The sequence below is a fragment of the Brevibacillus panacihumi W25 genome (assembly GCF_000503775.1).
GTDB classification, from domain to species: Bacteria; Bacillota; Bacilli; order Brevibacillales; family Brevibacillaceae; genus Brevibacillus; species Brevibacillus panacihumi_A.
The window spans coordinates 532,262-589,932 of sequence record NZ_KI629786.1; the positions used below are offsets into that span (position 1 = coordinate 532,262).

The 57,671-nt window shown below is 48.4% G+C and carries 35 protein-coding genes, 1 pseudogene and 1 CRISPR repeat array (2 of these 37 running past the window's edge); of the genes and pseudogenes, 30 read left to right on the forward strand and 6 right to left on the reverse strand.

What is annotated here, in order from left to right:
* Positions 1 to 472 carry the end of a malate:quinone oxidoreductase gene (locus tag T458_RS52345; RefSeq protein ID WP_023559118.1) on the forward strand. 1,031 nt of this gene lie to the left of the window's left edge, so 472 of the gene's 1,503 nt are visible here — the last part of the coding sequence; its start codon lies beyond the left edge, outside the window; its stop codon occupies positions 470 to 472.
* 364 nt (positions 473 to 836) lie between these two features.
* Positions 837 to 2,573, forward strand: coding sequence for a restriction endonuclease (locus T458_RS52350; RefSeq protein ID WP_023559119.1), 1,737 nt, complete (start codon positions 837 to 839; stop codon positions 2,571 to 2,573).
* A 119-nt stretch (positions 2,574 to 2,692) separates the two neighbouring features.
* Here the strand turns inward: T458_RS52350 and T458_RS52355 are convergent, their stop codons facing one another.
* Complete coding sequence (locus T458_RS52355; RefSeq protein ID WP_023559120.1) at positions 2,693 to 3,589, reverse strand: LysR family transcriptional regulator; 897 nt, start codon at positions 3,587 to 3,589, stop codon at positions 2,693 to 2,695.
* Between the two features lie 189 nt (positions 3,590 to 3,778).
* Here T458_RS52355 and T458_RS52360 point away from each other — a divergent pair, with 189 nt between their 5' ends.
* The 16 genes from T458_RS52360 (at position 3,779) to cas2 (ending at position 27,640) form a co-directional block, all read left to right on the forward strand.
* On the forward strand, positions 3,779 to 4,765 hold the full coding sequence (locus T458_RS52360; protein WP_023559121.1) for an ABC transporter ATP-binding protein: 987 nt from the start codon (positions 3,779 to 3,781) through the stop codon (positions 4,763 to 4,765).
* Positions 4,762 to 5,859 carry an ABC transporter substrate-binding protein gene (locus T458_RS52365; RefSeq protein ID WP_023559122.1) on the forward strand — a complete coding sequence of 366 codons (1,098 nt, stop codon included), beginning with the start codon at positions 4,762 to 4,764 and terminating at the stop codon, positions 5,857 to 5,859. Before T458_RS52360 ends, T458_RS52365 begins: the two co-directional genes overlap by 4 nt.
* A 15-nt stretch (positions 5,860 to 5,874) precedes the next feature.
* Positions 5,875 to 7,542, forward strand: a complete 1,668-nt coding sequence (locus tag T458_RS52370; RefSeq protein ID WP_031306224.1) for an ABC transporter permease — start codon at positions 5,875 to 5,877, stop codon at positions 7,540 to 7,542.
* Positions 7,543 to 7,550: 8 nt separating this feature from the next.
* Positions 7,551 to 8,822, forward strand: a complete 1,272-nt coding sequence (locus T458_RS0129425) for an MBL fold metallo-hydrolase (RefSeq protein WP_035316348.1) — start codon at positions 7,551 to 7,553, stop codon at positions 8,820 to 8,822.
* 344 nt (positions 8,823 to 9,166) lie between these two features.
* Positions 9,167 to 10,390 carry a Fic family protein gene (locus T458_RS52375; RefSeq protein WP_023559124.1) on the forward strand — a complete coding sequence of 408 codons (1,224 nt, stop codon included), beginning with the start codon at positions 9,167 to 9,169 and terminating at the stop codon, positions 10,388 to 10,390.
* A 114-nt stretch (positions 10,391 to 10,504) separates the two neighbouring features.
* Entirely contained in the window at positions 10,505 to 12,070 is a 1,566-nt protein-coding gene (locus T458_RS52380; RefSeq protein WP_023559125.1) for a TIGR02677 family protein, read from the forward strand.
* Positions 12,067 to 13,290, forward strand: coding sequence for a TIGR02678 family protein (locus T458_RS52385; protein WP_023559126.1), 1,224 nt, complete (start codon positions 12,067 to 12,069; stop codon positions 13,288 to 13,290). Before T458_RS52380 ends, T458_RS52385 begins: the two co-directional genes overlap by 4 nt.
* Positions 13,274 to 17,539 (forward strand): TIGR02680 family protein, encoded by a 4,266-nt coding sequence (locus tag T458_RS52390; RefSeq protein ID WP_051410135.1) that lies wholly within the window; start codon positions 13,274 to 13,276, stop codon positions 17,537 to 17,539. Before T458_RS52385 ends, T458_RS52390 begins: the two co-directional genes overlap by 17 nt.
* Positions 17,526 to 18,914 (forward strand): TIGR02679 domain-containing protein, encoded by a 1,389-nt coding sequence (locus tag T458_RS52395; RefSeq protein ID WP_023559128.1) that lies wholly within the window; start codon positions 17,526 to 17,528, stop codon positions 18,912 to 18,914. Before T458_RS52390 ends, T458_RS52395 begins: the two co-directional genes overlap by 14 nt.
* A 171-nt stretch (positions 18,915 to 19,085) precedes the next feature.
* Positions 19,086 to 21,506 (forward strand): CRISPR-associated helicase/endonuclease Cas3, encoded by a 2,421-nt coding sequence (locus tag T458_RS52400; RefSeq protein WP_023559129.1) that lies wholly within the window; start codon positions 19,086 to 19,088, stop codon positions 21,504 to 21,506.
* 690 nt (positions 21,507 to 22,196) lie between these two features.
* Complete coding sequence (cas5c, locus tag T458_RS52410; protein ID WP_023559131.1) at positions 22,197 to 22,919, forward strand: type I-C CRISPR-associated protein Cas5c; 723 nt, start codon at positions 22,197 to 22,199, stop codon at positions 22,917 to 22,919.
* Positions 22,916 to 24,787: a type I-C CRISPR-associated protein Cas8c/Csd1 gene (gene cas8c / locus T458_RS52415; protein WP_023559132.1), complete on the forward strand. Its 1,872-nt coding sequence runs from the start codon at positions 22,916 to 22,918 to the stop codon at positions 24,785 to 24,787. Before cas5c ends, cas8c begins: the two co-directional genes overlap by 4 nt.
* Before the next feature lie 15 nt (positions 24,788 to 24,802).
* Positions 24,803 to 25,660 carry a type I-C CRISPR-associated protein Cas7/Csd2 gene (cas7c, locus tag T458_RS52420; protein WP_023559133.1) on the forward strand — a complete coding sequence of 286 codons (858 nt, stop codon included), beginning with the start codon at positions 24,803 to 24,805 and terminating at the stop codon, positions 25,658 to 25,660.
* Positions 25,650 to 26,309 (forward strand): CRISPR-associated protein Cas4, encoded by a 660-nt coding sequence (gene cas4 / locus T458_RS52425; protein WP_023559134.1) that lies wholly within the window; start codon positions 25,650 to 25,652, stop codon positions 26,307 to 26,309. Before cas7c ends, cas4 begins: the two co-directional genes overlap by 11 nt.
* Positions 26,306 to 27,337 (forward strand): type I-C CRISPR-associated endonuclease Cas1c, encoded by a 1,032-nt coding sequence (gene cas1c / locus T458_RS52430; RefSeq protein ID WP_023559135.1) that lies wholly within the window; start codon positions 26,306 to 26,308, stop codon positions 27,335 to 27,337. The genes cas4 and cas1c overlap by 4 nt, the downstream gene beginning before the upstream one ends.
* Positions 27,338 to 27,349: 12 nt before the next feature.
* A complete protein-coding gene (cas2, locus tag T458_RS52435; protein WP_023559136.1) occupies positions 27,350 to 27,640 on the forward strand; it encodes a CRISPR-associated endonuclease Cas2 in 291 nt (96 codons plus the stop codon).
* A 181-nt stretch (positions 27,641 to 27,821) separates the two neighbouring features.
* A CRISPR array of direct repeats spans positions 27,822 to 32,803; the repeat unit is 32 nt; unit sequence GTCGCATCCTACGCGGATGCGTGGATTGAAAT.
* 186 nt (positions 32,804 to 32,989) lie between these two features.
* Here cas2 and T458_RS58070 read toward each other — a convergent pair.
* The 3 genes and pseudogenes from T458_RS58070 to T458_RS0129435 form a co-directional block, all read right to left on the reverse strand.
* Positions 32,990 to 36,096, reverse strand: a pseudogene (locus T458_RS58070) (ATP-binding protein).
* 56 nt (positions 36,097 to 36,152) lie between these two features.
* A complete protein-coding gene (locus tag T458_RS52445) occupies positions 36,153 to 36,878 on the reverse strand; it encodes a LytR/AlgR family response regulator transcription factor (RefSeq protein WP_252989880.1) in 726 nt (241 codons plus the stop codon).
* 31 nt (positions 36,879 to 36,909) lie between these two features.
* A complete protein-coding gene (locus T458_RS0129435) occupies positions 36,910 to 38,580 on the reverse strand; it encodes a LytS/YhcK type 5TM receptor domain-containing protein (protein WP_031306228.1) in 1,671 nt (556 codons plus the stop codon).
* A 259-nt stretch (positions 38,581 to 38,839) separates the two neighbouring features.
* Here T458_RS0129435 and T458_RS52450 point away from each other — a divergent pair, with 259 nt between their 5' ends.
* The 8 genes from T458_RS52450 to T458_RS52485 all read left to right on the forward strand — a co-directional run bounded on the left by T458_RS52450 (position 38,840) and on the right by T458_RS52485 (position 48,723).
* Positions 38,840 to 40,153 carry an MFS transporter gene (locus tag T458_RS52450; RefSeq protein ID WP_023559138.1) on the forward strand — a complete coding sequence of 438 codons (1,314 nt, stop codon included), beginning with the start codon at positions 38,840 to 38,842 and terminating at the stop codon, positions 40,151 to 40,153.
* A gap of 223 nt (positions 40,154 to 40,376) precedes the next feature.
* A complete protein-coding gene (locus T458_RS52455) occupies positions 40,377 to 41,426 on the forward strand; it encodes an LLM class flavin-dependent oxidoreductase (protein ID WP_023559139.1) in 1,050 nt (349 codons plus the stop codon).
* A gap of 180 nt (positions 41,427 to 41,606) precedes the next feature.
* Positions 41,607 to 42,296 carry a FadR/GntR family transcriptional regulator gene (locus T458_RS52460; protein ID WP_023559140.1) on the forward strand — a complete coding sequence of 230 codons (690 nt, stop codon included), beginning with the start codon at positions 41,607 to 41,609 and terminating at the stop codon, positions 42,294 to 42,296.
* A gap of 40 nt (positions 42,297 to 42,336) precedes the next feature.
* Entirely contained in the window at positions 42,337 to 43,569 is a 1,233-nt protein-coding gene (locus T458_RS52465; protein ID WP_023559141.1) for a CynX/NimT family MFS transporter, read from the forward strand.
* Positions 43,570 to 43,674: 105 nt separating this feature from the next.
* Positions 43,675 to 44,178 carry an SRPBCC family protein gene (locus T458_RS52470; RefSeq protein ID WP_023559142.1) on the forward strand — a complete coding sequence of 168 codons (504 nt, stop codon included), beginning with the start codon at positions 43,675 to 43,677 and terminating at the stop codon, positions 44,176 to 44,178.
* Positions 44,179 to 44,222: 44 nt separating this feature from the next.
* The gene (locus tag T458_RS52475; protein ID WP_023559143.1) at positions 44,223 to 45,917 is read left to right on the forward strand and encodes a methyl-accepting chemotaxis protein; all 1,695 of its coding nucleotides are present in this window, start codon (positions 44,223 to 44,225) and stop codon (positions 45,915 to 45,917) included.
* A 132-nt stretch (positions 45,918 to 46,049) separates the two neighbouring features.
* On the forward strand, positions 46,050 to 46,391 hold the full coding sequence (locus tag T458_RS52480) for a zinc ribbon domain-containing protein YjdM (protein WP_023559144.1): 342 nt from the start codon (positions 46,050 to 46,052) through the stop codon (positions 46,389 to 46,391).
* A gap of 133 nt (positions 46,392 to 46,524) precedes the next feature.
* Positions 46,525 to 48,723, forward strand: a complete 2,199-nt coding sequence (locus tag T458_RS52485; RefSeq protein WP_023559145.1) for a DNA topoisomerase III — start codon at positions 46,525 to 46,527, stop codon at positions 48,721 to 48,723.
* A 51-nt stretch (positions 48,724 to 48,774) separates the two neighbouring features.
* Here T458_RS52485 and T458_RS52490 read toward each other — a convergent pair whose 3' ends face one another.
* Complete coding sequence (locus tag T458_RS52490; protein WP_023559146.1) at positions 48,775 to 49,044, reverse strand: hypothetical protein; 270 nt, start codon at positions 49,042 to 49,044, stop codon at positions 48,775 to 48,777.
* A gap of 102 nt (positions 49,045 to 49,146) precedes the next feature.
* On the opposite strand from T458_RS52490, the gene T458_RS52495 reads away from it, so the two are divergent.
* Entirely contained in the window at positions 49,147 to 49,824 is a 678-nt protein-coding gene (locus T458_RS52495) for a YdeI/OmpD-associated family protein (RefSeq protein ID WP_023559147.1), read from the forward strand.
* 67 nt (positions 49,825 to 49,891) lie between these two features.
* Here the strand turns inward: T458_RS52495 and T458_RS52500 are convergent, their stop codons facing one another.
* Entirely contained in the window at positions 49,892 to 51,640 is a 1,749-nt protein-coding gene (locus T458_RS52500) for a sulfatase family protein (RefSeq protein WP_023559148.1), read from the reverse strand.
* 259 nt (positions 51,641 to 51,899) lie between these two features.
* Between T458_RS52500 and T458_RS56175 the strand changes: the two genes are divergently transcribed.
* The 3 genes from T458_RS56175 to T458_RS0129450 all read left to right on the forward strand — a co-directional run.
* Positions 51,900 to 54,539, forward strand: coding sequence for a right-handed parallel beta-helix repeat-containing protein (locus T458_RS56175; protein WP_023559149.1), 2,640 nt, complete (start codon positions 51,900 to 51,902; stop codon positions 54,537 to 54,539).
* Positions 54,540 to 54,662: 123 nt separating this feature from the next.
* Complete coding sequence (locus T458_RS0129445; protein WP_031306230.1) at positions 54,663 to 56,837, forward strand: NAD-dependent epimerase/dehydratase family protein; 2,175 nt, start codon at positions 54,663 to 54,665, stop codon at positions 56,835 to 56,837.
* 6 nt (positions 56,838 to 56,843) lie between these two features.
* Positions 56,844 to 57,671, forward strand: partial view of a tetratricopeptide repeat protein gene (locus T458_RS0129450; protein WP_031306231.1) — the 5' portion only. Its footprint extends 66 nt past the window's final position; 828 of the gene's 894 nt are visible here — the first part of the coding sequence; the start codon lies at positions 56,844 to 56,846; the stop codon falls past the right edge of the window.

Below are 57,671 nucleotides of genomic sequence, written 5' to 3' on the forward strand. Positions count from 1 at the left end.
CTTTACGATGTTGGCCGCAGGGGCAAAAAACGTTCCATTGACAAAATACCTGATCCAGCAAGTTATGCTTTCGAAAGAGCAACGGATGGAAGAGCTGCGCGAGTTTATCCCGAACGCCAAAAGCGAGGATTGGGATATCGTGGTAGCCGGCCAACGTGTGCAAGTGATCAAAGATACGGAGGCAGGCGGCAAAGGAACGCTTCAGTTTGGTACGGAAGTCATTAGTGCCGCTGATGGCTCGATCGCCGCATTGCTTGGTGCATCTCCTGGTGCGTCTACCGCCGTTTCCGTCATGCTTGAGTTAATCAAAAAATGTTTCCCAGAGCAAATCCAAGAATGGGAACCGAAAATCAAAGAAATGATTCCTTCTTATGGCGTGTCTTTATTGAAAAACCCAGAGCTTATAGAGGAAATTCATACGTCAACTGGGCGGGCGCTTGGTCTATCCAGTCCAGAATTGGCCCTCGTCTAGCAGGTAGAACAAATTAGCGGTCTTCGTCCCGAATTACAGGGGGCGAAGACCGTTTTTGTTTTTTCTGCAACCCTTACACTCCAGGCTAACTCATGGTCTAATTATTCAAATGGTGGCAACTCGGCCCTTTTGAGACAAACCCGTTTAAAGTCGATAGTAAGCAGATAATTGCTATCGCTCTCTCATAGAAATAAACCATTGTTGAATCCTCAAACTTCCCCATCGGTACCCCTCTAGGGATTAAAGACTACAAATAAGAATTCTTTAGTCTAAAATAGGACAAAACACCCGCAAAAGACTGTGAAAGCGTTACCAAAAACTATATAATAATACATAATTTTGAATGAAAGTGAGGGTGTCCAAATTGAAAATCAAGCATCTCAAAATTAGTGAAGTTGAAGAGCACTGGAATTCAGCAGGAACTCGAATTCTAAAATATACCCTCGAAATGTACCATGAAGGGTTAAAGGAACATAAAATAGTATCTGCTCCAGAGATTGATATCCTTGAAAATAAAGTGAATTTACAAGCCCAAAAATGGTTGGAAAAGTGGCGGGATGTAGAAAACAAACAAAAAATGAACGAAGAAAAGGAAGCTAATATAGTTGAAGCGAGTGTAAGGACAAAGGCAGCAGAATCGGACATAAAAAGAATCGAAGACCTATTAATTCACACTTTATCCGTGGATGATTCTGTGAATTGGGAGGATTTAAAAAGGAAAGATGATTTTTCTGAAATTTTTCCGGAGAAACCAAACCCTGAGACAAAGAAAGAATACCCCGAAAAACCCGATAAGGGTGTTCCAGTATTTACCTTCCTGGAAAAGATACTAAAATCAAAGAGAGAGAAGAAAATCAAAGAATTTGAAAACAATTATGCATTAGAACTCCTTAAATGGGAAGAGGAAAAGGCATGTATTGACGAATATAACCGAAGTCTGGATAAAGAATATGACGAGAAGGTACAAAAATGGCAACTCGAGGTTGATGATTGGACTAAGAGAAAGGAAGATTTTTTATCTAAGCAGGAAGAATTTAATGCGAAAATTGAGCAATTAAAAGAGTCTTATTTTAGTCATAATCCTGTAGCAATTGTAGAATATTGTGATATGGTTTTAGAAAACTCGCAATACCCTGATAATTTTCCTAAAAGTTATGAAATAGAATATAACCCCGATAGTAAAATCCTAATTATTGAATATCAGTTGCCATCAATAGAATGCATTCCAACGATAAAAGAAGTTAAATATGTGGCATCAAAAAAAGAATTGAAAGAAATTCATTACCCTGAATCACAGACACTAAAGTTGTTCGATGAAACGTTATATAAAATTACACTTAGGTCAATTCATGAAATTTTTGAGGCTGATGCTGCTAACGCTATTGAATCAGTTTCATATAATGGTTGGGTAAGAGCTATCAATAAGGCAACAGGAAGGGAAGAGAATAATTGTATTCTCTCCATTCAAGTGAGGAAAGTGGATTTTTTGCAAATTGATTTGGCCAATGTTGAACCGAAAGTATGTTTCAAAAACTTTAAGGGAGTTGCAAGCAGTAAATTAAGTTCTTTAACCCCTATTCAACCAATCCTGCAGATTACGAGAAGTGATAAACGATTTGTAGACAGTTATGAAGTTTCAAATCAAATCGATAGTACTACGAACCTTGCGGCCATGGATTGGGAGGATTTTGAACACCTCATTAGAGAAGTTTTCGAAAAGGAATTTATTTCAAATGGGGGTGAAGTGAAAGTAACACAAGCAAGTAGAGATGGTGGGGTAGATGTTATAGCCTTTGATCCAGATCCCATCCGGGGTGGGAAAATTATAATTCAAGCAAAACGATATACAAATACGGTTAGTGTATCTGCAGTCAGGGACTTGTATGGAGCTATCGTAAATGAGGGAGCTACAAAAGGAATACTTGTATCCACAGCTGATTACGGTCCAGATGCCTATGAATTTGCTAAGGGAAAGCCAATAACACTTTTGAATGGATCGAATCTCTTGTACTTATTAGAAAAGCATGGACAACACGCAAGAATAGATCTGAAAGAAGCTAAAAAAATATTAGCCGAGAATGATTCGAAAAGGAATCAATAGTTTAGAGACAACAGGCATTGACAGCGAAATACAAGTAACCATATATTTGCACATCATGGTAAGTAAGTAACGTTCGAATATCATATTCGGGCGTTTTTTCCGTTTTTGTCATATTTCAATCAATCCCGTCTACCCATACTCTCCCGCGCCATCTGCAAAAACTGCTGCAACCCTTTGGACAGCCATCTTTCCTTGTGATAGCAGGCATAAATAAAGCGTTCTGGTTCCGGTGGAGGAAGAGGTGCACAAGCAAGTATGTGATTGTTCACTTCTTCTGTTACGGCTTGTCTGGACAGGAACGATATGCTGTTGCCGAGCATTAACGCCCGTTTGATCGACTCCAGCGAATCCAGCTCCATACAGGTTCGCAGCTTGATCTTGTGGGCAGCAGCCCATTGTGTAGTCATTTGGCTTGTCGTGGAATGCGTGCCGTGAAAAATGAACGGTTCTTGCGCAAGATCGAGAGCATCGATGCTGCTCATAGCGGCAAATCGATGAGCAGCCGAGAACACGATCACCAACTCATCTTCGCCCATCAGGTGGATGTGGAGCTTGGGTTCATCGAACGGCTGAGACGAAATAAAGCCGAGATCAATTTGGTGCTCCAGGAGCAATTGTTGAATGACAGGAGCGGGTTTGATCATCAGCTTGACGGACATGCCGGGATACTCCCGACTGAATTGGCTGATCACTTGGGGCAGCAGATACGTTCCTGGAACATAGCTGGCTCCGATGGTGATCGTTCCTCGCTCCACATCGCGGAATTCCAATAGCATCCGCTCCGTTTCTTTCGACAGAGCTGTAATTTTGGACGCATAATGCAACAGGGCGTTGCCAGCCTCGGTCAGTAATATCACGCCTCCGCGCTGCTCAAACAAGCGAACCCCGTAGTACTCCTCCAAACTCTTCATATGAAACGTCACCGTAGGTTGTTTGATCCTCATCACTTCAGCGACAGAAGATACCTTTTTATATTTGGACAAGAGCATGACGATTTCCAGCTTCGTAATATTCATTTTGCGCTCCCCCTCGTATGAACCCTTCTGGCATTTCCGGACGTTTTGCACCCCTATTATAGAGAAAATCGATACGAACCAATAGATCATAATAGAAAATTTAACGATGACGATACGAAAGGTTAACACTAGCAAAAAACAACTGCCGTACACTCAAAGTAGATTCGTAGAACAGGAAGGAAAACGGCAATGGATCTAATCGTAAAGCAACTAACCAAGTCCTTTGGAGCTGTACAAGCGCTCCAGCCACTTGATCTGCATATTCGATCCGGGGAGTTTACGACATTGCTCGGTCCGTCGGGCTGCGGCAAGACCACGCTGCTGCGGATGATTGCCGGCTTGGAAACGCCCGATAGCGGTGAAATCTGGCTCGACGACGAGTGCGTGTTTTCCTCAGAGAAAGGGGTGTTCAAGCCTGTCCATAAACGAAAGCTCGGGATGGTTTTTCAGGACTTCGCTCTTTGGCCGCATCTGACGGTGTACGAGAATGTCGCCTTTGGTTTAAAAGCGGCGAAGCAAACCAACGGGATGAAAGAGCGAGTCATGGACGCGATTGGAGCCGTTCGTCTGAGTGGCTTGGAACAACGCTACCCTAGCCAGCTTTCAGGTGGTCAGCAGCAGCGGGTCGCTTTTGCCAGAGCGATCGCGGTCGAGCCAAAGCTGATATTGTTCGATGAACCGTTGAGTGCGCTGGACGCGCTTTTACGGGATGAGATGCGGGATGAGCTCTTGCACCTGGTGCAGTCGAGAGGACTTACCGCGATCTACGTGACCCATGATCAGCTGGAGGCGATGTCGATGTCTGACCAGATCTTGGTCATGCAGGGGGGCAAGGTGCTGCAAAAAGGAGCGCCGGAGGAGATCTACCACCGCCCGACAGAGCCATTCGTAGCGAAGTTCGTGGGGAAATCAAACTGGATTGACCCGGACAAGCGGATGATCCGACCGGAAAAGCTGCGTTGGACGGGGCGTCCTGGAGATTTGACCTGGTCCGCTGTCGTGAAACGGGTTAGCTACCTGGGAGATCGGTATGAGATCACGCTGGAGCTGGAGGATGGGACCGTATGGGCAGGCTATCACGATCAACGCTTACAGGCAGGGGACCGTGTCCTCGTATACGCATCACCGCATGACACTCATTCGATTCATCCAATAAAGGAGGAAATATACGTATGAAAGCGTCAAAAATGGTCGGCCGTGCAGGGAAAGCAGCATTTCTGACAATGACAATGAGTCTGGCATTGCTCGTAACAGCTTGTGGGAGCAATTCCGCAGCGGGTACACCGAGCAGCAACCAAACTGCAAGTACGACGGCTCCGACACAGACTGCAAGTACAGAATCGGAGCCGACACCGAAGTCAGATAAGCTGACTGTCTATGTGGCGGGTCCGGGCAAGATGGCTGCCCAGATCAAAGAAGGCTTTGAAGCGAAAACAGGCATCAAAATCGAGCAATTCGATGGAACCACAGGCAAAATCCTGGCCCGTCTGGAAGCGGAAAAAAGCAATCCGGTCGCAGATGTGGTAATTCTGGCGTCTTGGCCGTCGGGACTGTCTTTGAAGGAACAGGGCTTGACCCAAAGCTACGCGGATGCCCAGCATGATGACAAGCTTTATGACACCTGGGTCGATCAGGATAAACACCTGTTTGGCTACAGCGCATCTGCTCTGGGAATCACCTACAACACCAAGCTGGTAAGCAATCCGCCCGCTGATTGGGCAGATTTGACCAAACCGGAATGGAAGGGTGCTGTCAACATCCCCGATCCGTCCTTGTCCGGCTCTGCATTGGATTTTATCTCCGGGTATCTGAATGAGAATGGAGATGGCGGATGGACGCTGTTCAAATCGTTGAAAGCGAACGATGTAGCGTTGGCGGGTGCCAATAAAGAAGCGCTTGATCCTGTCATTACCGGTGCAAAAAGCGTCGTGATGGCTGGTGTGGATTACATGGCTTATGAGGCGATGGCCAAAGGCGAGCATATCGATATTACATACCCGGCGAGCGGCACGGTGATCAATCCGCGCCCGGCGATGATTATGAAGGATGCGAAAAATCTGGAGAACGCGAAGCTGTTTATGGACTACCTGCTTTCAGATGAAGCGCAAAAAATCGTAGCGGACAGCTACCTGTTGCCTGGACGTACCGATATTCCCGCACATGAAAGCCGTACGCAAGTGAAGGAAATCAAAGAGTTGAAATATGACTGGAACTGGATGACGGAAAAGGGTCCTGCGATCACTTCTGAGTTTTTGGGAATTTTTAAATAAAACAACGAGGTTATGATGAAGCCTTCAACTTCTGCAAGAATAAACAGGTCGTGGGGTGTGGCGCTGGCGCTTGTGCTGATGATATTGCTTGTCGTCACGCCCCTTCTTTTCATTTTGCATACGAGCGTCACTCCGAATGATCAATGGAACGTGCTGGCACCGCTGCAGGTCATTATGGATGCTGAATTGAGCGTGGTGCTGACGAATTCCATCATTCTTGGCTTTTGGGTTGTGGCAGGGGCCTCCATTTTGGCTTTGCCGATGTCGTTCCTGACCGCCAAGACAAGTCTGGCCAGGCATAAATGGCTGGATGTCGTGCTGATCATTCCGTTTATGACACCGCCTTACATCGGATCGATGGGCTGGATGCTCTTTATGCAGCGGCGCGGCTTTTTGGAGCAGATGGTGCCTTTTACCGAAGAGCTGACACCCTATTTCTTCTCTTTATTCGGAATGGTTACGATTATGAGTCTGCATCTGTTCCCGTTTCTCTATCTGATTCTGCGCAATGCGTTGCGTCGGATCGGGGCAGGCTACGAGGAAGCCGGGGCTGTCTATGGGGGCGGGTTCGTGTACCGCTTCCGCAGAATTTTCGTGCCGCTGCTGCTTGGCAGCTATGCGATGGGGGCTTTGCTGGTTTTTGTGAAGACGATTGCGGAGTTCGGTACGCCAGCTACTTTTGGCCGCAAGATCGGGTACCATGTGCTGACCAGTGAAATTCACAGATTTACGTCCAGCTGGCCGATCGATTTTAGCAAAGCGACCGCGCTCGCTTCCGTCTTGTTGGCTACCTGTCTCATCTTTTGGTATGGGCAAAATCTGATCTCCCGCCGTTATGACTATCAAACACTGGGGGGCAAAGGCTCCAAGGTAAAGCTGATTCATCTGAAAGGGTGGGGGCGCTTTACGGCCTGGGGCTACATCGTTTTTTTGTTAGCCACCGCTATTGGAATCCCATACTTTTCTATCATCGTCGCCTCCCTGCAAAAGCTGCGCGGGGACGGGCTGAGATGGGGGAACTTCACGCTGGAGCATTATCAAAGGCTGCTGACGTGGGGATCTCCGGGCATGGAAGCACTCCTGAACAGTCTGGGTCTGGCCTTGATTACGGCTACCATCGCGGTTGTGATCGGCACGTTCCTTGCCATGCAGATCAAGCATGCCAGCAGGGTGTCGGAGCGTGTAACCGATGTGTTTAGTCTGTTGCCCAACACAGTGCCAGGAATTGTAACCGTAGTCGGGCTGATATTGTTATGGAACGCTCCGTGGATGCCGATCAAAATTTACAATACGTACGGGATGGTCGTCCTCACCTATGTTGTGCTTTTCCTGCCATATACGGTCCAATACGTAAAATCCGGCTATCAGCAGATCGATGCCTCGTTGACCAATGCAGGACGGGTGTTTGGCGGAACGCCCTGGTATACCTTTCGCAGAGTCGTACTGCCTTTGCTTGTTCCGGGCATGATGGCGGGCTGGATGATGACATTTACGATCTCGATCCGGGAGCTGGTCGCATCGTTGATGATTTTGCCGCCTTCGATGAAGGTATCGGCCACCTATATTTATGCACAGTTTGAGCAAGGAGAGGTTTCGCTTGGGATGGCAATGGCTGTTATTTCTGTTGGATTGACAACCATTGTGCTGGCTGTAATGAACTACCGAGGCGCTGACAGGACGTGATGTGATTGATGCAAGTAGAGGTATGGGGCGGTGCAGGCGAGCATGGCCGCTCCTGTTATTACGTCCAGTTTGGACAACGATCGGTCCTGCTGGATTGTGGGGTAAAAAAGGGACAGGAAGACATGTATCCCCTGCTGGATGCAGCCAAAGTCCGCGGGCTAACGACCGTTTTTTTGTCCCATGCGCATGAAGACCACTCCATGGCGATACCGCTATTGTATCGTCATGGGTATAACGGGGTCGTTTGGACCACGCGCTCGACAGCGCATCAGCTGGAAAGCTATTATGCAAGCTGGCTAAGGTACGTGAGCGATGCCGGGAAAGAGATGCCCTATACAGCGGAACATATCGAGCAAGTGCGGTATCGTTTTTTGGAAGACGTGTCCGCACCGGGACAATGGTTTTCGGTGGAGCCTGGAATCGAGGCCTGCTGGGGCCCAAGTGGACATTTGGCTGGCTCCGTCTGGTTTCTGCTCAAAGCAGAGGGGCATACGCTTTTCTATTCGGGTGATTACAGTCCGGACTCAAGGCTGCTTTCAGCAAATTTGCCTGCCCCAGAGTATGTGAAGGATCTCTCACTCGCGATTATAGATGCAGCCTATGCGGATGATGAGACAGAACAGGAGATCCTGATCGAAACATTGGTTGAGACATGCAGACAGGTGTTGAATCGAGGAGGTCATGTTTGGCTACCAGTGCCGATGTGTGGCAGAGGTCATGAAATGATCGAAATTCTGGCCGAGGCGTTCCCCGACACTCAGATGCTATGTGATGAGCAGCTGGAGAAGGGCTTTCAGGCATTATGCGGGGACGAGTTTTGGTTTCAAGCGGACAAATGGCACGCATACAAGCAGATGTGGAGCAACCGCGTCCAGGTATTGAACGAGGAACAGGTGATGCGAAGAAGCACTTTGCCCGAGAGAACGATCTTCCTGTCAGCGGACCCGATGCTGCAATCGAGAGCTTCGGGGATTGTGCTGGAAGCCTGCCGAGCCCGCCAGGAAAACGCAATCCTTTTGACGGGACATGTCTATCCGGGGACGCGTGCTGCCCAATTGTTAGCCGAAGAAAAACCAGGTTTTGAAGTGACCCGATGCCGATACAAAATTCACCAGGGTCTTCCAGATGTGAGACGAATGCTTGATCAACTAAGGCCGAAATCAACCTTGCTCGTGCATGCTCCCAAAGTCAAGACGGATCGGTTGCAAACGAAGCTGATCGCTTCGGGCTATGACGGCATTTTCTCTTGTGTGCCGGGGGATACGATCATCATGGGATAGAGCAGTCAAAAATGACTGCTCTTTAAATTTTTTTGCCTTGAAAATTCCTGACTTCCATAATGAGATTGAATAATGTGGAATTTCCAAGTCTAGAATAGTAACACCTGTAAACATGGGGGTGTTACCATTATATGTATGTAAAATGTCCGTCCTGCAACAGAGAAGTAAAGATCAAAAAAAATGGCAATGGGAGATGTGTATGTGGGGCAAATATTAAGGTGATCAATTGAATGATACCCAAAGCCTATTTGTAAAAAAGTGCGATATTTTACACATAAGTATGGACATCAACCTGCTATATGTGTAAATATCTTTATATAATAGGTCAAGGGGTGTGTCGGAAAATGAGATATCTTTATAAAATCTATCATGAAATACCCGTTACAGATTTCCACGAAATACACCAAAAGAGATTCAAATTTGATACAACGATTCGTTTAGGTCTGTCGATAAAGCCGATGAAACAGCCGCATTCATATGAATTATATTACGTTCCTACAAATAAAATGTTAGAGATGGTAAGCAAAATCCATCTCATTTCCAATTCCTTTTTGCAGACATTTCAGATACTTCCTACGGTTGCACAGAAACAATTCATTAATGAGTGTCTGGTCGAAGAATTATATAATACGAATCAATTAGAAGGAATTAGAAGCACGAGAGAGGAGATTGCCAGAAGCGCAAAAGAGGTCAAACTAAATAAGAAAACAAAAACTAGATTTGCGAGTATGATTAAGTCCTATTTACGTCTGCTAAATAATGATATCGAGTTGCCGGAGTCCGCGAAAGATATTAGAGCGATCTATGACGAGATTACCAATGGAGAAATCGAACAACAGGAATTACCAGATGGAGAAGTTTTTCGAAAGGAAATCACCTATATTTTAAAAAAATCAGGTACTGGCAAGGTCATTCATCAGGGGATAACCCCAGAAAAGGAAATCATCCATAAGACCGAACAGTTACTGAGGTTTATGAATGATAATGACGAAATCCCTGCTCTTATAAGGGTCGCTATTGGACATTATTATTTTGGGTATATTCACCCTTTCTATGATGGGAATGGACGAACTTCAAGGTTTATCAGCAGTATATATTTATCAAAGGTGTTGGGAAATATCGCCTCTCTATCATTGTCCAGAGGATCAAATAAATATAAAAATAAGTATCTAGATATTTTCGAGATTACCAATAGCATCAAGAGCAGAGGAGAAATGAATTGTTTTATTGAGACTTTTTTAAGGATTATCATAGATACTCTGGTCCAAATGAACGCGGAGTTAAAAGAAAAAAGCGAGTTGTTGAGTATCGCTGCACAAAAAATAGATGTTGAACCCAAGTTGGCAAATAAGGAAGAACTTCATAAAGATATTATGTTGATATTAGCGCAAAACCATTTCTTTGATTCAAGTATGGGACTTACAATTAAGGAGTTGGCGGCCATTGTCAGCAAATCAGAAGCAACGATTAGGAAGATTGTAAGGGACTTAATTGCTATGTCTCTCATCGAGCAAAAAGGTGAACGACCGGCATATTACTGTATGAAACAAGAGTATTTTGAAATCTAGCATGCTTACATAGACAGTCACAAACGGCTGTCTTTCTTTGCATAATAGTGAGAGAAATAAAGGACGAACATGATGATAAACTTTTAGAAACTAGCGGATAAGAGGTGATCTTTCATGGAGAAAACAAGATCGATTCGTACCTATAAAGCCGTCACAGAAGCCAAGTACCTGTCCGTAGAAAACGCACAGCGCTATCGGGCCATCTTGCGCTATTTCTATGAAGAGCAACAGAGACTGCGTTACTGGTTAAGACCGGAAGAAATCCTTCAAGCGGTCAAAGAAAGAATAGAGCCCAGCGATGCTTCTTCTTACAACGAAGATTTACTACAGCTGGATTTGCAACAATTGCATGATTGGGGCAATTTGCAACGGAAGCAGTCCGGAAAGGTGAATAAAATCGAGGATTTTAAGAAAAAGCGGTATCGTTATCAGGCGACCCCTTACACGATCAAGTTTGAGCGTTTGATTGAGGATTTGGAGGAGATGGGGGATGCGTACGGCGGCTCCCTGGAGGTCACCCAATTTGAAAAGCTGGTAGAAACGCTTCGCTGGCTGACAAGACTGGCCCGTGTCTCTTTCCATCGACCAGGTGAGCGCCCAAGGTACGAGATGGAAGATTGGAGCAACGAAAAGCTTTATGATTGGTGGACGGAATTGTATGAGCAGTTTCGTAAGGTGACCAACAATGCAAGAGATTATATGGCGAGCCTAGACAGCGTACAGGTAGAAGATGCGATGATGACCGAACAATTCCTCCTGTACAAGGACAAGGTGACAGACTATTTGAGGCGGTTCATGATGGGGCTGCAGCGCAGTTCATATCAGATTGAAGGGCTGCTGGTACAGGTAGACCGCAGACTGTTGCAAGATCTCTTGCACCGGGTAGCAAGCTACGAGGTTTCGATCCCTCGCTTCGAACAGACGGCTTGGACTAAGGAAGACTATACAGCACGTTTTTTTGAGCAGTGGGAAGGGATTTGGCACTGGTTCTTGGGAGACGGAAGCGGTCGGGGCAGTGATCTAGAAGATCTGCAGCGCGAAACAAACGAGGCGATACGCAGAATAGCGCGCTATGCGCAGCGAATGGGAGAGCGGCAATCCAGTATGCGAAGCCGCAGAGCGGACTATCTGTATCTCGCCAAATGGTTTGCATCCCATGAAGAAGTGGAGCCGGCCCATTGTTTGTCCGCAGCCGTATTCGGGATCACGGAGATGCACCATTTCTGGGTGGAAGGACCGAAGTCAACGGAGGACATTTACTGCGAAATTTGGGACATGCCAGCATCCGACTATGACGTGAAGCCGCGCATCAATGGTTATCGGGAGAGGACAAGACCGAGCAAGATTGATACAAAAGATGAGCAGAAAGAAGCCATGCTCGCCGCCTACTTGCAACAGAAAGCACAGCGGCAGAGCAGATTGAACGAATTATTTGCCGCAGATCGGGTAAGTTTGCGGGATTTGCCAATCGTGGAGCCCTTTGTGCGGCAAACCTTGCTCGGATGGATCGGAAAAAGCATGGCGTCACCGGCACGAGAAGGAAAAACAGATGACGGCAGAAGATTTAGGCTGACGGAGATGGGGACTGGGGAGCGAATCAGACTGCAGTGTACCGATGGCGTATTGGAATTGCCGGATTTCGTGTTGTACTTTCTGGATGAAAGCAAGGTGAAGAGATGAGTGAACAGCAGGCTACTGATACCAGGTATACATCCCGATTTGATGATTTGGCAAGACAAGCGGCCTGGGAACTGCTAAGAAGGCTATGGATCCCGAGAAGCGATATTCTTGTTTACCAGGCAGTTCGCGACCGTGAGATGGTGCTGCGTTCCTTTTTCAATGAAAAACTGGGCTTTCGCCTTTTAATCCACTACGAATTTGTCAAGCTGGAGAAGTTTGTAAGCAGAGGAATCCGCCCGTGGATGGGGTTGCCTGGCTTGCTGGAAGTGCGCGACTACGTGTTTTTTTGCTTGTTGATGGCGTTTTTAGAGACGAAGAGCGTAGATGATCAATTCCTGCTCTCAGACATATGTGAGGAGGTCAAAGCATCCTATCCGGGGCAAGATGTTGTCGACTGGACAAGCTACGAACAACGTAAATCACTGGTTCGGGTCTTGCAGCTCGCTCGGGAATGGGAGCTACTCGTAGTCGTAGACGGTGACGATTTAGGGTTTACAGCTTCAGAGCAAGCGGATGTGCTTTATGAAGCCACCCCGTTGGTCAAATACTTTTTGCGAGCGTATCCGCGCGATCTGATGCAGTTTGAGACAGCTGAGGATTTCATGCGGATAGTGGAGTCAGAAAACGAAACGCTGGCCCGCAGGCACCGCGTGTACAGGCAACTTCTGCTTACCCCGGGAGTTCGGGAGGAAGAGCTGGACGACGGAGATTGGACGTATCTGCGGAATCAGCGAAACGTGATTGCCCGTGACTTTGATGAGACAGTATCCATGTCGTTGGAACTCTACGGACATGATGCCATGCTGGTGCACTATGGAAGAAGCCAAAGCTTAACCTTGTATCCAGATGCGAGAGCGATTAGCGATGTCGTCTACTTTTTTGCCAGAGCAGTACGCGGTCAAATCGATATGGGAGAACTGCAGCGTCAAAAGGACGGCTGTATTCTGCTCACGCCCGTCGATTTCGGGAACCTTCTCGTTCAATGTCGTACCGACTTTGGGGATGGTTGGGGGAAAGCGTTGCGGGACCTGTCTGACAAACAGCTGGCCAAACTCTTACTGGAAGAGATGGAGGCGTGGGGATTGGTGCAGCGTCATGAACAGGAGGAACTCATTCGGGTCATGCCGCGACTGGGTAGAATCATGGCCCGTTACCCGAAGGATTACGAGAAAAAGTTGAAAAATGAAGGCGGTGGTGGAACAGATGGAGACACAGAATAAGATCAATAGATGGCAGTTGTCCAGAGCGGGTCTGGTCAATTTCTGGTACTACGGCGATGAAAGCTTTGATTTTGCGGACGGGAAACTGTTGCTTCGCGGAACGAACGGTTCCGGAAAATCGGTTACGATGCAAAGCTTGCTTCCTGTCGTACTGGATGGGAAGAAAAGCCCGGATCGGCTGGATCCCTTTGGCTCCAAGGCGCGGCGCATGGAAGATTACCTTTTGGGAGAAAAAGAGGTCACTGGTCGGGATGAACGCACCGGTTATCTTTATCTGGAATTTTGCAAACCGTACACCGCGCAATTTCTGACCATAGGCATCGGCCTGCGGGCAAAACGAAACGCACAAATGGACTTCTGGGGATTTTCCATCCAGGACAACCGAAGGATCGGGAAGGATTTCTATCTGTACCGGAATGTGTATAATGCCGAGACGCAGGAGCAGGAGCGAATCCCTTTAGCGAAGAGAGAATTAGAGCGCGAGATCAGTCAGGGAGGCAGAGTGGTGTTTTCCCAGAGCGATTACGCGGAGATGGTGAACAAGTTGCTGTTCGGATTCTCTTCGGCAGACAGCTATGAAGATTTGATCAAATTGCTGATTCAACTGCGCAGTCCCAAATTGTCCAAGGATTTCAAACCGACAGTCATCTACAACATCCTGGAAAATTCTCTGCCTGGCTTGTCTGATGAAGAGCTGAGGCCGTTGTCAGATGCGATTGAGTCCATGGATCGCACCAAGCTCCAGCTGGAACAATTGGAGCGAGATCACAAGTCATTGGCGCGGATTGCCAAGGACTACACCGAGTATAACCGCTTTATCTGGTTTGACAAGGCGAAGGGACTGGCAGATGCTGTACAGGCTGCACGTTCCGCACAAAGGAAAGCCCAGGAGTATCGCCAGCTTCTCGTGCGTGAAGAAGAAGAACTGACCAGGCTGCAATCCGAACAAGAAGCACTTGCGTTGGAGCAGTTGACTCTGACAGCGGAACACGATCGTCTGAAAGAGAATGATTTTGCCAAAGCTGAAGCGGAACAGGTCGAAGTGGATGGCCAGCTGAAGAGGGAAGAATCACGGCTGACTGCCAAAAGGAAAGAGTCCGATGTCAAGCGGGAGAAGGTCAGCCAGCTCCACCGGACAATAGATGACATCCAGCTGAAAATGAAGCAGGCCGATGCCGATATGGCTGATTTGCTGGAGAGTATGGAGGATGCTGTCGGGGAGAACGAATTTCCGGTACATGAAGTAGCTCGCGGCGAGTTTGAACGGGCGCAAGCGGGCTACTCGATGGAACTTTGGCAAAAAGAGTCCCGGCAGTATCGCGATCAGCTGCAGCAAACGCTGGATCAGGCTGTCAAAACGGCAGAAGCGGAACGAAATCGTCTGGAAGCGGAACGCGCGCTGGGAGACGCCCAAAAAATGGTGGATGAGTTGCAGCGTGAACAAGATAAGTGGGAACGTGTCGTAGAAGAAGAAAAGGATGGGCTCATTGCCAACTTACATCAGTGGCAAGGTGAGGCGCAGGAGTTAAAGCTGTCTGTTGAGGCTGTTAGAGAAACCATTCGGCGCATTACCAAGTTTGAAGCTTCGGATCGTTACGAAATAGTCAGGGAACCGCTGAACCAATCCTATCAGCTTTTCCGGCAAAAGATTCGGGATCAGCTCGCGGATCTGGGAAGGAAAGTCGAGGATACAAAGCTGGACCGTCAAAAGGCAGAGGCTGAACTCCACATCTGGCTGGCGAAAAAAGAGCCTGAACCGCCGCGTCATGAACAGACAGAGGTGGCGAGAACGTGGCTGACAAACCAAGGCATCCCCTATGTGCCTTTGTACGAAGCGGTCGAATACCGTCCGGAGGTGCCTGAAGAAACGAGGGCCGCGATTGAGTCCGCCTTGAAGGAAGCGGGGCTCCTGGATGCGCTGATCATTCCGCATACCTATCTGGATCGTCTTGATGTGTGGGCGGATCAGATCAAAGACAGGGTGATTGTACCTGAGCCGCAACTGTTTGCCCACACCATCAGCGAATGGTTGACGCCTTCTCCAGTGGAGGGGCTGGGTGTAGGCAAAGAAGATATCGAAGCAGTCCTGCAGACTGTAATGACAGAAAAAGCAGGCGGGTCATCCGTAGCTGCTTATGTCACTGCGAGCGGGACTTATGGTATGAGTGTATTGAGCGGTAATGCTCCTGTTATCGAAAAATCAGTGTTTGTAGGAAGGGAGGCACGGCGCAGATATCGCGACGAACAGCTGGCATTCTGGAGGAAAAAGATAGAAGAATTTGATCTGGAGCTGGAACGTCTGGGAAAAGATGTGCAAGGAATGGAGAACCGCTTGGACCTCCTTGGGCAGGAATATCAGCAGTTCCCGTCGGGCCATGACCTTCTATCGGCTTTGCAGGCTGTCGAACAGATCCGGCAGCGTCTGGTGATCTGGCAAGAAGAAGTGCAGAACCGCAATCGAAAAGTTCGTGCTGCCGTGGAAACGCTGTACCGGGAGCGGGAAAAGCTGAAGCAAGGCGCAGACGGATTGACCATTCCGCTGGACGAAGATATACTTCGTCAGGCACTTCGCTCCATGCAGGATTATCTGGAAGACCTGCGTCAATTGGAGACGGCTTACCGCGAGAAACTGAATTTGACTGATCGGCTTCGTGTCACGGAAGGGCTGCATGAAGATGCGATCTATGACTGGGATCGGCTGCGCGGCGAAGAAAATGAACTGCAAATGGGTGTAGAACAGCTGAACCAGCGCCTTCAGTCGATCGATCGGATGCTAGCTTCTCAGGGAGCAGAGGAGATTCGTGCAAGAATTCGTTACTGCAAGGAAAGGTTGAGAGAACTTCCTGAATTGATGACAGCCACGGCTGGAGCGATAGGAAACGCCAGGGCGAAATGTGAGCAATACAAGGAGAATCAAGTGGAGGCCGACAAAATGGCCGAGGTTCGTCAACATTTGCAGACGGCCTGGTGGAAAGTATTTTCCGATGAATACGCCTTAGGCCTTTGGCGTTACCTGGATTTATTCCAGGAGGAAGCTGCCGCAGAAGGCGTGCAGCACCAGCTCGATGATTTCGCGATTCGCGTGGTAAAAAAGCTTCAGCCGGCGATGGCGGAACGGGAGAGGGAGTATTATAACAATCAACTGCAGAGAACGTTTGAAAATGAACGACAGATTCATTTGCTGGAGTATCAGCCGACACTTGATTACGTGCATGAATACAAGGGAGAAGCGGCTGGGGAGCAACATGCCGAAGTATACCAGTTGACACATCTCTGGAAAGAGCTGAAGACCAGATCAAGACGGAGAACGATTTTGCTGGAGTACGAAGGCAAGCGATGCCATCCCTATGATTTGCAGGAAAAACTGGAACACGAGATTCAGATGCATCGCCTGTATCTGACAGCAGAGGATCGCAAAATTTTCGAGGAAGTGATCCTGCAAAGCGTTGGACGTGTGATTAAACATCGCATCCATCGGGCGGAAAAATGGGTCGAGCGGATGAATGAATTGATGTCCCAGCGTAATAGTTCGAGCGGACTTACCTTCTCATTGAAGTGGCTTCCTCGGGCAGCGGAAAATGAGTTGCAAATGGATACCGCCGATTTGGTGGAATTCCTACGCAAGGACCCTGCCTTGATGAGGGAGCAGGATATCGAGCGCATCACCAACCATTTCCGCTCCCATATCGACAGGGCCAAGCGGGATATCAGCGGGGCCGCAGAGGGCAGCGGAGAAACCCTGCATCAGATTATGAAAAGAATCCTGGACTACCGTCATTGGTTTACGTTTAAGCTTTTCCACAAACGCGAAGGAGAGCCGAACAAAGAGCTCACAGACCGCCTTTTCTTTACCTTTAGTGGTGGCGAGAAAGCGATGGCAATGTATATACCGCTCCTGTCTGCAGCGTACTCTCGATACTTGGAAGCAGATTCGCTTGCACCGCGGATCATCTCTCTCGATGAGGCCTTTGCGGGAGTGGATGAGAATAACATCCGGGACATGTTTGAGCTTGTGGAACAATTGGGTTTCAACTACATCATGAATTCACAGGCTTTGTGGGGAGATTACGACACGGTCTCTCGCCTGGCCATCTGTGAATTGATTCGTCCCAAAAATGCGGACGTCGTCGCAGTCGCCCGATATTTGTGGGAGGGCGGCACGTTGCATGTGATGAACGAAGAATGGACGGATTGGGGAGATTCCGAGGTTGCAGTCAGCCTGGAGGAAGATACTGATGACGAAGAATGAGGACCGGCAGCTTCGTCATCAGGCAGACAGCTATTTTCGCTCCCGATCGCAAGGCTATGACCGCCTGTTCAAGGGATTGCTTCGGAAGTATCGCAGTCTCGGTCATTTTGGCGGGAAGCTGACGTTGCCCCGACTGTCACTGGAAGAAGCGGATGTTTTGACAGGTCTGCTGAACAAGCGTTTTGATCCGGGATCAGACGGAATCATACGGGTCTCAGATGTGGAAAGCGGATTTGCGAAAACAAAATATGCGCAGCTTGACTTGCTTTCCATCCTAGAGGGATATTTCGGGGAACCGATTGTCAGCAAAAAAGAGGAGCAGCTTTTGCAGGAACGTGAGTGGGACCTGTTTTGGGCAGACTTGCTGGAGACCGTCGCAGAAGAGCCTTGTTCAAAGGCGCAAGGCTGGATACAGGCGCTAGCCAAACATCAGGGCACGGGCGCTCTGGCAGTCAGCCAGTGGTGGAGTGCATCTGCGGAAGAACTTCGGGAAGCTTTGCTGACAGTCGTACGAGCTGTCCGCCATCTTGATCGGATGGCGGACGGCGAATATATCCGTCTGGCTGTGTTGGCGACACAAGTGACGGGTAATCCGCACGGTTTCGATATGCAAACACAGTTAGGAAAATTGCTGCTTTATGCAATTTGTTATATATTGGAAAAGGTTGGCCCATCCAATGCGGAAGAAATGACGCAAATTTTGTACGAATGTCAGATTCTCAGAGATGATCTGTCTTCACAGGTCGCTATTAGCGGAATTGTGGGGCAAAACACGAGGGGGCGTGGGTATCTCGGAAGCGAAAAGGAGGTCTACGGCCTGCCACTTCGCACGGTAGTCAAATATGCAGGATTTGAACCGTATTTGATGGAGGGTGGGGTGAAGCGGGTTTGGATTGTAGAAAATCCCGCTGTGTTCTCCTCGATTTTGGATCGTTGGGAGCATGATTATCCGGAAGAGGCTCTGCCGCCATTGGTCTGTTCCTCGGGCCAGTTTTCCCTGGCGGTGCTCGCCTTGTGTGACCGCCTGGCAGCAGCTGGATGCCAGATGTTCTACTCTGGCGATTATGACCCCGAGGGTTTTCAAATGGCTATACGCTTGTGGCGCCGTTATGGAGACGAACATGTGGCGTTCTGGCGATACCAGGAAGAGGATTATACATCGAAGGTGCAAGAAATCCCGATCGAAGAGAGAAGATGGAATCAGCTGCGGAAGCTTGTCGAGGACGAAGGGAGCAGGGACTTGCCTGCCGATCTGGTAAAAACCATGCAAACGGCACTGCGGGAGTATAAACCAGTATATCAGGAGGCGTTGCTGGATAATCTCTACCTGGACATCAAGACGGCGTTGGTGACGAGAATAGTTGAGAGAGCGTAGGTTTTTGGACCTAGCTCTCTATTTATTTTTGCGGTATACACGATTTTCCAGAAATGATATATGATTAGAAGTGACATCATGCGACAAAAAACAAGGGTTTCTGGCAATGGATTCATACGAGACTAACGTCACAAGCTGAACATGTACTTCACGAGGATTGGAGGGGTAAATATGGTATTCATCGCACATATTCGTGAAAGTGATAAGCAAATTCAAAGCGTGGAAGAGCATTTGCTCGGGGTCAAGGCATTGGCAGAAACGATTGGGGACAAGATTGGAGTCAAGCATATAGCGGGTCTGGCAGGCATGCTTCATGATATGGGCAAATTTACGCATCAGTTTAAAAACTACATCATTGAAGCTGTACAAAATCCGGAAAATCCGCCGAAACGGGGAAGTGTTGATCATTCTACTTCGGGCGGACGGTTATTGTACCAGAAGTATCATACGGGAGTTCCGTCCAGAGGAGGGTGGATTTTGGCGGAGGTGGTAGGAAACGCCGTTATTTCCCATCACTCTTATCTCCATGATTTTCTCAACTCTGATCAGGAGTCCCCTTACCTTCGTCGTGTAGAGGAGCGGGAATTACCAGAATATGAGCGGTCGATGGAGAATTTTTTTACTTATGTCATTTGTGAAGAAAAATTTCAGCAGTATGTATCACGAGCAGTAGAAGAACTGGAGGAATTTCTAAGCAAACCCTTTGCCGCAAATGGCGAGAGCAAGCTGATGCTCCTGACCAAGTATATTTTTAGTGCCTTGATTGATGCAGATCGGACGAATACCAGATTATTTGAAGAAAACAGAAGTGAAGAACCGGAGCAGTGCCGCAAAGATTTATTTGAAACCTACTATAAAAAGCTGATGGACAAGATACGTGCCTTTCAAGAAGAGTCAGATGCCGACACACCAATCAATATACTAAGAAGAAAAATGTCAGATGAGTGCGACAAATTTGCTGAAAAACCTTCAGGCATTTATACGCTTTCAATCCCTACCGGCGGGGGAAAGACGTTGGCAAGTCTGCGTTACGCCCTCAAGCATGCCAGCCGAGAAGGGAAGAAACACGTCATTTATGTTGTCCCGTTTACAACCATCATTGAGCAAAACGCCGCAGAAGTGCGCAACATCTTGAAGGACGATGGAAACATTCTCGAGCATCACTCCAATGTGATTGATGATGAGCAGGATGACGATGAAGATCAGTCCGGGATGATCAATACCCGCCAAAAGTTAAAGCTGGCTAAGGATAACTGGGATTCTCCAATTATTTTCACAACCATGGTGCAGTTTTTGAATGTGTTCTATGCCAGAGGAAGCAGGAATATTCGTAGGCTTCATAATCTGTGTGAATCGGTGATTATTTTTGATGAGGTGCAAAAGGTTCCTGTCTCATGTGTATCGTTATTTAACCATGCGCTTAATTTCCTGAAAACATACGGTCGTTCCAGTCTGATTCTTTGCACAGCGACTCAGCCAGCTTTGTCTCGAGTGAAACATCAGTTAGATATCAATCCGGATGCGGAAATTATTCAAGACCTGAGTCAGGTCATAGATGCGTTTAAAAGGGTGGAAATTGTAGACAAGGCAACGGATGAGCTGTTTGATAATGAAAAACTGACTCAATTTATTCGTGAAAAGCTGGATGAGGTCCAAAGTATACTGGTTGTTTTGAATACGAAAACAGTTGTCAAAAATTTATATTGCGAATGGGAATCGAGTGAAGTGCCGCTCTACCATCTGAGCACTTCCATGTGCGCTTCCCATCGGAATACCATTTTGAAAAAGGTACGGAATCATCTGAAACATGGTGAGAAAGTGGTTTGCTTCAGCACGCAATTGATCGAGGCAGGGGTGGATGTCAGTTTTGATTGCGTGATTCGCTCTTTGTCTGGACTTGATTCGATTGCGCAGGCTGCCGGTCGATGCAACCGGCACGGGAAGAGAGAAATTCAACAAGTGTATGTGATTGATCACGTCGAGGAGAATCTGGATCATTTACCGGAAATCAAGGTAGGAAAAAAAATCTCCAAGAAAATCCTTATTGATCTGAAAGCCAATCCGAAGCATCATGGCGGTAATCTTTTGTCTGTTCGGGCTATGGATCGCTATTTTCAGGAGTTTTATGGAGACCTGGATAAGAGTTTAAACTATTTCATCCCGAAATTGAAAAAAGAGATGACCGAGTTGTTGATGTCGGACAAGACTATTAACTCATACTATTTGGCTTACAAGGACCGTTGGAAGAAACACCTCCCTTTGTATATTGCGAACAGTTACAGAACCGCTGCAGATTACTTTCAAGTGATTCACGATCATACTACAGCGGTGATTGTTCCTTACGAGGAGGGGAAAGAGATAATCGTCCAGTTAAATGGCAGTGGAACAATCGAGAATCTTTCTGGCTTATTGAGAAAAGCTCAGCAATACACGATCAATTTATTGCGTTATGAACGAGACCAATTGGCACAGAATGGCGGACTGGTACCGTTGCTGGGTGGGAAGGTTTGGGCATTGGCGGAGACGGCTTATAATAAAGAGTTTGGGGTTGATTTGGAGAACAATAGCGAATTAGAGGATTTATTAATTTGAGGATGATGAGAACCTATCCTCATTCTAGATAGGTTCTCCCGAATTATATACTATATTTTTCAATCCACGCCTTTGGCGACAATTTATTATACCATGCGCAATCAGAAATTTATAACAAGTTCATATAATATATAATTCAAGAAATTTTGTTGAATTACTATTTGTTTGCGCATACAATGTAAATAATGGAAATGTAAGGTTTGGTGGTGGTTGCTATGAAAGTCTAAACATTACGGAATGGGTACAGGTCAGAATAATAAGGGGGAAATATAGTGCAACAGAAATGTTTTTCTATCAAATTTAAGCAACTCTTAACCAAAGAGCCAAAAGGAATTGGAAACAAAAATAGGGTGACAAGATCGTATAGTATTGAGGTTAAATTTACAAACGCTCGCTATAGGGAAGAAGGACAAGACGTCATGTCAAGATACAGGGTTGTATCACAGGGGAATCAAGTATGATAAAGCTTTTAGAAGCCAGAGAAAAAAGAATCAACTGCGAATGATTAATATCAGTAATGGTAGGGTACACCGAGCCTTTCCTTAAACCACGTGGACAAGCAGGAAGAGAAAAGTTTGGGGTCAAGCTCATATATTGACACAAAACTTTTCTCTTCCTCCCCTACCCAATTGTTTATAGAAATCAATCGGGGATCAGGGAGAAACTCTAACATTATGAGGAGGTGTGACCATGCGAAACGCTATCGAGTTTATGGTCTACGGTGACTATGCGTTGTTTACCGACCCGTTAACAAAGCTCGGAGGAGAGAAACTCTCCTATCAAGTCCCAACCTATCAAGCTCTAAAGGGTATTGTGGAATCGATTTATTGGAAGCCGACGCTGATCATGGTCGTAGATGCAGTACGTGTCATGAAGCCGATCCGAATGGAATCAAAGGGGATTCGTCCGTTGGAATATGGTGGAGGCAATACACTGGCCAACTATACATATCTGAGAGATGTCTGCTATCAGGTCCGCGCGCATTTTGAATTCAACATGAACCGTCCGGATTTGGCCTATGATCGCAACGAGAATAAGCACCACAACATCCTGAAGCGCTCTCTGCGGGCAGGTGGAAGAAGAGACATCTTTCTCGGGGCGAGGGAATGTCAAGCATATGTCGAGCCATGCGTGTTTGGAGAAGGGGATGGTTTTTACGACAATTACGGCGGCGATCTTCATCTTGGCAACATGATCCACGGCATCAATTATCCGGATGAAACAGGCCGGAACCAATTGGAGGTTCGCTTGTGGAGTCCTGTAATGAAGGATGGCTATATTGAATTTATCAGACCAGAACAATGCACACAGGTAAGGACGATTATGGACATGACACCTAAGCGGTTTGACGACGCTAATGTCAGTTCCGCAGAAGAACTGTATGCACAGCTTGCAGTGGGGGGAAATCCATGAGTTGGCTGCTAAATCTGTACGAAACATACGAGTCTAACTTGGACCGGGTAGGCGAGACCGAGAAGAAACATAACGAACAAGAGTATACCTTGCTGCCGATCTCTCATACCACACAAAACGCCCACATCGAAGTGGAAATAACAGAGGATGGGGAGTATCACTCTGGCTCAGTCGTTGACAAAAGCGATGCCAATACGTTGATTCCGTGCACCGAAGACTCAGCAAGTCGTTCGGGTTCCAAAATTGCGCCTTATCCTTTACATGACAAGCTAAGCTATGTGGCGGGAGATTTCGTCGCCTTTGGAGGGGAAATCAAGAAGGAAGAACCATTTTCCTACTACATCAAACAACTGGAAGAATGGGCAAATTCCCCTTACACTGTCCCCAAGTTGAAGAGTATCTATCGTTACTTGAGCAAAGGCAGGCTTATCGAGGACTTGGTAAATGACGGAGTGTTGTTTGTGGATGAACATAATAAGCTTTTGGAAAAATGGGACAAGACTGGCACCAAGCCACAGATCTTTTCCGCCGTCGCTGGTGACCAAACAAGTGCCTTTGTCAGGTTCAATGTTCGTTCCGCTGATGTGATACTGCAAAAGGTGTGGAAGGATCCGGAGATGTATGATTCGTTTATTCGTTATTACAACGAGCAGTTAGCAGACGAGGATCTTTGCTATGTAACAGGAAAAATTCTCCCGGCAACCGACAAGCATGCAAACAAAATTAGAAATCCGGCGGACAAAGCGAAATTGATATCAGCTAATGATTCAAGTGGATTTACGTTCCGCGGAAGGTTTCAGGAAAGTCGGGACGCAGCCCGTATCAGCTATGAGGTATCCCAGAAAGCCCATAATGCATTGAAATGGCTCATCCATCATCAGGGGAAGGTTATTGATCAGAGAGTCTTTCTCGTCTGGAGCAATGAAGGCAAGGAGGTACCAGGAGTCACAGATGATTTTTTGTCCATTGATCCGACGCCTGTTGTTGCCCCAAGGAGAGCATCATTTACCAATGAGGAGATCGCCAAGGAAGTCTCCAAAGCTTTGGATGGGTACAGAAACCAGCTTTCGCCTTCTTCCAGGGTGAATATTATGGTTCTGGATTCAGCGACCACCGGCCGAATGGCTGTACTGTATTACCGCAATATGGATCAGGAGCACTACTTTAGTAAGCTGATCCAGTGGCACTCCACTTGCGTGTGGTTGCATCGATACCAAAAGGATGAGAATGGGAATATCGTGCAATTTTATGGGGCGCCCGCAACGAAAGACATCGCTTTTGCAGCCTATGGACCAAACGCCAGCGACAAGATTGTCAAAGGGTTAATGGAGCGCATGCTTCCTTGCATTATAGATGGACGAGACATTCCACGAGATATTACTGAAAGTGCCCAACGCCGAGCATCCAATCCAGTATCGATGGAGAAATGGGAATGGGAAAAGACAATGAGTATTACATGCGCTCTGATTAATAAAAAGGAGGGAATAAGTGTGGCATTGGATGAAAGCAATACTGAACGAGACTATTTATTTGGGAGATTGTTGGCGGTGGCGGATGTTTTAGAAAGACGTGCCCTTGGTAAAGAGGAACTTCGAGCCACCAATGCAATTCGTTATATGAATGCGTTCTCCCGGCATCCAGAGAGGACCTGGAAGACCATCCAATCCTGCTTACAGCCGTATCAATTAAGGCTTGGCAAGAAGGCATCCGACCTCAATAAAATTATTGATGATATAGGTTCACGAATTCCGGTGGACCAATTTAACAACAAACCACTATCAGGTTTGTATCTGTTAGGTTTTTATAGTCAGAGACATGCAATTTACAATAATAAGGGCAATGGCGACACAGAAGATACACCAAATTAGAAGGGGAAGATCAAAATGAATACACTCGATCATAAAATTGACTTTGCTGTTGTGTTATCTGTGACTAAGGCGAACCCGAACGGAGACCCGTTAAATGGCAATCGACCAAGGCAAAACTTTGACGGTTACGGGGAAATTTCCGATGTTGCCTTGAAGCGGAAAATTCGAAATCGTCTTCAAGATCTCGGAGAATCTATTTTTGTGCAATCCAATGATCGCAAATCGGATTCCTATGGAAGCTTGAGAGAGCGTGCTGATTCGAATGTGGAATTGGAAAAGATCTTGAAATCAAAAACGGTATCGAATGACGAATTTGCCCGCATTGCCTGCCAGGAATGGCTGGATGTCCGTAGCTTTGGCCAAGTCTTTGCATTTAAAGGGGATAAGGGGGGCGTATCTGTCGGAATTAGAGGTCCCGTATCCATTCATCCTGCAACCAGCTTAGACCCCATCGATATTTCAAGCATTCAAATTACAAAAAGTGTAAACACAGAGCCAGGCGTTTCTAGAGGTTCAGATACCATGGGGATGAAGCATCGTGTCGATTTTGGTGTTTATATGTTTTACGGGAGCATCAATACGCAACTTGCTGAGAAAACCGGGTTTACCAACGAAGATGCGAAGAAGTTGCAACATGCTCTTGTCACGTTGTTTGAAAATGATGCGTCTTCTGCAAGACCTGAGGGAAGCATGGAGGTCCATAAGGTGTATTGGTGGGAACACAGCTCCAAGCTAGGTCAATATTCTTCTGCGAAGGTACATCGTTCAGTAAAGGTTGAAAGACTTGTGGATCAACCCAAATCAATCGAGGATTATAAGTTTACTGTTCAACTCTTGGAGGGTTTAGAGGTGGAGCAGATTCATGGAATATAATGAGGATGAGCATTACTTACTCTTGTCAGGCATCCAGCATTTTCAATTTTGCAAACGGCAGTGGGCGTTTATTCACATCGAACAACAATGGGAAGAAAACGTAAGAACCGTTGAAGGAGAACATCTTCACAGGAATGTCGATCAACCGTTTACGAAAGAAAAACGTGGCGACAAGGTCATCGTTCGTGCAATGCCCGTCAAGTCCGAAAATCTAAAGATAACAGGAGTATGTGATGTCGTCGAGTTTATCAGGAACGACAATGGTGTTGAAATTAGCGGTGTGGAGGGGAGGTATCTCGCTTATCCGGTTGAATATAAGCGTGGAAAGCCGAAAACGGGCGATGAAGATGTTTTGCAATTAGCTGCTCAAGCGATCTGCCTGGAGGAAATGCTGTTGTGTGATATCGACAAGGGATACCTTTTCTACAATGAGATTAAACACAGGGTAGAGGTTCCGCTAACTGAAACGATCAAACAAAAAGTGAGCTTGGTCGTGGCTGAAATGCAAGAATTCTATAGTGGTAGGCATACTCCAAAAGTCAAGACGGGGGCATTTTGCCGAAGCTGTTCTCTTCAAAATATTTGTCTACCGGAACTCATGAATAAACGGACTGTAAAAAGTTACGTTGAAGGGAAAATCAAAGAATGAAAAGGCTGCTCAACACCCTCTATATCACACAATCAGATGTTTATTTATCCTTAGACGGAGATAATATTGTCCTTTTGAAGGAGCAAGAAAAGCTGGCCAGATTGCCGCTTCATAACCTGGAATCTATCGTCTCCTTTGGATACACAGGTGCTAGTCCGGCACTAATGGGGTATTGTGCGGAGCGAAATATTTCATTGGCATTCTTCACCGCCAGCGGAAGATACCTCGCCAGGGTCATCGGGGAAAGCAAAGGCAATGTTGTCCTGCGGAAACGACAGTATATGGCCTCGGAGGATCTGGTCCTTTCGGCAAAGATTGCACGGAATTTTATTGTGGGTAAGATTTATAACCATAAATGGATGATCGAAAGAATGACACGGGACTACGCTTTACGTATTGATGTCCCACAATTCAAAACGGTATCGCAACAGCTGTCAGCTTTACTTTTAGATGTGAGGGAATGTGAAGATCTTGAGAGATTGCGGGGGCTGGAAGGACAAGCGGCTATTAGTTACAACAGGGTATTCGACTCTATGATCCTACAGCAGAAGGAGGACTTTTATTTTCACTCGCGCTCCCGCAGACCGCCGATGGATAACGTAAATGCGATGCTGTCATTTGCCTATTCCCTCTTGGCGCACGATGTCTCCTCTGCACTGGAAGGGGTAGGGTTGGATGCGTATGTCGGTTTTTTGCACAGAGATCGGCCGGGACGAGCCTCTTTAGCGCTGGATGTGATGGAAGAGTTACGTGGGGTATTTGCTGATAGGTTTGTGCTGTCATTGATAAACAAGAAGATTATGAGCAAGGAGGACTTTTTCGAAAAAGGGAACGGTGCTGTTATTATGAAAGATGAGGGAAGGAAGAGATTCCTGACCGCATGGCAAAATAAAAAACAGGAGAAAATTACTCACCCTTTTCTCGGAGAGAAGATCTCATGGGGACTAGTCCCACATGTGCAAGCTTTATTGTTAGCCCGATATTTACGTAATGATCTAGATGAGTACCCACCCTTCTTGTGGAAGTAGGTGAATGAAGAAGTGCTAGTATTGATTACGTATGATGTAAGCACGACGAGAGGTGAAGGACAAAGAAGGCTTCGCAGAGTGGCCAAGATATGCCAAAACTATGGGCAACGTGTCCAAAACTCCGTATTTGAGTGTGTTGTTGACTCCACTCAGTTTGCTATTTTAAAGCTAAAGCTTCTCGAGGTAATTGATCAACAGCAGGATAGCCTCAGGTTTTATCAGTTGGGCAATAATTATAAGAACAAGGTTGAACATGTGGGAGCGAAAGAGTCTATAGATTTGGAAGGTCCATTAGTTTTGTAGTGCGAACCAGAGGTGCGAATGTATAGCGTACATGATTTCGCTGGGACATTCGCACCTGGAAAACGCGCTTAATTGTTCTCTTTTTTATAGTTTTTTACATATATATCCAAATTTTGTCTGATTTAAGTGCGCTTTGATTACAAATATGGAACTTTAGGTGTGTTTTGTTTAAAAAATCGCTGTCGCATCCTACGCGGATGCGTGGATTGAAATCTGGTCAGATCCTTGCTCCCGGTTGGAGCCATGAGTCGCATCCTACGCGGATGCGTGGATTGAAATACCAAAAACATACAGCAACGTTGCAAGTAGCAAGTCGCATCCTACGCGGATGCGTGGATTGAAATATGCGTTCCGAATCTGATTTGACTAGCTCCAATAGGTCGCATCCTACGCGGATGCGTGGATTGAAATTCTGTTAGCACTGGGGTGTACCTCTCAGCCAGAGTCGCATCCTACGCGGATGCGTGGATTGAAATCGTTTGACCGATTGGGCATGGACTTCCGCATTTACGTCGCATCCTACGCGGATGCGTGGATTGAAATATCAACGATGATTTGAGTATCTTGACCCGTGTGCGTCGCATCCTACGCGGATGCGTGGATTGAAATCTGGGCCTTCCACGGGTGGAACGATACCATCCAGTCGCATCCTACGCGGATGCGTGGATTGAAATAGAAATTCTGAGCCACGATCCAGACGCCATCGACGTCGCATCCTACGCGGATGCGTGGATTGAAATCTCTTTGGAAATGCCATGGAACACGGGAGCATACGTCGCATCCTACGCGGATGCGTGGATTGAAATGATTAACTACAGCACTAGCTTTAATATCCCCGGCGTCGCATCCTACGCGGATGCGTGGATTGAAATCAGCGGAAGACATTGAATTCCAACTTGAATTTGATGTCGCATCCTACGCGGATGCGTGGATTGAAATTGCCCTTGAAAGTTTCGGATGTGCGTGGAAAATGTCGCATCCTACGCGGATGCGTGGATTGAAATGGTTTAGGGAAAAAGAGATCAAAACTGGGAAAGTCGCATCCTACGCGGATGCGTGGATTGAAATCAATCTTCCGGGCCTCGTCGAACGTGTCCGCGGTCGCATCCTACGCGGATGCGTGGATTGAAATCGCCAGTGGTACGGACATTGCGACCGAGAAAGCGAGTCGCATCCTACGCGGATGCGTGGATTGAAATCGTACAATTTCCGTGCAGGCGACGATCTGGCCGCGTCGCATCCTACGCGGATGCGTGGATTGAAATAACAGCATGAGTTTCGGACGTTTGACGGCAGCGTCGCATCCTACGCGGATGCGTGGATTGAAATATCATCCTCCTCGTTTTGTATGGGCGCAGTTTCGTCGCATCCTACGCGGATGCGTGGATTGAAATATTCGGCGGCCACCTCCGCCATCACCGCGTCCACGTCGCATCCTACGCGGATGCGTGGATTGAAATGGATACTCGTACAAAGCACTTTCAGCTAGTGATAGTCGCATCCTACGCGGATGCGTGGATTGAAATTCAAAAGAGTAAACATCGACAGCGTGCTGTTTGCGTCGCATCCTACGCGGATGCGTGGATTGAAATTTCATCATCCCCAGGGGTGATGATCTCCGTTAATGTCGCATCCTACGCGGATGCGTGGATTGAAATCGAAACGTCTGCGGAGACGGAAAATACCGAAACAGTCGCATCCTACGCGGATGCGTGGATTGAAATAATAACGGAGCCGAGCGCATGCAGCTTCCGGTCAAGTCGCATCCTACGCGGATGCGTGGATTGAAATATCATGAACAAGCTTTATTTCTTGTCCACAGTGGTCGCATCCTACGCGGATGCGTGGATTGAAATTGTGATCAGTTTTGCAATGTATGCGTCTTGGTCCGTCGCATCCTACGCGGATGCGTGGATTGAAATTCCAGAAACAAATGTTTTTACATCGAATTTCTCGGGTCGCATCCTACGCGGATGCGTGGATTGAAATGTGAAATATTACCTGCTCATTACGAGGTTGAATAGTCGCATCCTACGCGGATGCGTGGATTGAAATATCGCAAAGGTAGCAGGAAACTAAGGAGAGGTATGTCGCATCCTACGCGGATGCGTGGATTGAAATATATCCGTATCCAGGAACTACAAAAGGAAATTCAAGTCGCATCCTACGCGGATGCGTGGATTGAAATGGATATTTACGTTATCGGTGGGGTCTATGACACGAGTCGCATCCTACGCGGATGCGTGGATTGAAATATCTCGTATCGATTGGAAAGTTCAGCGCCTTAGGTCGCATCCTACGCGGATGCGTGGATTGAAATTCGTACCCAGACCCGAACGCGCCGGAGGAACCGCGTCGCATCCTACGCGGATGCGTGGATTGAAATTCCGAGCCTGAGCCGGAACCTACCGAACCACCTGCGTCGCATCCTACGCGGATGCGTGGATTGAAATGCCATGAACATCCCTCCCTGCTAAATAATCCACGTCGCATCCTACGCGGATGCGTGGATTGAAATACGCTAGGATACTCGCGCGTCGGACGGTACTCACGTCGCATCCTACGCGGATGCGTGGATTGAAATCGTATCGATTCCGCGCCGCAGCGTTCCCTTGTCCAGTCGCATCCTACGCGGATGCGTGGATTGAAATAATTGTTCCCCTGTTTTCTTCGGCCTTTTTGGCTGTCGCATCCTACGCGGATGCGTGGATTGAAATCGGCTCTACTGAGCCGGACTCTGGTTTGGGTCTGGTCGCATCCTACGCGGATGCGTGGATTGAAATGTATTGGATACCTTTTGTATCGAAAACACGCAATTGTCGCATCCTACGCGGATGCGTGGATTGAAATCTGACTCAAGAAATGACTGAATGGTGCAAAGACTGTCGCATCCTACGCGGATGCGTGGATTGAAATCTGCGGAGTTTTCGAAGCCTTCGCGATCCCGAGCAAGTCGCATCCTACGCGGATGCGTGGATTGAAATCGCATGCATACCGTTTTGCATAACGCACGATCCCGTCGCATCCTACGCGGATGCGTGGATTGAAATACGAGAAGAACTGGCTGAATACCTCATCAATATGGTCGCATCCTACGCGGATGCGTGGATTGAAATGCGTAGATGTGCGCGTCGCCTAACGTGTGGATGAGTCGCATCCTACGCGGATGCGTGGATTGAAATAAAGGACTGTACACGCAGCGCGAAAGATGGTTTGAAGTCGCATCCTACGCGGATGCGTGGATTGAAATCTGCTCGACGACTTGGAGTCCGGGGAGAATACGAAGTCGCATCCTACGCGGATGCGTGGATTGAAATAACCAGATAGTCAACTTGGACACTGGTGTCATTGTCGCATCCTACGCGGATGCGTGGATTGAAATTGCCGGTATTGACCTGATTATTAATGACTCGCCTGTCGCATCCTACGCGGATGCGTGGATTGAAATGATACGGGTGAGGTTGGCGGAATGATTGACGGGGTCGCATCCTACGCGGATGCGTGGATTGAAATTCTGGAGATGGGTGCAGACAGTCTTTTGAATCGAGTCGCATCCTACGCGGATGCGTGGATTGAAATGAAACTTTAGAACAAGCCGAAGGTCACTTCGAGGTCGCATCCTACGCGGATGCGTGGATTGAAATAAAGTCGGAAGGTGCCTACTTGCTAGGAGATTAAGTCGCATCCTACGCGGATGCGTGGATTGAAATGTCTCCCACATCGTCAACGATACGAGGGTCGCCGGTCGCATCCTACGCGGATGCGTGGATTGAAATAGTTTGAGTACAACATCTATTTCAAATTTGATCGTCGCATCCTACGCGGATGCGTGGATTGAAATAGACTTGAAGCTTGAAGTCATCGAAAATACAAAGTCGCATCCTACGCGGATGCGTGGATTGAAATGCCATCGTCTGGATCATCGTGTCTGCCCAGTTGAGTCGCATCCTACGCGGATGCGTGGATTGAAATGCTAATTGTCATGACAATTTGATGAGTGACCGAGTCGCATCCTACGCGGATGCGTGGATTGAAATATTTCTTTGGCAGTTTCGGTGTCCGCGATGAAGTCGTCGCATCCTACGCGGATGCGTGGATTGAAATCCTCAACGGTTACGCGGAGAGCGTCAGATTCTTCAGGTCGCATCCTACGCGGATGCGTGGATTGAAATAGAAAACGCGACAAAGCCACAACTTTCCCACCTAGTCGCATCCTACGCGGATGCGTGGATTGAAATAAAGTCGTACTCAACCGTCCGCCCTCGATCAACGTCGCATCCTACGCGGATGCGTGGATTGAAATTTAGAAACCGTCGTTGACGATCCATCTTTGAAATGTCGCATCCTACGCGGATGCGTGGATTGAAATGCCTTAAATGTTGCTGGTCACGCAAGCCAAGCGGGAGTCGCATCCTACGCGGATGCGTGGATTGAAATGCCCGTCAACTTCCACCCGCATGCCTCGTTTGAGTCGCATCCTACGCGGATGCGTGGATTGAAATATCTACGACCTGGGCAAAGCAGTATCCGAGCAGACCGTCGCATCCTACGCGGATGCGTGGATTGAAATCCCCCGGAAGGTGACATTGAGCGGCTGAGTAAGTAGTCGCATCCTACGCGGATGCGTGGATTGAAATTTCCGACTTACGTGGTCTTGGCACTTATACCCTCGTCGCATCCTACGCGGATGCGTGGATTGAAATATCGCGATCCGCTCCCTTAGTGATTTCTTATCTTGTCGCATCCTACGCGGATGCGTGGATTGAAATATCAGCAGCTCGTTTCAATGGTTCAGGATCAATCGTCGCATCCTACGCGGATGCGTGGATTGAAATATCCAGAAGGTGTTGCTATGGAAGAGTGGGAAAGTCGCATCCTACGCGGATGCGTGGATTGAAATGCAAAGTTTTGGACATATACGAAGGTGAATACATGTCGCATCCTACGCGGATGCGTGGATTGAAATCTGTATCTCGTCAAAAACAACCGTTTTAAAGAATGTCGCATCCTACGCGGATGCGTGGATTGAAATCTTATTATATGGCCTTGGGAGCAGCCATCCTCGCGTCGCATCCTACGCGGATGCGTGGATTGAAATCATATGGTGTAGATGCTTTCCACTTCGGATCTAGTCGCATCCTACGCGGGTGCATGGATTTAAATTATATTACCGTGAAAGCTGAATAGACATGCGGGACGTCGCGTTCTACGTCGAGGTAAATGCCGGCACGAACGGGAAGGGTCCTGGGACGTCGTTCAGTAGCAGGATCAAAGACAAAACGTTTTTCCCCGATTCTGAACCCGTTCCTACACGAAAAGGGTGAGGCTATATGCCCCACCCCCAATTCCTTACAGATCCGGTATTACAAACGACACGGTTGTCCCTTCATTCGGTTTGCTGCGAATAGACAGCCCTTGCCCGTACATTTGCGTCAACCTTCGATTTGTGTTGGAAAGACCGATTCCGCCCTTTTTATCCCAGGGTGGGCTCAACAATTGCAGAACCTTCTCTTGTTCCATCCCTTTGCCATCATCGATGACTTCCACAAGAGTGGAGCAATCCTGTCGGACGATGCGGATATGAACCGTGCCGCCTCTCGATTGCTTGAGGAGACCGTGTCGGACTGCATTTTCCACCAGTGGTTGGATTGTCAGCGGGGGGAGCAGCAAGTCGATGTCAGAATCAATCTCCCATACGACAGACAATCGATCCTCAAACCGTTCTTTTTCCACATACAGATAGGTTTCGATCAGTTCCAGTTCATGGGATAGCTCTACCAGTTCCTTTGTATTCAGAAAATCAAAGCTGATCCGCAAATAGGAAGCAAGCGCATCGCCCAGCTCACGCATTTTTTTCGTATCGATATCGCTTAATGCCAGTATGGAATTCAGCGTGTTGAAAAGAAAATGAGGATGAATTTGAGCCTGCAAATAAGCAGCTTCCATCCGTAAGCGTTCAGTTATGGATTGCTTCAGCGTGATTAATGCTCGTATGCGGTACTTGAGCTCCAAAGCATCTACAGGCTTGGTGACATAGTCGTTGGCACCCGACAAGAAACCCGTATAGATATCAGCAGGCTGACTGCGGGCAGTCAACAGCAGTATGGGAAGCTCCGACAAGGAGTAATGCTCCCTTATCTTTTGCGTCAATTCGTATCCGGACATCTGCGGCATCATGACATCCGCAATCAATAAATCCCATTGCTGTGTCGGGAGCAGCTCCAATGCCTCTTGAGCAGATTGGGCGATTGTAACGCTATACGGCTCGGTAGAGAGGATTCCAACCAGCACATTCAGGTTGACGGGGGCGTCGTCGACAGCTAGGATCGATACCTTTTCGCCGTTGAGAGGATGCGGATCGGGTTCTGCGGATGGCACAAAGCCATACGGGTTGTCCGAGAAAATCAATCCAGCTTCCGCTTCATCCGTCTTTTGGCCGTGATGCAGCGAATGCTGCGGCAAGCTCGAAATCGCCGAGCTGGCTAACGGCAGATCGAAACGGAACACGGAGCCTTTCCCTGGTTCCGATTGGACCGTCAATGCACCGCCATGCAATTCGACCAACTGCTTGCATATGTTCAACCCCAGCCCAATTCCTCTGCCATCGCTGATCCCGTAAGAGCCTTGCTCATAAGGCAGAAACGCTCGCTCCTGCGTTTGCTCATCCATGCCTACGCCGGTGTCGGAAACATGGATGACAGCGCGTCCTTCCCGTATCTCGGCAAAGACAAGGATCGTTCCTTTTTTCGTATATTTGAGGGCGTTATGCAGCAGATTGTACAGAATCTGTACGAGCCTTTCTCATCGGCCATCACAGGAGGCATCGTCTCGGCAATATCCATCCTCATCTGGACCGGCTTTCCTTCGGTCATAAAGCGAAGCATGCCGATTACGCCCGGTACGATCGATTGAATCTGCAGGGGCTGCTTCTCCAGCACGATTCGCTGTTCCTGGAGCCTTGCCACATCGAGCAGATCGCCAAGCATATGAGACATGCGGCGGCTGATCGTGATTAGCAGCTCCATATCCTTGACGCTTCGCTCACTCATCGTTTCTTTTTCTTTGGTTACGACACTCTCCGCGATGTTCATGATGCCATGGAGTGGTGTTCGCAGTTCATGCGAGGTATTGGCGAGAAATTGGTCTTTCAGCTTGTCAGCTTTCTTTAACTGCTCATTCAACTTGGCATTTTCCTTTGCATTGCGGAAGAACTTTTTGAACCAGTATGCAGAAAACCCGACAATGGAAGCCATAATATCCAGCGGGTAATAGACGAATATCATCTCTTGATACGAATTCCATAAGCTCCAGAAAAGGCTGGATAAAATACTCGCCGCGGATAAAAGCAAGAAGACGACGTCGTGATCCGCATGCTTTTTGAAGATCATTGATCCAATGACGTAGAGAAACCAGGCAAAGGATATGAAGCAGAAAAAGCCAAAGATTCCAAACGCGACGGTCGCATGTACCGGTTGAGTGGTTGCAACCAATAAAAAAACGGAGTAAACAAAAAGAGCCACCGTGTAGATCCGCATCCATTTGTTCCAGGCTGGAGCCGATGAGAACCTCCTGAACAGAAGCAGAATCAGAAAGATCTGCCACAGGACGGAAAGCAGCCTGATCTTCAGCGCCCATGCATAATTGATCGGCAGCCATAGCAGAAGCAGGTAGTCATGGTGGGTTACAATATACACTCCAGCCAACAGCGTCAACAGGCTGACGATGAACAAAGCCCGTTCGCGAGGGCTAAAGAGGTACAGGATCAAAGCATACTAACCATGAAGCAGCAGCACCATAAACGTAACGAGTTGGAATCCGATGGAATACCAGCGAACGTAGTCAATGGCCGCCTGGGAGCCAAAGCGAATGGAGTCCAGAATACCGCCGTTGTAGGGGTCTTCAAAGTTCGCGACTCGGATAAGCAATTCAATTTCTTTTGTGCCCTCCACAGAGTAAGTAGCCGTGTAAGAGACATACTTTGGCGTATACGCATTCGCGTTTTCGGCGGGGGTTCCCATATTGCTCTCGGCGATCCCGTTTATTTCCACCCTGGATGAGGCTTGTATTCCTTTGAACCAGAATCCGGCAGGCTCCTCCAGAGGGTCTACAAGAATGCGCAGCCGATAGGTGCCGTACCCCAATGAGGAACCCGCCTCCTTCGAAAGTGCCTCGCTCCAGTCCCCCGGAACTTGAACCGTGCGAACATCGTTAGCTTCCAATGGCACATCCTGTTGGGAGATGAGCTTTCCAGGATAAAACTGCCATTCGCCATCCAAAGGGACAGTCGAGGTTCGATCCATTTTCCAGCCGCGCAGATCAAGAACGCCATTGACCGCAGGGGTAAATGCAGCCGAAGAAAAATTCTCGGCCCAGACCCATCGCAAGCCAAGGAGGAGACCGAAAAAAAGCAGGATAATAATGATGTGTTTGAGTGTGGTCAACTGTTTGCTTCTCATATAGAGTGATTTCAACATCATTAGACAGTAACCTCTATATTCTTTTCCATTGGAAATTATAAGTTCATCATACTGCGGAATGCTTTCATCTTCCCTCTACTTACCGGAATTTCTGTCTGCTTGCCATCGTTCATCTTGATTAGATACGTATTATGGAACCAAGGAATCATTTCTTTTATCTGTTTTAAATTGATTACATAGTTTCGATGACAGCGAAAAAACGAGCCCGTTTTATTCAAAATAGCTTCCAATTCATGGAGGGAAAGATCGCATTTTTCGATCGTATCATGAGTGGCAATATATAATTCTCTTTCCTTTACAAATGCAAAGAAAATTTGGCTTACCTGGATCGGTATAATCTTGTTGTCTTTTCGGACGCATACATATTCCTCCAAAGCGGGAGGAGGTTGGTGATCAGTGGCTTTCTTTTTTGTTTGAAGAGACTTCACTTTCTTGATTGCCTCGTCCAGTTTGGATTCAAGAATCGGTTTGGTCAGGTAAAAGACAGCAGGGGTATGAAAGGCTTCCAATGCATGTTCATGAAAAGCAGTTGAAAAAATGATCAGAGGCGGATGGGACAGCTGATTCAACTTTTTCGCAAACTCCAGACCATTCATTCCAGGCATTTGAATATCTAAAAAAAGCAAGTCAGGCTCTAGCTCGATAATCTGGGGAAGAGCCTCAACGGGATTGTAGTGGATCGAAACAACCTGGATATCGATATATTTTTTTAACATGTATTCCAATTCTGAACATATCGCTGGTTCATCATCGATAATCATGGTTTTCAAGAACAAGTGGGTTCACATCCTTTCAGGGTCCGTGGAGGGGGGCTTCGAATGTCACGAGGGTTCCCTTGCCTGACTTGCTTTCCAGATGAAGCCCATACTCATTCCCATACACGGATTGCAGTCTCTGATGTACATTCGAAAGTCCGATTCCTTGAGATTGGCGATTCAGGACTTCAGCCAAACGCTCCTCGGACATGCCAATTCCATTGTCTTCAATGCTGATTTTCACGTTATGGCTGGAACGCGCCACTCGGATCGTCAGCAAGCAGTCACTGATTTTGGGGGATAGCCCGTGATGAATGGCGTTTTCAATAATCGGCTGTAAAGTCAGGATAGGCAATTTCACATGCAGCAAAGATTCATCAATCTCCATCAGAACGGTCAATCTGTTTGCGAATCTGACCTTCTCGATTTCCAAATAAGATTTGATGCCGTCCAGTTCTTCCTGCAGGCTGTGAAAATTCCCCTTGTTCCTCAGGTTTCGCCTGAAGATGTCGCTTAAGTTGCCAAGCAAGCTCCTGGCTTGTTCGGGGTCGGTTCGGCAATAGGACATAATGGTACTCAATGTGTTGAAAAGAAAATGCGGGTTAATTTGTGCTTGCAAGGCATTTAATTCTGCCTGTTGCCTCATTTTCGTATGATGCTCGATTTCTGCAAGCTCGATTTGAACCGAAAGCAGATTGGCCAAGCCGTCTGCCAATTTGAGATGAGTCTGGGACATTCTGAAGGACGAGCTTCGATAATAAAACTGCAAGCTTCCGATGATTTTATTTCGATGATACAAGGGCGCCCCGATCACTGACTGAAACGGAAGATTTCGAGGAAATACAAGCTCCTTGTCTTGGTAAATCACATTTTGCTGCTGAAAAACGGCTTTCGCAACTTGTGCAGCAAGCGCTTCTCCTTGAAAAGGCTGTTCCCATTCTATTCCTTTCACGCATAGCAATTTCTCGCAATTCGTAATGGCAACGGCATCTACCGAGGTGATCTCACAAATGATATCAGCCGTTTTCTCAGCCGAGTCTTTATTTAAGCCTGTCCGAAGGTGAGGCAGCGTACGACTGGCGATGGTAAGGGCGAGATTTGCGACAAGAGCGCCGGATTGGTCTTGCATCATTTTGAGATTCTGAAAAATAAGAGTGAAAATCGACAGCCCCAAAATGGTAATGATGGTCGTCGGTATGGCTATTTGCAATTCCAGTTCAAGGGCAGCTTCAAAAGGTTTGGCTACGAGAAATACCATGATCTTTTGGATTAATTCGGCTGTAATGCCCAAGAGAAGGATGTATTTCCATTTCATTTTTGAAAGATCATGCTTGGTCCCGACGATCCCGCCTAATAAACCGACCAATACGGTAGATGCTGCACATGCGAAAGCGGTGAAGCCGCCGATCTGATAGCGATGAATTCCTCCGATGATCCCGGCAAGCGTTCCAACCACCGGGCCCCCGATCAGCCCGCCGACAAGAGACCCGACAATCCGTGTATTGGCGATTGCATCATTGATCCGAATGCCGTTTTCTGTACCGATGACCGACATGAAACCGAAAAGGGTCGAGAGAATCATGATGCGTTTCCAATTGTTTTTTCCATAAATGATGTTGCGAAAATAATTCAATTGCCCGATCAGCAGGGAAATCATGGCGATAACCGATATATTTCCGAAAAGTTGTACTAACATGTTGAAATTCATGGCATCCTCCTAACAGTAAGGGTAATCCCTGAGAACGAATAAATCAATGCAACTCAAATTCCAATACAGGCATTTCGGTTGCTGTTTTTGAACACTCAGCAGGAAGTAATAGATGCGTATCCGCACACCTCGTAAAATCAAAAGCATTGATAAAGCGATCTTGTGACGGGATGAAATGAAATCCCTTACAAAGTTTTGGACAAGCTTCTGAAGGAACGAATGATCGACCTTCTACAGGAATTCAAAAGGAGGATGAACTATGAGTCAGTCCAATGATCGAGCACAGACACGACGCATCACGGCAAACATCTTTAAAGGTTCGGTTGGAAACCTGATCGAATGGTATGATTGGTACGTATATGCAGCATTTGCCGTGTATTTTTCGTCTGAATTCTTTCCCGCGGGAGACCCGACGAGTCAACTGCTGAATACAGCAGCAGTCTTCGCTGTCGGTTTCCTGATGCGTCCGATCGGGAGTTTGCTGCTCGGACGTTACGCCGATCGCCACGGCCGTCGCGCTGCCTTGACACTTTCTATCACCATCATGGCAGGTGGTTCTTTGATCATCGCCTGTACACCAGGGTATGAGACGATTGGAATCATGGCTCCGATCATCCTGGTTGTTGCGCGACTGCTTCAAGGGCTGTCACTCGGGGGAGAATACGGCACCTCTGCGACCTACCTGTCCGAGATGGCCAGCAGCGGCCGCCGCGGCTTCTACTCCAGCTTCCAGTACGTGACACTGGTTGGAGGGCAACTGACAGCACTTGGCGTTCAGATCGTTCTTCAACAAGTACTCACTGATGCAGATATGAAGACATGGGGATGGCGCATTCCTTTTGTGATCGGTGCATTAGGTGCCCTGGCAGTATTGTGGCTGCGCCGTTCGATGGATGAATCCGAGCAATTTTCAAAAATGGGATCTGAAAGCCGGTCTAACGCCGGAACAATCCGCGCATTAATGAAGCATCCCAAGGCAGTGCTGACCGTAGTGGGTCTGACGCTCGGCGGAACTGTTGCTTTCTATACGTACACAACCTATATGCAGAAGTTCATGGTGAATACAGTGGGCCTCCCCAAGGGAGTTGTGAGCTGGATCAACTTTGTCGCCCTCTTGGTGTTCGTTGTCCTTCAACCGCTTGCCGGTGCGCTTTCTGACCGGATTGGACGGCGCCCGCTGCTGATGTTTTTTGGTGTCTTCGGAACGTTGCTGACTGTGCCGCTGTTCTTGTTCATGGAGAATACACAGAGCCCGATCGGCGCATTCTTGCTCATGATGGTCGGTCTCATCATTGTCACGGGCTACACTTCGATTAATGCAATCGTGAAGGCCGAGCTCTTCCCGACAGAAATCCGCGCGCTTGGCGTTGGTTTCCCTTACGGAGTCACAGTGGCCGTGTTCGGTGGTACGGCAGAGTTTATCGCGTTATGGTGCAAGAGCATTGGCGTCGAATCTATGTTCTACTACTATGTCGCTGCTTGTATCGCCGTGAGTCTCATCGTGTACTGGCGCATGGGTGAGTCTTCGAAGGACTCTTACATCGAAGCAGAGCTTGACCAGAGCAATCGATAGCATCCTTTATGAAAAACAGATCCGTAAGGCGATCCAACCTTGGCAGTCTGCCAGGGAAGGGTCGCCTGTTTTTTGTGTGAATGCTGGGATCGAAACGAGTTCCTTGCGATAAAAACTTGAAATCGGCAGGAAAAAGTCTCAAAATAGAGATATTGCTTTTTGATATAAATGATTTTGCCGTAACTGGGATGATAATAAGACAGTTGAGAAGGGGGATTCGTCAGTGGAAATAGGAATTAGTACGTTTGTAGAGACTACACCGGATGTCAAAACGGGTGAGGTGATCAGTCATGCCCAGCGTTTGCGCGAGGTGGTCGAGGAAATCGTATTGGCTGATCAGGTAGGATTGGATGTCTTCGGGGTAGGTGAGCATCATCGCAAGGATTATGCGGCATCTTCTCCTGCGGTTGTGCTTGCTGCCGCCGCCCCGCAGACCAAACGGATCCGGCTGACAAGCGCGGTTACCGTGTTGTCCTCCGCTGACCCGGTGCGCGTATTCCAGGATTTTGCTACACTGGACGCCCTATCGAATGGACGAGCCGAGATCATGGCGGGCAGAGGTTCCTTTATCGAGTCCTTCCCCCTGTTTGGGTATGATCTGCAGGATTACGACGAATTGTTCGATGAGAAGCTGGAGCTATTGTTGAAGATACGCGAATCGGAAAAGGTAACCTGGAGAGGAGGGCACCGGCCAGCGATTCACAACCTGGGGGTATACCCCAGACCGGTGCAAAACCCGCTGCCTGTTTGGATTGGCAGCGGTGGAACGCCTCAGTCTGCCATACGAGCGGGAGTGCTTGGGCTGCCGCTCGTTCTCGCCATTATTGGCGGCCGTCCAACTCAGTTCGCACCGATCGTAGAGCTGTATAAAAGAGCCGCGGCACAGGCAGGTCATGATCCTTCCAAGCTGATGGTCGCCTCGCATTCGCACGGTTATGTCGCAGAGGATACCCTGAAGGCAGCGGATGAGTTTTTCCCTTCCACGCAGCAGGCCATGAACGTGCTGGGACGGGAGCGTGGCTGGGGGCATTACGATCGATCCAGCTTTGATGCCGCTCGCAGCTTTGAAGGAGCGCTGTATGTAGGCGACCCGGAAACGGTAGCCGACAAGATCATCCACCTGCGAAAAAAGGTGGGCATCACACGTTTCATGCTTCATGTGCCCGTTGGTTCGATGCCCCATGATCTGGTCATGAAGGCGATTCATTTGCTGGGGACAGAAGTGGCGCCGCGAGTTCGCGAAGAAGTCTCCAAGTGGGAAGCGACACTCTGACCGAAGAATAAAAGGACAAAAGCAATGCCCCGGAAGAAGAGCCTGTTTCACGAAGCGCCTCTCTTTCGGGGCATTTTTGCGAAAGTGTTTGAAGTGTCGACGAGCATTGACAGATTTGTTTTTTGTTCCTTATACTAGCCATACAGTTAAACATCCGATGTTTGGAGGTGTTCCGTTCCCGTGCTGCAAAAAACAAATCGAACAACGCTGGTCGAACAAGTTGCCCTTCAAATTCAAGCCTTGATTGAATCGGGCAAGTGGCCAGTCGGATCTCGGATTCCGGCTGAGCCTGAGCTGGTTGCTGAACTTGGCGTCAGTCGAAATACCGTTCGCGAGGCTGTACGAGCCCTGGTCCACGCCGGGCTGCTGGTTCCCAAACAAGGAGATGGAACGTATGTAAGCTCCGCCAGTATTCTGGGCGTGGTTCTCCAACGGCGTATAAGAAAGTCAAGTCTGATGGAAACCATGGAAGTGCGGTATGCCCTCGAGCAGGAAGCAGCTCGATTGGCTGCCACCCGTCGAACACAAGAAGATGTGGATACGATGCTGCACTATCTGGATATTTGCAATAAAGCCGCCGAAGCGAAAGATATCAAGACATATGTAGAGGCAGACATTGCTTTGCACCAGGCCATTGTAGGCGCGACGCAAAACAGCCTGTTCATCGAATTGTACGAGCATATGACAGAGGCTTTGCAAGAATCGGTCAATCATCTCACGGAAATGAAGAGCCACTCGGATTGCCACCAGCAAGCGCATCGAGATCTGGTAAAAGCCATTGTCCAACAAGATCCTGTGAAAGCGACAGAAGCTGTTCAGCGCTATATGGATTACTTTCGAGAAGAGCTAAAGAAAGAGCAATGTGAGTAGGAAAGGAAGAGACACAAGGTCATAATACGAGGAGCCGATCATGAGTACACCGAATCCCATAGAAAGAAATCAACCGTCTTCCCAATCCAGCGCCACCTTTACGCCTTGGGCACTTATACTCGGTATTGTTTTTATCGCGGCCATTCTTCGGGCTCCCCTTACTTCTGTAGGTCCGCTCGTCGGGTCGATTCGGGATCAATTGCATATCTCGAATACCGTAGCCGGAATGATCACTGCTTTGCCGTTATTTTGCTTCGCGTTGTTTTCTCCCTTTGCACCGAAGCTGGCGCGGCGATACAAGGTAGAACCGGTTCTGCTTGTTTCAATTGTCCTGCTCTGCGTGGGAATTCTCCTGCGTTCGCTTTCGGGAACAGCCACTTTGTTTATCGGTACTGCGCTGATTGGATTGGCTATCGCTACCGGAAACGTTTTGTTGCCGAGTCTGATTAAAAGGGAGTTTCCCGAGCGAATCGGCATGATGACCGGAATCTACTCCATGTCGATGAATCTGTGTGGAGCCGTTGCTTCCGGAATCAGCATTCCGATAGCAGTAGATCTGGGCCTGGGCTGGCAGGGCGCGCTCGGGATCTGGGGTGTTTTGAGCCTGATTGCCATCTTTACCTGGCTGCCGCAGATAAAAGGCCGCCGTCAGCAAATTGCCGCAAGCAATCAACAAATCTCAAACGACAAAATTAACTTGTGGCGTTCGCCGCTTGCCTGGCAAGTAACCATGTTTATGGGGCTGCAATCTTTGATCTTTTATGTCCTGATCACGTGGCTGCCCGAAATCCTCCTGCAACAGGGGATCGACAAAAGCCACTCGGGCTGGATGCTCTCGATGATGCAGCTATCCTTGCTGCCGTTTACCTTCCTCGTACCTGTCATTGCGGGGAGAATGCAGAGTCAACGACCACTCGTGTATGTTACGACCCTTTTGCTGCTAGGCGGGACATTTGGTCTTCTTTTTGGCAGCATTGAATGGATTTTGTTGTGGATCATGATGCTGGGGATAGGAGCGGGTTTTGCTTTTAGCTTGGCGATGATGTTTTTTACCTTGCGTACACGTACGGCACAACAAGCTGCGGAATTGTCGGGTATGGCTCAATCAGTCGGCTATCTTCTGGCAGCCATCGGCCCGACCCTTTTCGGTTATCTGCATGATGTGACCGACAGCTGGACGCCTCCGCTTCTGATCCTCCTTGCTGCCTCTATCCTGATTTTCATTTTTGGGTTTGGTTCAGCAGGCAATCGATTTGTGGATTCCCGAAAATAAACACCGGACTCGATCAGCCAGCTTGGCATACATGCCAGGTTGGCTGATTTGCCTTGTTTGGATAAGCAAGGGAGGTGGAAGAATAACTGGTAGAGGAGGGGTACAATGTTGGCAGATCTGCAAAAAGGCGAATACGGCTATATAGCCCGTATGGAGCGCTATCTCAAACACCCTGTAGAACAGGTGTGGTCCATGTTGACGGAAAACGATAAGCTGGCGCAATGGTTTCCTGAGTTGCGAGTGAAAGATCTGCGGGAAGGGGGGACCATGATATTCGACATGCAGAATGGTACGTTCGAGGAAATGGTGATCAGCGACTGCAAAGAGCTGGCAGTTTTGGAATATGAATGGGGCGAGGATCGCGTGCGCTTTGAATTGGCGCCAGATTCAGCTGCCGAATGCCGGTTGGTTTTCCTTGAGAGGATCAAGAATATCACGGACCATACCCCCAAAGACCTCGCTGGCTGGCATGTATGTCTGGATGTCATCGAAGCGCAACTGGATGGGAGGGCGCTGGAATCCCGCAAGCAAGAGTGGGAAAAGTGGTACGAATCCTATAAAAAGCTTACGAGAGAGATTCTTGAAAGCGGGTCGCATGGTCCTTCTTGAAGGAATTGGTATCATATTACTATTGACTTGAAGAGGTGTATTTCATGAAGTTGACGATTGGCAAAAAGCTGGTAGGGTCTTTTTTAGGGATTGCCCTGCTGTTGGTACTGACAGGCCTGATCTCGAGTTATTATCTGCAGGAAATTAACCACTCCGGTACAGATTTGATCGGCAGACGGGCATTGATATTGTCGAATGTGCAAAAGATTCAAGCAGAGGTGGCTAAGGAAAGCAACAGTCTGAGCGGGTATATACTGACACGGGATCGAGATTTTTTAGATGATATAAAGGTCTCGAACGAAAATGTGACCCGATTAACGACCGAAACGATTTCTATAGCGAAATTGGGTGGATTTGGCGAGCAATTGCAACGTCTGGAAGGGTTGAACCAGGAATTTAAAGAGAAATATGAGCATGTGCTGGGGATGGTTCAGAGCAATCAATCTTTTGATGCGATCAGATACTATTTTAGGAGCGAGGTTTTGGCGCTGGGAATCGAGATGGACGAGATTGCAGAAGGCCTCGCCAATGAACAGCTTGCATCAATGACGGAAGAGAGCCAAAAGAATTCCGAGTTGACGCAAAATGCGATAACGAATGTCGCAGTTCTCAGCATCTTCGCTGTTGTTTTGTCGGTGTTGATCGGCATATTCAGCTCGCGAATGATCTCCAAACCTATCGTGGCGATCGCAGCAGCAGCAGAACGGATTGCGCAGGGTGATTTAACAACAGAGAATCTTCAGATCAAGAATCGGGACGAGGTCGGCGTTCTTGCCAGTTCATTTAATCAAATGAAGGAAAATTTGCGCACCTTGGTTGTAGAAATCCATGCCAGTGCAGAGCACGTAGCGGCTTCCTCTGAAGAATTGATGGCAAGTGCGGAGCAATCCAGTCAAGCGACGGAAATGATCACGCAAACCATCCAGGAAGTTACCGCGAGTGCCACCATGCAATCCAAAAATGTATATGAAAGCGTCTCGGCTATCAATGAGATGTCGTCCGGTATCCAGCAAATTGCCTCCAGCGCCCAAGTGACATCTGAATTGTCGGTGGAAACGTCCCACAAGGCATTGGAAGGAAATCAGGCGATCATCACCACCGTGCAGCAAATGGATGCTCTTCACCAGACGATGGATCATTTAGCAAAGGCCGTCATGGAAATGGAAGGTCATTCGCAGGAAATCGGACATATCGTGGAAGTGATTTCAGAGATCGCAGCACAAACGAATCTTTTGGCTCTTAATGCAGCGATCGAGGCAGCCAGGGCTGGTGAGCAGGGACGCGGGTTTGCTGTGGTTGCGGATGAAGTTCGTAAACTGGCTGAACAATCTGCTCAGTCAACCGGACAAATTGCAAACTTGGTCGGAACCATTAAAAACCATACACGTACCGTGGTAGAGTCAATGGAGGTAGGAGTCAAGGAAGTCGATGAGGGTATCCGAGTCGTCCACACAGCAGGAGCATTGTTTGAGGAAATCAAACAAAACATCGACAAGGTCTCGAACCAGGTGCAGGAAATATCTGCAGCGTCGGAACAGATGTCTTCCAGTACCACGCAAGTCGTGCATTCGATTGAAGAGATTTCACAGGGCTCCAAAACCGTTGCCTCCGAATCAGAAAATGCATCTGCTTCTGCCGAAGAACAGTTGGCATCGATAGAGGAGATTACCTCTTCCACTGCTTCTTTGTCCAAAATGGCGGAAGAACTGCAAAGTCTGGTGGGTAGATTCAAAGTGTAGGATTATTGGATGATGTGAATAACTAACCGATGGTTACGATTGCGTTTCAGGGAAGAGGGCAGAAGTGGGCATGTTTTGGTATAATGGAAGATCGTTGAAGCAATACAAATAACCTTAGGAGAATAAAATACCATGACTACTTTTCCGAATTGCCCAAAATGCAATTCCGCCTATACGTATGAAGACGGCAATCATCTGGTCTGCCCTGAATGTGCCCATGAATGGATGGCAGGCTCCGAAATGGCGAGCAGCGAAGATGAGAAGGTTGTAAAGGATGCGCACGGCAACATCCTGCAAGACGGAGATAGTGTAACGGTTATCAAGGATCTGAAAGTGAAGGGCAGCTCCTCCGTCCTGAAGATCGGAACGAGAGTGAAAAATATTCGTCTCGTGGATGGCGACCATAATATCGATTGCAAAATTGATGGCTTTGGCGCGATGCAGCTAAAATCTGAATTTGTGAAGAAGATATAGGAAGGAACCATATCGATTGTTGACTGATCCCCTGGATATAAGGGGGTCTTTTCTTTTAAAACAGCCCCCCTCGGATTGTTTTTTGGTTAGAATGGAAGGATGATAAGCGAGTTGGTTGGAAAGGGTGTCATAGATGAGCAAAACACTAGTACTGGCTGAGAAGCCCTCCGTTGGTCGGGACATCGCCAGGGTCTTGCAGTGTTCCAAAAAAGGAAACGGTTATTTTGAGGGAAACCAATATATCGTCACATGGGCTTTGGGGCATCTCGTCACATTGGCTGATCCGGAAGTATACGGACAGCAGTACAGTTCATGGAGAATCGAGGATTTGCCGATCATGCCGTCCCCGTTGCGGCTGGTGATCATCAAGGAAAGCAATAAGCAGTTTCATGCAGTGAAACAACAAATGAAGCGAAACGACGTAAAAGAGATCGTCATTGCGACCGATGCGGGCCGCGAGGGAGAGCTTGTCGCTCGCTGGATCATCGAGATGGCGCACGTGAACAAGCCGATCAAGCGTCTGTGGATTTCTTCCGTGACGGATAAAGCGATCCGCGACGGGTTTCGCAATCTGAAGGACGGCAAGGCGTACGACAATCTGTATGCTTCCGCCGCAGCTCGTGCAGAGGCAGACTGGCTGGTCGGAATTAATGCTACACGGGCTTTGACCTGCAAGCATAACGCGCAGCTTTCCTGCGGCCGTGTCCAGACTCCGACACTGGCGATTGTCGCCAAAAGAGAGGAAGAGATCCGTCAATTTACCCCGAAGCCGTATTACGGATTGACCGCAGTGGCACAGGGACCGATTCAGCTTCAATGGCAGGACCCGGAGACGAAGGACGTCAAATCCTTTTCCAAGGAGAAAATGGATCGACTGCTGGCGTCGCTCAAACAGGAGCAGAGCGCAGAGGTGATCGAGATCACCAAAGCACACAAGAAAACCTTCGCCCCGCAGCTGTACGACCTGACCGAGCTGCAGCGGGACGCCAACCGGATCTTCGGCTTTTCGGCAAAAGAGACGTTGTCGATCATGCAAGGTCTCTACGAGCATCACAAGGTTGTGACATACCCGCGGACGGACTCGCGCTATCTCTCGGCAGACATCGTAGAAACCCTGCCAGACAGGGTCAAGGCTGTCCAGATGAAGCCATATGCGCCGCTCGCGGCCAAGGTGCTGCGCGCGCCGATCAAAGCCAACAAATCCTTCGTGGACGACAGCAAGGTATCGGATCACCATGCGATCATCCCGACCGAGCAATCCGTTCTGCTCAGTGATTTGAGCGATAGGGAGCGCAAAATTTTCGATCTCGTGGTAAAACGCTTTTTGGCGGTTTTGTTCCCTGCCTTTGAATACGAGCAAACCACGATCCAGGCGAAAATAGGCAGTGAGCGGTTTATCGCCAGGGGGAAAATCGTTCTTGCCCAAGGCTGGCGGGAAGTCTATGACTACGACGTCGAGGACGAGGACAGCAAAAGCGGCGTATCGGAGCAGACTTTGCCGAAAATCGCAAAAGGAGACCGCCTGCGCCTCCAGTCTGTATCGCAGACCAAGGGCGAGACGAAGCCGCCGGAGCCTTTCACAGAAGCCACGCTGTTGAGCGCGATGGAAAATCCCGCGAGATACATGGCGAACGAGAGTAAAGAATTGATCAAAACGATTGGTGAGACAGGCGGACTGGGTACTGTAGCGACTCGCGCCGACGTCATCGAGAAGCTTTTTAACAGCTTCCTCTTTGAAAAGCGCGGAAAGCACATCTTCGTTACAGCAAAAGGAAAGCAGCTTCTGGAGCTTGTCCCCGATGACTTGCAATCGCCAACGCTGACCGCCCAGTGGGAGCAGAAGCTCGGCGCCATCGCCAAAGGGAGCCTGAACAAGCAAGCGTTTATCAGCGACATCAAAACCTACGCGAAAACGGTCGTGCAGCAGATCAAAAACAGTGAAAAGACATTTCGCCACGACAATCTGACCAGAAGCAAGTGCCCGGAATGCGGCAAGCATTTGCTGGAGGTAAACGGAAAGCGGGGCAAAATGCTGGTATGCCAGGACCGGGAGTGCGGCTATCGCAAAAACATTGCCAAGCAGACGAATGCCAGATGTCCAAAATGCCATAAAAGGCTGGAGCTGCAAGGTCAGGGTGAGGGCCAAACCTTCGTCTGTGTTTGTGGACATAGAGAGAAGCTGACCACCTTCCAGGAGCGAAGAGAGAAGGAAAAGGGGAGCAAAATATCCAAAAAAGAGGTTGCAAAATTCCTGAAGTCGCAGGAGAAGGATGTGGACGAAGGGATCAACACGGCGTTGAAGGATGCGTTGTCGAAGTTAAAATTTGATTAAGATTCAATTGAGCAGCCACTCCAACATGCGGAGTGGCTTTTTGCTTGCGGATTAGGAGATGCGAACCTTGCCGATAGCCTGAAGAGCTTCCTGCAGATCCTCCATCTCTTTGGTGATGTTTGAAAATCCCGCGATCACGGGGGAGAAGCTTCCGATTCCCGCAATCAATCCATACGGCAAATTTCCGAGCAGCAATCCCACCAAGACTGGCAATCCAGCACATACTCCCGCACTGATGGCTTTTTCCCAAGGAAGAGGGCTTTTGTTGATGGCAAACGCCTGCATGACTGTCGCGCTAAACATTCCGTCCTTTTTTTGCATTCCCTAGTCGCCTTTCTAGCTCTTCGAGTTCGAGGTAAAATAGTATCGTTACTATTCCTCGTTTTCCAATTTCCAATACTTGGGGCGAAAGGAGCAATCCCAGTGAATTCACCGAAAAGCATCATGGAGAAACTAAGCCTTGCCAAGTACCCCACAAAAGCCATACTCCATATCCCGGAAGATATTCATGAATTTGCGGGAATGGACTTTGATACAACCTTGCAAAAAGAGAAATACGACTTGATTTTTATCTTTATCTTTCATTTGGAGGACCTCAAGAAGCATGTGCAGGAAGTGATTGAAAAGCAATACCTGACCGATAAAGGGTACCTCTACTTCGCTTACCCGAAAAAGAACAACCCGCAGTACTCGGAGTATATCGACCGGGACAGCATCTTTCCGGCCATGTCAGTGGATGACGAGGGGTTCGTGGAAGGAAGCCGCATCAAGTTTGCCAGAATGGTGAGTTTTAATGATGTGTTTACTGTGATCGGATTGAAGGCAGAGCCAGCCAAGGTCAAAAAAGCGGCAAACCCGCCCAAAAGCCAGTCTGTGAATGATTACATTGAGCATGTCGATGATATCAAAAAATATTTGGACGATAAAAAAGAATTGTTGAAGATTTACAACGAACTAACCTTTGGCTATCAGAAAGACTGGGCACGTTACGTCTACAGTGCGAAGAAAACAGAGACCCAAGAAAAGCGTTTTACTGAGATGGAGACTGTCTTGGCGGAAGGCTATAAAACGATCGAGCTGTATAAAAGAGCGAAAAGGTAAAGACACAGCATACGAAAGAAAACCACTCCCAGAAAAGGAGTGGTTTTTTGTAGGCGCAAAGTAAAAGTCATTCTTCCAGACCTGCTTGCACCGGATACAGTCGCTTTTCCTTCCGCTGTTCCTCCAGCAGATGCATCATCCAGTCCAGAACTTCAAAACTATCGGGTGTAGCGTAAGCGGGATTGGCGAGGTTGCAGGTTTCCAGTGGATCATCAGTGATATTGTAAAGCTCGAATTCGTCTGGTACGGGCTGTGTTTTATACTGCGCCACCCAACAGATCTCCTCTTCGTTCCGGCCACCCTTCATCGGGACGAACGCTACATCGCTCACGCCCGGCTGGCTCCAAAACTGGACGTTGTCATAGTAGCGGGAGAACTTCCACAGTTCCTGTCTGCCCTCTCGCTGCAGGGGGGCGACGACGGTTTCCACATGGTTGGGCTGGATGACAGCGGGATACGGCTGTCCCAGAGGGTTGATTTGATGCTGGCCACGAGTCACATCGTCGTCGCTCATAAAATAAATGGGTTCTTCGGCTATGGCCGCCGCGTCGTTGCCCAGAATGACAGGCGCCAGATCACGTCCCACGAAAGGATGGACCTCGGTAAAGGTGCTCTGTAATTGATTCTGGAGCGAGGGGATATCTGCATGAGCGAGTCCGAGCATGGTTGGCAACAGATCCACATGGCTGGTCAAGGCATGGACGTTTTGATGACGGGAAAAGAGTCGAGGGTTATGGATGATCAATGGCACATGGAGCATTTCCTCATAGGCACAGTACCATTTTTGGTGGAGGTCTCCATGGGCCCCGAGCAAATCGCCGTGATCAGAGGTAAACAGGACGATTGTATTTTCATAAAAGGAAGAGCGAATCAGGGCTTGCAGCACCTTCCAGATTTCCCGATCGACATTTTTCTGCAATTGATAGTAAAGCTTGCGATAAAACGCTTGATCGAAAATCGGCTGCAGGGCCCGCGGATAAATATCGCGATAGCTGGCTTGGCAGCGAGGTTTCGTATGCAAGGATTCGTCAAAAGTTGGGGGAGGGGGGACATCGGGCATCGGCTCCACCTCGAAGCGAAATACAGGGAGGTGTGCCGTGATCGCGCCATACAGAACGATGTCGTGAGGATTTACAAAAGATGCAACGACAAGCCAGGGCAATGCATCGGGGTCCTGGTATTTCTGCCTATCGAGCGCTTCGATCAGCTCCACGACTTCAGCAGCGAAGACGACATCCCGCCCGCTTAGGCCAATGGCTGCGGAGGAACCGGAATTGCGCGGGTTTTTTCCATGCGGTTCCGGGCCGACCCATCCGGAAAATCCGTAGCCCTCCAATCGATTCGCTCGCAGATACAACTCCACCTTTTCTCTGTCCGGTACGCCGGTGACAGGATCGTAGCTCGGTACGCTGGCATGTTTACCGGGTACGATCACATCTTCATAGGAGAAATGCCATTTGCCTTTATAGTAGGTCTGGTATCCGGCAGCTCGAAAATAGTCGCCCATCGTAGGAACGGTGTTCCGATCCAGCCAAAACATATCGGAGTCGAACGGACCTTTTGCAACTCCAGTCGTCTGAGTAACACCGTGCAAGGAAGGATATTGTCCTGTGAAAAGGGTAGCGCGACTTGGGCAGCAGGCTGCGCTCCCGATATAGTGCCGATGGAATTCCAACCCGTGAGAGCGCAAAAACTGCAGGGCCTTACGATTTTTTTTGTTCCACTCGCGTACTTCCAAGCTTTCGTAGACGGGAGGGTACCGTTCCTCGTCTACGAGAATCACGAGAAAATTAGGCTGCACATCAGGTTTCCACATGATCACACATCCCAGGGAAGATTTTTACATTAGGCTATGTGACGGAGTAGTGTATTTTTCCAAAAGGTCAAAAGCAAAGGCATATCCAGCGCGCTGCCTTTCAGATTTTATTCAGAACCGGACAGTAGAATCAGGTGCTGTTGGGTGAAATCCCACAGCTTTACCCTCTTTGTTCCTTGAAAAATTTCGCCTATGGTTTCAGCGGAGTTTACAATACAATATATGGTAGAAAGTCGGGGGCTGTCAGGGAGGCATCGGTATGGAGAAGTGGCAAGGTAAACATAGGCATCAATTCATCGTCCCCACTGTAAAAATGGGTTTTCTTCTCTTGATGGCTCTTATGATCGTGACGACGTATTCGGAAATACACGTTTCTGCGCGCTTTCATGCTCCGGGAAACGTGTACTATGTCGCGCTGGACGGGGAAGACAGCAATCCCGGTACCCTGGAAGCACCGTGGCGGACGATCCAAAAGGCGGCGGACACGATCACCGCTGGCGAAACAGTGTTGGTAAGGGAAGGCATCTACGAGGAATTCGTAACCATTACATCCTCTGGATCGGAATCCGAGGGTTACTTAATATTCCAGGCCTATCCGGGGGAACGTCCAGTCATAGACGGCTCCAGACTGAATATTGGCAGTGGTCAAAGCGCTCTTGTACAGATCAATAGTGCGAATTATATCGTGTTTGACGGATTCGAGGTACGCAATCTCTTTTCTTCAAGCGAATCCGAGTATCCCGGGGGCATTCGGGTTCAAAATGGCGGGTCAAATATCCACCTTCTGAACAACGATGTGCACCACATCGAAAATCGCTCCCGCAGTGGAAATGCCCACGGCATTCATATCTACGGAAATTCATTCATACCCCTCAAGAATATCCGTATAAGCGGCAATCGTGTGCATCATCTGACACTGGGTTCAAGCGAATCGCTGACGTTAAGCGGCAACATCGACGGCTTCATAGTCGACGGGAATGTGATCCATGACAACAATAACATCGGCATTGATATCGCCGGATTTTATGGCGCCTGTTCAAGTCCGTGCAGGGATCAGGCCAGGAATGGCATCGTTTCGGGCAATACCGTCTATCACATTGATTCTTCCATCAATCCGGCTTATGGCAGCAATTCCAACAGCGCTGGCGGTATCTATGCCGATGGGGCGACCAATGTGATCATTGAGCGCAATCATATTTATCGAAGCGATTTCGGGATCGAGCTGGCAAGTGAAAACAAGAGAAAGTCTACCAGCAATATTGTCGTGAGGAATAATTATATTCATCATAATGACGGTGCGGGAATTATCATGGGCGGCTCGCAAAAGAGCAATGGCGGCGCTGAAGATAATCTGATCCTCAATAATACGCTGGTCGAAAATGACCAATTGAAGCAAGGCTACGGAGAGATCACCTTTCAGGAGAACACCAGCAATAATGTCGTGGCGAACAATCTGATATACGCTCTCCCCGGCCGGGCACTGATTCACAAGTCCAGCTCAACCGGCTCAGGCAATGAGATTGATTTCAACCTCTATTATCGCCCAGACGGCGAGGACGGAAGGTCATGGAAGTGGGATGGCCACTCTTATAAAACCTGGGATTCCTACAAGGAGATGACGGGTTTGGATGGCCACTCGATATTTGCAGACCCGCAATTTGCCGATCTCAGTCGGGATATATTGCTGTCAAGCAGCTCGCCAGCAATAAATCGGGGGACAGAGGCGTATATGAAAGAAGCGGTACTCGATTTTTACGGTACTGCCAGAAGCAGAGGCACTGCCGTCGACATCGGCGCGACGCAATTCAGCGGAGCATTGCTCGCAGATGCCGAGGTGCAGCCGGTGGAAGACGAACCTGCTCTGATCGAGCTGCCTTCCGAGCCAGAGCCAAGCGTGGAGCCCTCCGAGGGCGGAATACTCGTAGACGGGGATTTTTCCTACTGGACAAGACTGCCTGTGTTGAGCGAGGGCAAATCTCGCGTGCGCCAAATCAAGTCCGTGATCGCCGACGACGAGCTGCATGTGCTGGTAACCGGGAGTCTGCTTGGCGACAAAGGGCAGCTTTATCTGAACACCGACCAGGATGCGGATACGGGTTTTCAAGCTCCTTTTTGGAATGGCAGCGGAGCCGATTATCTTTTGGAGAATGGAACCCTGTACCAATATAGCGGAGAAGGGGATACCGACTGGAGCTGGACCAAGGTTCGCTCTTATAAAAGGGATGGAAAGTTCGTCGCGACATCGACCGTCGTAGAGGTCTCTTTGCCGCTGGAGGATCTCGGCATCAAGTCAGGAGATCCGGTCTATATCGGTTATGTATGGAAGGATTCTCATGCGGACAAGCTTCCTCAGGAAAGCAGCATGATCGAGGTAAACGATGGCATTGTGCCATCTCAGCCGAGCGATTCGATCAAAGAGGAGACCGCTGCAACAGTGGAGCCCGGGAAGAATTGGGACAACGTGGAGGCGTTGAGTACGAGTGATTCTACTCCACGGGTCTTGAAGGTTACCCATGATCGAAAATTCCTCTACATTCTGGTAGAGGGCAGCGAGCTGCTGACAAAGACGCAAATTTATCTCAATACGGACAACCAAAGCGACAGCGGCTATAAAGCCTCGAACTGGACGGCTGGAGGCGCGGAATATTTGTTGGAGTACGGCATTCTTTATCGCTATTCCGGGACGGGATCAAGCTGGTCCTGGGATGAGCAAACAGAACTGACTCACAGCGATTATTGGGATGAACAAGACGAACGCATCGAAATTACCATTCCATTGAAAGAACTGGGCCTGCAACGAGGTGACAGCATTACTCTTGGCGTGCTGAAGGATGACAACAGCGCGACACAGTTGCCGGTAAGCGGAGATATGCAAGGGTACACGTTAAGCAGTAACTGAAGCACTAGCTGATGTAAGCAAAAGAATCCCATCCTGTCAGGCACGAATGACGCGCAGTTTGCGGCTGAGAAATGACAGGATCTATTTTTTTTCGTGAAAATGACAAGCGGGCGGTGATTTTGTTTGAAAGTACTAGTAACGGGCGGGTACGGTTTTATCGGCTCTCACGTAGCTGACAGGTTTCACAAGGAAGGGCACGAGGTGTACATCATCGACAATCTCATCACGGGACAAAAGAAGAACATAGACTTTAAGCATAAAGGGTATGTGTTGTCGGTAGAGGATGAGAAGTGCGAGGAGATATTCAGATCGAATAAATTTGATGCCGTCGTTCACATGGCTGCTCAGGTCAGTGTTCCCTCATCGATTACGAACCCCATACATGACACGGAATCAAATGTGCTGGGCCTCGTCAATATGCTCAATTTGTCCAAAAAGTATCATGTCTCCAAATTCATCTACGCTTCCTCTGCGGCTGTCTATGGAGAAAAAACGGAGCTTCCGATCAAAGAGACGGATGCTTGCGTCCCGATTTCTCCGTATGGCATCAGCAAATGGGTTGGGGAGTCGTACTGTAAAAAGTGGCAGGAGATGTATGGATTACAGACACTCGGGTTTCGTTTCTCCAATGTATATGGTCCCAGGCAGGATGCGAGGGGGGAAGGCGGAGTTATCGCGACGTTTATCAGCCGCATGATCGCTGGACAACCTCTGCACGTTCACGGGGAGGGCAACCAGACACGGGACTATATCTATGTAGAGGACGTGGCGGACGCTATTTTCCGAGCATCCTATTCCCCGCTTACAGGCATCTACAATCTCTCGACAGGCACGGAGCTTCGTGTCAATGAGATCGTAGAGGCATTGAAGGCGCCACAAGTCGAGCGTGTAGAGAAAAGGCCTGGCGACATCGAACGATCCGTTCTTGACAATTCGTTGATCAAGCGCGATCTGGACTGGACGCCGATGTATTCCATTCAGGAGGGCCTCGAGCGTACATACCGGTATTTTGAACAGGAGTGGGCGAAGGCAGAAGCAGCGGCCACGGCGGCGGTCGAGCCTACAGCTTTGAGGGCCGTGTCTCGCCACGCGTACAAGTTCCTGATCCCATACGCCGAGAATCTGCTGGCATTTGCCTTGACGGCATGGCTGACACTGAGTCAGCAGTACAGCTCTTACGGCGCCATTGATGTGAAGCTGTTTTATATCACGATCATGGGAAATCTTTACGGCAATCGCCAATCGATTCTGGCGGTCGTTTTGTCCATCGGGTTGTTCCTGTACCAGAAGCTGATGGACGGCAGGGAATTTATCTCCTTGTTGTACGATACGGATTTCTTTTTTCAGATCGCGATCTATCTCTTCATTGGCCTGGTGGTAGGCTATTCGATCGACCGCAAGAATGCCCAAATTCAAAATCAGGAGCAGAAGCTCGAGGAGATGGAGGGCAAATATGCATTTTTGCATGACCTGTACAATGAGGTTCGCGAAGTAAAAGAAGAGCTTCAAATGCGCATCCTCAAATCGGGGGACAGCTACGGAAAGATCTATTCCATTACAAAAGAGCTGGAAAGCCTGGAGCCGGAGCAAGTGTTTCACGCAACAGTAAATGTCGTGAAATCCATTATGAACGCACCCACTGTATCGATTTATACGGTCAATCGAACCGGTACCTATCTTCGCCTGGTGGCTCATTCCAGCGCTCAGGAACTGCAAGCCCCCAAATCATTGAAGGTCGGGGATCACGACTACATCCAAGCGATGCTGGCCGATGGCAAGGTGTTTGTAAACAAACAGCTGTCAGCAGGAGCTCCCTTGATGTGTGCGCCCATATACTACCGTGATCAGATTGCGGCTGTTGTCGCGATCGACGGACTCTCCTTCGAAACATTTTCCTTGTATCACCAAAACCTGTTCAAGGTCACAACGGATCTGGTCTCGTCGGCTTTGTCCAAGGCGTTTGCCTTTATCGAAGCTACAGAAAACCAACGCTACGTGGAAGGAACGTCGCTTTTGCGGCCAGAAGCATTCCAGGTCATTTTACGGTCGAAACAGCTTGCAAAGGAACAAAATCAAACCCCATACCTGCTCCTGAGAGGGAAGCAAACAGATCAACATTTCGCAGAGATGTCGGACAGGCTGGATGGCATGCTGCGCGAGACGGACTATATCGGTCTGGATGAAGACCATCATCTCGTCGTCCTGCTGTCCAACACCAGTCTGGAGGATGCGAATCATGTGCTCAACCGGTTTGCCCAGAAGGGTATTTCTCTCCAGGTAGCGGAAGAGGAGCTGTAGCATAGCATGGCGGAAATCTTGTTTGTGGTATACGTGCTGCTGTCTGCGGTGTTGCTGGCCATGCGCTACCGGAAGTCTTGGAAGGACTTTCTCCTGCGCCTTGTGCTGGTAACAGCTTTTCCAGTCATTGGCTGGCTGTTCCCCCTGTTTTGGCCGAAAAGCCTTCTACAAGAGGCCGACGAGGAATTTCATGATTATGTCACTCGTCAACAGGAGGAGCACCAAGTTAGACGTGTTGGTATTTATGCAAGGATCGAAGCACAGAAGGAGCTGAACGTGATTCCCATCGAAGACGCGCTGTTGATCAATGAGCATCGGACGCGTCGAAGAGTGATGATCGATGTCCTGAAGCAGGACGCGAATCAGTATCTGGAAATTTTGCAACGCGCGGTCAGCAACGAGGATACAGAAACCTCCCACTACGCCGTAAGTGCCATTATGGAAGTGAAGCGCAAAATGATGCTTGCTCTGCAGGATTTGTCCGTGCGGTATGAGAACGACAAGGACGACGAATACCTGGTTCGGACGTATGCGGAGGTATTGAAAGGATTTATGAGCAGTGGATTTTTGGACGAGCGTACTTTGTTAAAGCATCGCTACACCTACCTGGAAGTCTTGGGAACGCTGACGGAGCTTACGGAAGACTCCGAGTGGGCCTATCAGGAGAAAGTGGATGTGGAGATCGTGCTTGGCATGTTCGCAGAGGCAGAAGCGACCGGCAAGCAATATCTGGAGAAGCACCCGCTGAGTGAAGAAGCGTATTTGTGCTTGATGAAGGTATATTTTGCGATGAAATCAGAGGACAAGCTTTATGAAACGCTAAACAGACTGAAA

Bases quoted from the DNA above. Each gene is read 5' to 3' on its own strand.
- T458_RS52355 (WP_023559120.1), bottom strand. From the start codon at position 3,589: ATGAATATTACGAAGCTGGAAATCGTCATGCTCTTGTCCAAATATAAA.
- T458_RS52360 (WP_023559121.1), top strand. From the start codon at position 3,779: ATGGATCTAATCGTAAAGCAACTAACCAAGTCCTTTGGAGCTGTACAA.
- T458_RS52365 (WP_023559122.1), top strand. From the start codon at position 4,762: ATGAAAGCGTCAAAAATGGTCGGCCGTGCAGGGAAAGCAGCATTTCTG.
- T458_RS52370 (WP_031306224.1), top strand. From the start codon at position 5,875: ATGAAGCCTTCAACTTCTGCAAGAATAAACAGGTCGTGGGGTGTGGCG.
- T458_RS0129425 (WP_035316348.1), top strand. From the start codon at position 7,551: ATGCAAGTAGAGGTATGGGGCGGTGCAGGCGAGCATGGCCGCTCCTGT.
- T458_RS52375 (WP_023559124.1), top strand. From the start codon at position 9,167: ATGAGATATCTTTATAAAATCTATCATGAAATACCCGTTACAGATTTC.
- T458_RS52380 (WP_023559125.1), top strand. From the start codon at position 10,505: ATGGAGAAAACAAGATCGATTCGTACCTATAAAGCCGTCACAGAAGCC.
- T458_RS52385 (WP_023559126.1), top strand. From the start codon at position 12,067: ATGAGTGAACAGCAGGCTACTGATACCAGGTATACATCCCGATTTGAT.
- T458_RS52390 (WP_051410135.1), top strand. From the start codon at position 13,274: ATGGAGACACAGAATAAGATCAATAGATGGCAGTTGTCCAGAGCGGGT.
- T458_RS52395 (WP_023559128.1), top strand. From the start codon at position 17,526: ATGACGAAGAATGAGGACCGGCAGCTTCGTCATCAGGCAGACAGCTAT.
- T458_RS52400 (WP_023559129.1), top strand. From the start codon at position 19,086: ATGGTATTCATCGCACATATTCGTGAAAGTGATAAGCAAATTCAAAGC.
- cas5c (WP_023559131.1), top strand. From the start codon at position 22,197: ATGCGAAACGCTATCGAGTTTATGGTCTACGGTGACTATGCGTTGTTT.
- cas8c (WP_023559132.1), top strand. From the start codon at position 22,916: ATGAGTTGGCTGCTAAATCTGTACGAAACATACGAGTCTAACTTGGAC.
- cas7c (WP_023559133.1), top strand. From the start codon at position 24,803: ATGAATACACTCGATCATAAAATTGACTTTGCTGTTGTGTTATCTGTG.
- cas4 (WP_023559134.1), top strand. From the start codon at position 25,650: ATGGAATATAATGAGGATGAGCATTACTTACTCTTGTCAGGCATCCAG.
- cas1c (WP_023559135.1), top strand. From the start codon at position 26,306: ATGAAAAGGCTGCTCAACACCCTCTATATCACACAATCAGATGTTTAT.
- T458_RS52445 (WP_252989880.1), bottom strand. From the start codon at position 36,878: ATGATTATCGATGATGAACCAGCGATATGTTCAGAATTGGAATACATG.
- T458_RS0129435 (WP_031306228.1), bottom strand. From the start codon at position 38,580: ATGAATTTCAACATGTTAGTACAACTTTTCGGAAATATATCGGTTATC.
- T458_RS52450 (WP_023559138.1), top strand. From the start codon at position 38,840: ATGAGTCAGTCCAATGATCGAGCACAGACACGACGCATCACGGCAAAC.
- T458_RS52465 (WP_023559141.1), top strand. From the start codon at position 42,337: ATGAGTACACCGAATCCCATAGAAAGAAATCAACCGTCTTCCCAATCC.
- T458_RS52470 (WP_023559142.1), top strand. From the start codon at position 43,675: ATGTTGGCAGATCTGCAAAAAGGCGAATACGGCTATATAGCCCGTATG.
- T458_RS52475 (WP_023559143.1), top strand. From the start codon at position 44,223: ATGAAGTTGACGATTGGCAAAAAGCTGGTAGGGTCTTTTTTAGGGATT.
- T458_RS52480 (WP_023559144.1), top strand. From the start codon at position 46,050: ATGACTACTTTTCCGAATTGCCCAAAATGCAATTCCGCCTATACGTAT.
- T458_RS52485 (WP_023559145.1), top strand. From the start codon at position 46,525: ATGAGCAAAACACTAGTACTGGCTGAGAAGCCCTCCGTTGGTCGGGAC.
- T458_RS52490 (WP_023559146.1), bottom strand. From the start codon at position 49,044: ATGCAAAAAAAGGACGGAATGTTTAGCGCGACAGTCATGCAGGCGTTT.
- T458_RS52500 (WP_023559148.1), bottom strand. From the start codon at position 51,640: ATGTGGAAACCTGATGTGCAGCCTAATTTTCTCGTGATTCTCGTAGAC.
- T458_RS56175 (WP_023559149.1), top strand. From the start codon at position 51,900: ATGGAGAAGTGGCAAGGTAAACATAGGCATCAATTCATCGTCCCCACT.